52 protein-coding genes (1 of these 52 running past the window's edge) are annotated in these 56680 nt (G+C 69.4%); 25 read left to right on the top strand and 27 right to left on the bottom strand.

All coding sequences use genetic code 11. From position 1 onward, the window contains the following. The 4 genes from ASF40_RS12740 to ASF40_RS12755 form a co-directional block, all read left to right on the top strand. Positions 1–742, top strand: partial view of an NAD(P)/FAD-dependent oxidoreductase gene (locus tag ASF40_RS12740; protein ID WP_056369536.1) — the 3' portion only. Its footprint begins 479 nt before the window's first position; 742 of the gene's 1221 nt are visible here — the last part of the coding sequence; its start codon lies off the left edge, out of view; it ends in the stop codon at positions 740–742. Beyond that, positions 739–1647 (top strand): dihydropteroate synthase, encoded by a 909-nt coding sequence (gene folP / locus ASF40_RS12745; protein WP_442922701.1) that lies wholly within the window; start codon positions 739–741, stop codon positions 1645–1647. The genes ASF40_RS12740 and folP overlap by 4 nt, the downstream gene beginning before the upstream one ends. Further along, positions 1647–2354 (top strand): pyrimidine reductase family protein, encoded by a 708-nt coding sequence (locus tag ASF40_RS12750; RefSeq protein WP_056369538.1) that lies wholly within the window; start codon positions 1647–1649, stop codon positions 2352–2354. Before folP ends, ASF40_RS12750 begins: the two co-directional genes overlap by 1 nt. Before the next feature lie 80 nt (positions 2355–2434). Further along, positions 2435–2905 carry an SRPBCC family protein gene (locus ASF40_RS12755; protein WP_056369962.1) on the top strand — a complete coding sequence of 157 codons (471 nt, stop codon included), beginning with the start codon at positions 2435–2437 and terminating at the stop codon, positions 2903–2905. 16 nt (positions 2906–2921) lie between these two features. On the opposite strand, the gene ASF40_RS12760 is transcribed toward ASF40_RS12755, so the two are convergent. Further along, entirely contained in the window at positions 2922–3470 is a 549-nt protein-coding gene (locus ASF40_RS12760; RefSeq protein WP_056369540.1) for a TetR/AcrR family transcriptional regulator, read from the bottom strand. 203 nt (positions 3471–3673) lie between these two features. On the opposite strand from ASF40_RS12760, the gene ASF40_RS12765 reads away from it, so the two are divergent. After that, positions 3674–5485, top strand: coding sequence for a bifunctional metallophosphatase/5'-nucleotidase (locus ASF40_RS12765; RefSeq protein ID WP_056369542.1), 1812 nt, complete (start codon positions 3674–3676; stop codon positions 5483–5485). A 57-nt stretch (positions 5486–5542) separates the two neighbouring features. Here the strand turns inward: ASF40_RS12765 and ASF40_RS12770 are convergent, their stop codons facing one another. Genes ASF40_RS12770 through ASF40_RS12780 form a run of 3 tightly spaced genes read right to left on the bottom strand, consistent with a single transcriptional unit; the run spans position 5543 to position 9240 of the window. After that, positions 5543–7198, bottom strand: a complete 1656-nt coding sequence (locus ASF40_RS12770) for a DNA repair helicase XPB (protein ID WP_056369544.1) — start codon at positions 7196–7198, stop codon at positions 5543–5545. Positions 7199–7243: 45 nt separating this feature from the next. Beyond that, the gene (locus ASF40_RS12775; protein ID WP_056369546.1) at positions 7244–8971 is read right to left on the bottom strand and encodes a helicase-associated domain-containing protein; all 1728 of its coding nucleotides are present in this window, start codon (positions 8969–8971) and stop codon (positions 7244–7246) included. A 5-nt stretch (positions 8972–8976) separates the two neighbouring features. Continuing rightward, complete coding sequence (locus tag ASF40_RS12780) at positions 8977–9240, bottom strand: hypothetical protein (RefSeq protein WP_056369548.1); 264 nt, start codon at positions 9238–9240, stop codon at positions 8977–8979. Between the two features lie 196 nt (positions 9241–9436). Between ASF40_RS12780 and ASF40_RS12785 the strand changes: the two genes are divergently transcribed. Beyond that, positions 9437–9820, top strand: coding sequence for a cold-shock protein (locus ASF40_RS12785; RefSeq protein WP_056369550.1), 384 nt, complete (start codon positions 9437–9439; stop codon positions 9818–9820). Next, positions 9804–10778, top strand: a complete 975-nt coding sequence (locus ASF40_RS12790; protein WP_056369552.1) for a DUF3027 domain-containing protein — start codon at positions 9804–9806, stop codon at positions 10776–10778. Before ASF40_RS12785 ends, ASF40_RS12790 begins: the two co-directional genes overlap by 17 nt. A gap of 74 nt (positions 10779–10852) precedes the next feature. Here ASF40_RS12790 and ASF40_RS12795 read toward each other — a convergent pair whose 3' ends face one another. The 6 genes from ASF40_RS12795 to ASF40_RS12820 form a co-directional block, all read right to left on the bottom strand. Continuing rightward, the gene (locus ASF40_RS12795; protein ID WP_056369554.1) at positions 10853–13192 is read right to left on the bottom strand and encodes a glycoside hydrolase family 3 N-terminal domain-containing protein; all 2340 of its coding nucleotides are present in this window, start codon (positions 13190–13192) and stop codon (positions 10853–10855) included. After that, a complete protein-coding gene (locus ASF40_RS12800; protein ID WP_235560225.1) occupies positions 13189–14238 on the bottom strand; it encodes an ABC transporter permease in 1050 nt (349 codons plus the stop codon). Before ASF40_RS12800 ends, ASF40_RS12795 begins: the two co-directional genes overlap by 4 nt. A 2-nt stretch (positions 14239–14240) precedes the next feature. Next, on the bottom strand, positions 14241–15320 hold the full coding sequence (locus ASF40_RS12805; RefSeq protein ID WP_056369556.1) for an ABC transporter permease: 1080 nt from the start codon (positions 15318–15320) through the stop codon (positions 14241–14243). Then, entirely contained in the window at positions 15317–16126 is an 810-nt protein-coding gene (locus tag ASF40_RS12810) for an ABC transporter ATP-binding protein (protein WP_056369559.1), read from the bottom strand. The genes ASF40_RS12805 and ASF40_RS12810 overlap by 4 nt, the downstream gene beginning before the upstream one ends. Continuing rightward, a complete protein-coding gene (locus ASF40_RS12815) occupies positions 16123–16947 on the bottom strand; it encodes an ABC transporter ATP-binding protein (protein WP_056369562.1) in 825 nt (274 codons plus the stop codon). The genes ASF40_RS12810 and ASF40_RS12815 overlap by 4 nt, the downstream gene beginning before the upstream one ends. Positions 16948–17021: 74 nt before the next feature. After that, positions 17022–18674 carry an ABC transporter substrate-binding protein gene (locus ASF40_RS12820; protein WP_056369564.1) on the bottom strand — a complete coding sequence of 551 codons (1653 nt, stop codon included), beginning with the start codon at positions 18672–18674 and terminating at the stop codon, positions 17022–17024. 201 nt (positions 18675–18875) lie between these two features. Between ASF40_RS12820 and ASF40_RS12825 the strand changes: the two genes are divergently transcribed. After that, positions 18876–19550 (top strand): TetR/AcrR family transcriptional regulator, encoded by a 675-nt coding sequence (locus tag ASF40_RS12825; protein WP_056369566.1) that lies wholly within the window; start codon positions 18876–18878, stop codon positions 19548–19550. Here the strand turns inward: ASF40_RS12825 and serC are convergent. Then, positions 19526–20641, bottom strand: a complete 1116-nt coding sequence (gene serC, locus ASF40_RS12830; RefSeq protein WP_056369568.1) for a phosphoserine transaminase — start codon at positions 20639–20641, stop codon at positions 19526–19528. The two genes, ASF40_RS12825 and serC, sit on opposite strands and share 25 nt — an antisense overlap. Before the next feature lie 268 nt (positions 20642–20909). Between serC and ASF40_RS12835 the strand changes: the two genes are divergently transcribed. From ASF40_RS12835 to ASF40_RS12850, 4 genes are all read left to right on the top strand, one after another. Beyond that, positions 20910–21743, top strand: coding sequence for an endonuclease domain-containing protein (locus ASF40_RS12835; protein ID WP_056369570.1), 834 nt, complete (start codon positions 20910–20912; stop codon positions 21741–21743). Between the two features lie 352 nt (positions 21744–22095). After that, positions 22096–22797: a metal-dependent transcriptional regulator gene (locus tag ASF40_RS12840; RefSeq protein WP_056369572.1), complete on the top strand. Its 702-nt coding sequence runs from the start codon at positions 22096–22098 to the stop codon at positions 22795–22797. Positions 22798–23110: 313 nt separating this feature from the next. Further along, a complete protein-coding gene (locus ASF40_RS12845; RefSeq protein WP_056369575.1) occupies positions 23111–24028 on the top strand; it encodes a M23 family metallopeptidase in 918 nt (305 codons plus the stop codon). Positions 24029–24393: 365 nt separating this feature from the next. After that, on the top strand, positions 24394–24891 hold the full coding sequence (locus ASF40_RS12850) for an HNH endonuclease (protein WP_056369577.1): 498 nt from the start codon (positions 24394–24396) through the stop codon (positions 24889–24891). A 12-nt stretch (positions 24892–24903) separates the two neighbouring features. Here ASF40_RS12850 and ASF40_RS12855 read toward each other — a convergent pair whose 3' ends face one another. Beyond that, positions 24904–25305, bottom strand: a complete 402-nt coding sequence (locus ASF40_RS12855) for a hypothetical protein (RefSeq protein ID WP_056369579.1) — start codon at positions 25303–25305, stop codon at positions 24904–24906. A 102-nt stretch (positions 25306–25407) separates the two neighbouring features. Next, the gene (locus ASF40_RS12860; protein WP_157549651.1) at positions 25408–25932 is read right to left on the bottom strand and encodes a MarR family winged helix-turn-helix transcriptional regulator; all 525 of its coding nucleotides are present in this window, start codon (positions 25930–25932) and stop codon (positions 25408–25410) included. 40 nt (positions 25933–25972) lie between these two features. Here ASF40_RS12860 and ASF40_RS12865 point away from each other — a divergent pair, with 40 nt between their 5' ends. The 4 genes from ASF40_RS12865 (at position 25973) to ASF40_RS12880 (ending at position 33015) form a co-directional block, all read left to right on the top strand. Next, positions 25973–26872 (top strand): EamA family transporter, encoded by a 900-nt coding sequence (locus ASF40_RS12865; RefSeq protein ID WP_056369582.1) that lies wholly within the window; start codon positions 25973–25975, stop codon positions 26870–26872. 70 nt (positions 26873–26942) lie between these two features. Then, positions 26943–27764, top strand: coding sequence for a hypothetical protein (locus tag ASF40_RS12870; RefSeq protein WP_235560226.1), 822 nt, complete (start codon positions 26943–26945; stop codon positions 27762–27764). Position 27765: 1 nt separating this feature from the next. Continuing rightward, a complete protein-coding gene (locus ASF40_RS12875) occupies positions 27766–29472 on the top strand; it encodes a Y-family DNA polymerase (RefSeq protein WP_056369584.1) in 1707 nt (568 codons plus the stop codon). A gap of 126 nt (positions 29473–29598) precedes the next feature. Further along, positions 29599–33015, top strand: coding sequence for an error-prone DNA polymerase (locus tag ASF40_RS12880; protein WP_056369586.1), 3417 nt, complete (start codon positions 29599–29601; stop codon positions 33013–33015). Between the two features lie 55 nt (positions 33016–33070). Here the strand turns inward: ASF40_RS12880 and ASF40_RS12885 are convergent, their stop codons facing one another. Beyond that, positions 33071–33397 (bottom strand): hypothetical protein, encoded by a 327-nt coding sequence (locus tag ASF40_RS12885; RefSeq protein WP_056369588.1) that lies wholly within the window; start codon positions 33395–33397, stop codon positions 33071–33073. A gap of 77 nt (positions 33398–33474) precedes the next feature. After that, a complete protein-coding gene (locus ASF40_RS12890; RefSeq protein WP_200919488.1) occupies positions 33475–35208 on the bottom strand; it encodes an L-aspartate oxidase in 1734 nt (577 codons plus the stop codon). Positions 35209–35285: 77 nt separating this feature from the next. Between ASF40_RS12890 and ASF40_RS12895 the strand changes: the two genes are divergently transcribed. Continuing rightward, the gene (locus tag ASF40_RS12895; RefSeq protein WP_056369590.1) at positions 35286–36209 is read left to right on the top strand and encodes a LysR family transcriptional regulator; all 924 of its coding nucleotides are present in this window, start codon (positions 35286–35288) and stop codon (positions 36207–36209) included. A gap of 16 nt (positions 36210–36225) precedes the next feature. Here ASF40_RS12895 and ASF40_RS12900 read toward each other — a convergent pair whose 3' ends face one another. After that, positions 36226–36801, bottom strand: a complete 576-nt coding sequence (locus tag ASF40_RS12900; RefSeq protein ID WP_056369591.1) for a hypothetical protein — start codon at positions 36799–36801, stop codon at positions 36226–36228. Positions 36802–37264: 463 nt separating this feature from the next. Continuing rightward, complete coding sequence (locus ASF40_RS12905; RefSeq protein ID WP_056369593.1) at positions 37265–37591, bottom strand: hypothetical protein; 327 nt, start codon at positions 37589–37591, stop codon at positions 37265–37267. 267 nt (positions 37592–37858) lie between these two features. Between ASF40_RS12905 and ASF40_RS12910 the strand changes: the two genes are divergently transcribed. The 3 genes from ASF40_RS12910 (at position 37859) to ASF40_RS12920 (ending at position 40579) form a co-directional block, all read left to right on the top strand. Then, positions 37859–38599 carry an EAL domain-containing protein gene (locus ASF40_RS12910; RefSeq protein ID WP_056369595.1) on the top strand — a complete coding sequence of 247 codons (741 nt, stop codon included), beginning with the start codon at positions 37859–37861 and terminating at the stop codon, positions 38597–38599. Between the two features lie 545 nt (positions 38600–39144). Then, positions 39145–39843 carry a GAF and ANTAR domain-containing protein gene (locus tag ASF40_RS12915; RefSeq protein WP_056369597.1) on the top strand — a complete coding sequence of 233 codons (699 nt, stop codon included), beginning with the start codon at positions 39145–39147 and terminating at the stop codon, positions 39841–39843. Positions 39844–39865: 22 nt separating this feature from the next. After that, entirely contained in the window at positions 39866–40579 is a 714-nt protein-coding gene (locus ASF40_RS12920) for a GAF and ANTAR domain-containing protein (protein WP_056369599.1), read from the top strand. A 21-nt stretch (positions 40580–40600) separates the two neighbouring features. Here the strand turns inward: ASF40_RS12920 and ASF40_RS12925 are convergent, their stop codons facing one another. From ASF40_RS12925 to ASF40_RS12945, 5 genes are all read right to left on the bottom strand, one after another. Beyond that, the gene (locus ASF40_RS12925; protein ID WP_056369601.1) at positions 40601–41701 is read right to left on the bottom strand and encodes a fatty acid desaturase family protein; all 1101 of its coding nucleotides are present in this window, start codon (positions 41699–41701) and stop codon (positions 40601–40603) included. A gap of 142 nt (positions 41702–41843) precedes the next feature. After that, positions 41844–43301, bottom strand: coding sequence for a glycosylase (locus ASF40_RS12930; RefSeq protein WP_056369603.1), 1458 nt, complete (start codon positions 43299–43301; stop codon positions 41844–41846). Beyond that, positions 43298–44314: a glycosyltransferase gene (locus ASF40_RS12935; RefSeq protein ID WP_235560227.1), complete on the bottom strand. Its 1017-nt coding sequence runs from the start codon at positions 44312–44314 to the stop codon at positions 43298–43300. The genes ASF40_RS12930 and ASF40_RS12935 overlap by 4 nt, the downstream gene beginning before the upstream one ends. Then, complete coding sequence (locus ASF40_RS12940; protein WP_056369606.1) at positions 44311–45441, bottom strand: glycosyltransferase; 1131 nt, start codon at positions 45439–45441, stop codon at positions 44311–44313. The genes ASF40_RS12935 and ASF40_RS12940 overlap by 4 nt, the downstream gene beginning before the upstream one ends. 173 nt (positions 45442–45614) lie before the next feature. Beyond that, entirely contained in the window at positions 45615–46607 is a 993-nt protein-coding gene (locus ASF40_RS12945; protein WP_235560228.1) for a glycosyltransferase family 4 protein, read from the bottom strand. 246 nt (positions 46608–46853) lie between these two features. Between ASF40_RS12945 and ASF40_RS12950 the strand changes: the two genes are divergently transcribed. Then, a complete protein-coding gene (locus tag ASF40_RS12950) occupies positions 46854–47132 on the top strand; it encodes a hypothetical protein (RefSeq protein ID WP_056369610.1) in 279 nt (92 codons plus the stop codon). A 200-nt stretch (positions 47133–47332) separates the two neighbouring features. Next, positions 47333–47929: a TetR/AcrR family transcriptional regulator gene (locus tag ASF40_RS12955; protein ID WP_056369969.1), complete on the top strand. Its 597-nt coding sequence runs from the start codon at positions 47333–47335 to the stop codon at positions 47927–47929. 50 nt (positions 47930–47979) lie between these two features. Here the strand turns inward: ASF40_RS12955 and ASF40_RS12960 are convergent, their stop codons facing one another. Both ASF40_RS12960 and ASF40_RS12965 read right to left on the bottom strand, forming a co-directional pair. Further along, the gene (locus ASF40_RS12960) at positions 47980–48696 is read right to left on the bottom strand and encodes an SDR family oxidoreductase (RefSeq protein WP_056369613.1); all 717 of its coding nucleotides are present in this window, start codon (positions 48694–48696) and stop codon (positions 47980–47982) included. A 51-nt stretch (positions 48697–48747) separates the two neighbouring features. Next, on the bottom strand, positions 48748–49743 hold the full coding sequence (locus tag ASF40_RS12965; RefSeq protein ID WP_056369615.1) for an NADP-dependent oxidoreductase: 996 nt from the start codon (positions 49741–49743) through the stop codon (positions 48748–48750). Between the two features lie 285 nt (positions 49744–50028). On the opposite strand from ASF40_RS12965, the gene ASF40_RS12970 reads away from it, so the two are divergent. The 3 genes from ASF40_RS12970 to ASF40_RS12980 all read left to right on the top strand — a co-directional run bounded on the left by ASF40_RS12970 (position 50029) and on the right by ASF40_RS12980 (position 53314). Then, complete coding sequence (locus ASF40_RS12970) at positions 50029–50760, top strand: histidine phosphatase family protein (RefSeq protein ID WP_056369616.1); 732 nt, start codon at positions 50029–50031, stop codon at positions 50758–50760. Further along, on the top strand, positions 50744–51598 hold the full coding sequence (locus ASF40_RS12975) for an ADP-dependent NAD(P)H-hydrate dehydratase (protein ID WP_082497034.1): 855 nt from the start codon (positions 50744–50746) through the stop codon (positions 51596–51598). The genes ASF40_RS12970 and ASF40_RS12975 overlap by 17 nt, the downstream gene beginning before the upstream one ends. Before the next feature lie 405 nt (positions 51599–52003). Beyond that, the gene (locus ASF40_RS12980) at positions 52004–53314 is read left to right on the top strand and encodes a GGDEF domain-containing protein (RefSeq protein WP_056369620.1); all 1311 of its coding nucleotides are present in this window, start codon (positions 52004–52006) and stop codon (positions 53312–53314) included. A gap of 189 nt (positions 53315–53503) precedes the next feature. Here the strand turns inward: ASF40_RS12980 and ASF40_RS12985 are convergent, their stop codons facing one another. Genes ASF40_RS12985 through ASF40_RS12995 form a run of 3 tightly spaced genes read right to left on the bottom strand, consistent with a single transcriptional unit; the run spans position 53504 to position 56612 of the window. Beyond that, positions 53504–54226, bottom strand: a complete 723-nt coding sequence (locus tag ASF40_RS12985) for a glycosyltransferase (RefSeq protein WP_235560229.1) — start codon at positions 54224–54226, stop codon at positions 53504–53506. Further along, positions 54223–55605: a bifunctional PIG-L family deacetylase/class I SAM-dependent methyltransferase gene (locus ASF40_RS12990; protein WP_056369623.1), complete on the bottom strand. Its 1383-nt coding sequence runs from the start codon at positions 55603–55605 to the stop codon at positions 54223–54225. The genes ASF40_RS12985 and ASF40_RS12990 overlap by 4 nt, the downstream gene beginning before the upstream one ends. Then, positions 55602–56612: an acyl-CoA dehydrogenase gene (locus ASF40_RS12995; RefSeq protein WP_056369625.1), complete on the bottom strand. Its 1011-nt coding sequence runs from the start codon at positions 56610–56612 to the stop codon at positions 55602–55604. Before ASF40_RS12995 ends, ASF40_RS12990 begins: the two co-directional genes overlap by 4 nt. Between the last annotated feature and the right edge of the window lie 68 nt (positions 56613–56680).

The following is a 56680-nucleotide window of genomic DNA, read 5'->3' on the forward strand; positions in this document are numbered from 1 at the left end:
AGCGACGGCGCGCGGATTCGGCAACGAGGTCGCGATCCTCGAGCGCGACGCGGTGCCGCTTGCGATGGCGCTCGGCGCCGAGATGGGGGAGGTCTTCCGCACGCTCCACCTCGAGCACGGTGTCGACCTGCGCACGTCGGTCGACGTGGATCGCATCGTCGGCGACGGGCGTGCCGAAGGTGTCGTCGTCGACGGCGAGACCCTTCCCGCAGACCTCGTACTCGTCGGAGTCGGTGCCTCCCCGAACACGGTGCTCGCCGAGGAGGCGGGGCTCGACATCCTGAACGGGGTCCTGACCGACGAGGCGCTGCGCACCAGCGCGGCCGACGTGTACGCCGCGGGAGACATCGCCAACGCCTTCCACCCCGTGCTGCAGCGGCATCTGCGGAGCGAGCACTGGGCGAACGCGCTGAACGCCGGCAAGGTCGCGGCGCGGTCGATGCTCGGGCAGCCGGCATCCTTCGACGACATCCCGTACTTCTACACGGACCAGTACGACCTCGGCATGGAGCTGTCGGGGTACGCGCCCCTGATGACGGATGCCGAGATCGTGGTGCGCGGCGATCTCGACGCGCGCGAGTTCATCGCCTTCTGGGTGGATGACGGCCGTATCGTCGCGGGCATGAACGTCAACGTGTGGGACGTGAACGACAAGGTGCAGGACCTCATCCGCTCCGGCGCGAGGATCGACCCCGACCGGCTGCGTGACCCCGAGGTTCCGCTGGAGGACCTGATCCCGTGACACTCGCGCCCGACACCGCCTCGGCCCTGCTCGCTCCGGTGCTCGACCTGCCGGGCGGTGCGCTCGACCTGTCGCGGCACATCGCGGTGATGGCGATCGTGAACCGCACGCCGGACTCCTTCTACGACCGCGGAGCGACGTTCGCGCTCGATGCCGCGGTGTCGGCGGGCGTCGCCGCCGTGGAGGCCGGCGCCGAGATCGTGGACGTCGGAGGCGTGAAGTTCGCGCCCGGCCCGCCGGTGCCGGTCGACGAGGAGATCGCTCGCGTCGTTCCCGTCGTGCGCGAGCTGGCGCCGATCGCACGCGTGAGCGTCGATACGTTCCACCCCGAGGTCGCGCGGGCGGTGATCGACGCCGGCGCCGCGATCATCAACGACACGACCGGACTGCATGATCCGGCGATGGCCGATGTGGTCGCGAGGGGCGGCGCCGGGGTGGTGATCGCCCACAGTCTCGCTGCGCCGCGCACGCAGCATCCGCTCCCGCACTACGACGACGTGATCGGCGACATCGCCGAGTTCCTCGTCGCACGCCGCGAGCTGGCGAGAGAGCGCGGCGTCCCTGATTCGCGCATCGTGCTCGATCCGGGCCACGACCTCAACAAGAACACGCGGCAGACCCTCGAGCTCACCCGGCGCCTGGGCGAGCTCGCCGGGCTCGGCGCGCCGCTCCTGGTGGCGCTCTCGAACAAGGACTTCGTCGGCGAAGCCCTCGATCGGGAGAAGGGCGACCGCCTTCCCGGGTCCCTGGCCGCGGCCGTGTTCTGCGCGCTGAACGGCGCGCGCATCGTGCGTGCCCACAGCGTGCGGGAGACCGTCGACGCGATGCGCATGGTGGAGGCGATCCTCGGCTGGCGCCGGCCGGCATACGAGCGGCACAACACCCGACCCGAGGGGAACGACTGATGCCCGCCCGCTCAGAGCTCTTCGACGCCTATGCACTCCACGGCCGCGACGGCACGCGTGTGCGCATGAACTTCGTCTCGAGTGCCGACGGCGCGGTCACCCTCGGCGGTCGCAGCGGCGCGCTCGGCAGCGACACCGACCGCGAGCTCATGCAGGTGCTGCGCGCGATGGCCGACGTGGTGCTCGTCGGTGCCGGCACCGTGCGTGCCGAAGGCTACGGCGGGCTGAAGGTCGATCACGACGACGTCGAGTGGCGCCGTGCCCGCAGACTCGACGACCAGCCCGCGCTCGCCGTGGTGAGCGGCGGTCTGCACCTCGACCCGGGCGACACGGTCTTCACCGAGGCGGTGCGGCGCCCGGTGATCGTGACGACGGATGCTGCCGCCGCCGCGGACCGCGATCGCTTCGAGTCGGTGGCATCGGTGATGGCGTGCGGGGAGGCCGGCGTCGATCTCGCCGCGATGCTGGACGCGTTCGCGCGTCGCGGCTGGACGCAGGTGCTGTGCGAGGGCGGTCCGCACCTCTTCGGCGCGCTGCTGGATGCCGACCTCGTCGACGAGGTGTGCGTCACGCTCGCGCCGCGGTTCGTCGGCGGACGGGCCGGGCGCATCGTGCAGGCCGCCGCCGAGGCGGACCGACGGTTCACCCTCGAGAGCGTCGTGACCGACGACGAGGGTTTCGTCTTTCTGCGCTACGCGCACGACTGATCCCCGTTTTACTACAAACCTAGTGCCGAGGGCACTATAAGCGTAGTATGACGCTCACTCCGGAAGAGAGGGGAGTCATCATGAGCCTCACCGAATCGCGCGAAGAGCTGCGCCTTCAGCTGCGACGTGAACTGCACGCCACGGAAGAGGCCGTCTTCGACGCGCTCGTGAATCCCGAGAAGCAGAAGGTCTGGCTGTCGCCGCCGGGTGCCGGTGCCGTCCAGACGACCGTCGACCTGCGCGTCGGCGGTGCCTGGGAGGCGCGCTTCCATCCGGATCACCTGACCGCCGTGCACGACGTGCAGACGTACCTCGTGATCGATCGCCCGCATCGCCTCGTCACCGATCTGGTCTCCGAGTCGGCGAGGGGCGGACAGCCGATGCCGGCACTGCACTCGCGGGTGGACATCACGCTCGAGCCCACGGTGTGGGGCACGCTCATGACGGTCGAGCAGACCGGCTTCCCGAGCGTCGACGTGCGCGACTTCTTCGAGGCCGTCGTGTGGCCGGGCGGGTTCGACCGCATCGAGTCGTTCCTCACCGGGCGCTGAAGGCGGGCACCGGCGATCAGTCCAGGGCCGCGCGGACCGCGCGCTCGATGACGGGCCGGATCTCGGCATCCGGGTCCACGGTCACACGATGCAGCACCAGCCCATCGCCCGCGGCCATGAGCGTGCGGACGGACTCATCGGGCGAGCGAGCACCGATGCGCGCCAGGAGCGCGGTGGTCCACTCGACGAAGATCCGTCGCTGGGTGAGAAGCGGTTCCAGCAGGTCGGGGTCGCCGGCACCCTCGAGGAAGAGCGCATAGCGGGCTCTCGTGCGCGAAGCGCGTGGTCCGGTCTGAAATGCGATCATGCTGCTGAGCGCCTCGACGAACTGCTCGCGCGTCTCGACCGGAGGCGCTTCGGCCGCCGCGAACTCGGCCCGCTCGGTTTCGGCGAGCCAGGCCACGACGCCGGCGACGAGCGCGTCCCGGGTGCGGAACCAGTTCGAGGTCGATCCCTTCGGCAGGCCGGCGCGCTCGTCGACCCTGGCGTGGGTGAGCGCCCGGATGCCCTGCTCGCCCACGAGCTCGAGCGCGGCTTCGAGCGCGCGATCGCGGGTGGATGCCATGTCCACGACACTAGGCGGAACAACTCCTACTGCAAAAGTAGTAACACTCGGCGTCGCCTCCTCGTTCCGGTTTCGTGAAGTTCGCCGATCGCCCCTGTCGCATCCGCAGGGCCTGTATTAGGTTTCTCGTGATCGCGCCCACGAGGACGCGTGCATCTCGGCGGGCAGAGCCGCTCGCCAGAAAACGGGAGGGTTCTGTGCACATGCGCAAGACATCGACGGCCCGGCTTGCGGGAGGCGCGGTCATCGCCGCCACCGCGGTCGCGCTCGCCCTGGTCGGATCGGGAACCGCGTCGGCGGCCCCGCCGAAGGGGCCCAACAACGGCGGCAACACGCCGAACGGCCCGACGCTCGACATCCAGCTGCTGTCGTTCAACGACTTCCACGGCAATCTGGAGCCGCCCACCGGTTCCAGCGGCCGCCTCAACCTTCCGGGGGGTGGCACAACCGACAGTCTCACACCTCCCGGAGTCGGCGGTGTCGAATACCTGGCGACCCACCTCGCGCAGGCGCGCGAGGGTCACCGGTACTCGCTCACCGTCGCGGCCGGCGACCTGATCGGCGCATCCCCCCTGCTGTCTGGCGCCTTCCACGACGAGCCGTCCATCGAGGCGCTGAACGCGCTCCACCTCGACGTCTCGGCTGTCGGCAACCACGAGTTCGACGAGGGCTATGTCGAGCTGCAGCGCATGGCGGACGGCGGATGCCTCGACGACGGCGACGGCGAGAACAACCAGAACTCCTGCCCGACCGGCAGCTTCGCCGGCGCCGACTTCGACTACCTCGCCGCGAACGTCGTCTACGAAGGCACGAACGACACGATCCTGCCCGCCTACTCGATCGAGAACATCAAGGGCGCCAAGATCGGCTTCATCGGCATGACGCTCGAGGACACCCCCGACATCGTGACCGCCTCCGGGATCGCGGGCCTCGACTTCAAGGACGAGGTCGAGACGGCGAACGCGCTCGTCCCCGTGCTCAAGGCGAAGGGCGTGAACGCGATCGTGGTGCTGATCCACCAGGGCGGCACACCTCCGTCGAGCGCGGCGTACAACGCGGCGTGCGGCAACGGTGCCGAGATCGCGGCCGACAGCCCGATCATCCCGATCGCGCAGAACCTCGACCCCGCGATCGACCTCATCGTCTCGGGGCACACCCACCAGCCGTACGTCTGCAACATCCCTGACCCCGCGGGCAACGACCGCCTGGTCACGTCGGCGTCCTCGTTCGGCCGGCTGTACACCGAGACCAACCTGACGTACGACAAGCGGACCCAGGACATCGTGCGCACATCGATCACGAGCGCGAACATGCTGGTGACGCGCAACGTGCCCAAGGATCCGACGGAGACGGCGCTGATCGCCAAGTACCAGGCGCTCGTGGCGCCGATCGCGAGCAAGGTGGTCGGCCAGATCTCGACGACCGTGACGAGGACGGCCAACGTGGCCGGCGAGTCTCCGCTGGGTGATCTGATCGCCGACGCGCAGCTGGCCGATCCGAGCGTCATCGGACCTTACTCCGCCCCCGTCATCGCGCTGATGAACCCGGGCGGGATCCGGGCGGATCTGCCGTTCTCGTCGCCGACGTCGCCGTACGGCGAGCCGGATGGCTCGATCACCTTCGCGGAGGCGTTCACGGTCCAGCCGTTCAACAACTACCTGGTCTCGCTCGACCTCACCGGCGCGCAGATCAAGGAGATCCTGAACGAGCAGTGGACGGCCCCGAACACGGGATCCAACAGGAAGATCCTCCAGGTGAGCGAGGGCTTCTCGTACACCTACTCGGGCACCACGCTCGGGACGGTCACGCTCAACGGGCAGCCGCTCGTCGACACGACGACCTACCGCGTCGTGACGAACAACTTCCTCGCCGGCGGCGGGGATGGCTTCCCGACGTTCCTCGAGGCGGGGAACGTGTACTACGGCGGGCTCGACATCGACGCGTTCTCCGCGTACCTGACGGCGAACAGCCCGTACACGCCGGGACCGCTCGACCGCATCATCGGGGCTCCGTAACCCCGACCACAGGAGAGCCCGGCGCTGACTCAGCGCCGGGCTCTCCTCATGCGCCGGTCAGGCCGCGAGCGAGTGCGCGTCGAGGATCGTGTACGCGTAGCCCTGCTCGGCGAGGAAGCGCTGGCGGTTCTGCGCGAAGTCCTGGTCGACGGTGTCGCGCGCGATGAGCGTGTAGAAGCTCGCGGTGTGGTTGGACTGCTTCGGCCGCAGCAGGCGTCCGAGGCGCTGGGCCTCCTCCTGTCGCGAGCCGAACGACCCCGACACCTGGATGGCGACGGATGCCTCGGGCAGGTCGATCGAGAAGTTCGCGACCTTCGACACCACCAGCACGGAGATCTCGCCGACGCGGAACGCCTGGTACAGCTCTTCCCGTTCGTCGATCGGGGTCTGGCCGGTGATCTTCGGCGCGTTGAGCGCTTCGGCGAGGACGTCGATCTGATCGAGGTACTGGCCGATGATCAGGATGCGCTCGCCCGCGTGCCTCGCGACCAGATCGCGCACGACCCCGATCTTCGCGGGTGCGGTCGCGGCGAGGCGGTAGCGCTCATCATCGGCCGCCGCCGCGTACTCGAGGCGGTCGCCGGCGGGCAGGTCGACGCGCACCTCGTAGCAGACGGCCGGCGAGATGAAGCCCTGGGCCTCGATCTCCTTCCACGGAGCGTCGAACCGCTTGGGGCCGATGAGGCTGAACACGTCGCCCTCGCGGCCGTCCTCGCGCACGAGGGTGGCGGTGAGGCCGAGGCGGCGCCGCGCCTGCAGGTCGGCCGTCAGCTTGAAGACGGGCGCGGGGAGGAGGTGAACCTCGTCGTACACGATGAGGCCCCAGTCGAGGGCGTCGAGCAGGGCGAGGTGGGCGTACTCTCCCTTCCGCTTCGCGGTGAGGATCTGGTACGTCGCGATCGTGACCGGCTTGATCTCCTTGGTCTGGCCGGAGTACTCGCCGATCTCCTCGGGGGTGAGCGACGTGCGCTTGAGGAGCTCGTCGCGCCACTGGCGGGCGCTGACGGTGTTGGTCACGAGGATGAGCGTCGTGGTCTTGGTGTCGGCCATCGCGGCGGCGCCGACGAGCGTCTTTCCTGCGCCACAGGGGAGCACGACGACACCGGACCCGCCCTGCGTGAAGATGTCGACGGCCTGTCGCTGGTACGGCCGCAGGTGCCACCCGTCCTCAGCGAGGTCGATCGGGTGCGGGGTTCCCGGCGTGTAGCCGGCGAGGTCCTCGGCGGGCCAGCCGATCTTCAGCAGCTCCTGCTTGATCTGGCCACGCGCCCACGCGTCGATGACGTACGTGTCGGGGGAGGGGTGCCCGAGCAGCAGCGGCTGGATGCGCTTGTTCTTCGACACCTCGGCGAGGACCGCAGCATCCGTGGATCTGAGGACCAACTCGCCGTCGCCGCCCTCATCGACGCTGTTGCGCTCGATGACGAGGCGGCCGTACCGGCCCACGGTCTCGGCGATGTCGATCGACACCGACGGGGGCACGGGGAAGCGCGACCAGCGGTCGAGGGTCGCCAGCATGTCGTCGGCGTCGTGGCCGGCGGCGCGTGCGTTCCACAGCCCGAGCCGCGTGATGCGGTAGGTGTGGATGTGCTCGGGCGCGCGCTCGAGCTCGGCGAAGATCGCGAGTTCGTGCCGCGCGCTCTCGGCATCGGGGTGCGCGACCTCGAGGAGCACGGTGCGGTCGCTCTGGACGATGAGGGGGCCGTCAGCCATAACGGACCAGTCTACCGGGGCGGACGGTGGTCGGATGCTGCACGCTCAGGCCGCGTGGACGCTCACGATGCTCGACACGGGGAGCGTCCGTTCGATGTCGGCGGCGCGGTCGCGGCCGCGCAGGCGTCCGCCGCCGAGGCCGGCCGCCTCGAGGGTGAAGGAGCGCTCGGAGCCGTCGGGCATGCGCACGACCACCACGATCTCGGCGCGGGCGCGCACCGCCTGCTCCAGTTCGCGTTCGAGCCACCCGGAATCGCCCTGGGTGCCGTGCCCGCCGCGGAGCGTGGCGATGAGGCGCGCGTACGTCTCCTGCGGAGTTCCGGCCGGCGTGGACGCGGTCGCCGTGGTGCGCCGGTGGAGCGACTCGGGAACCCCGCGCGCGTCGAGGGCGACGACGGGGTAACGGGCATCGGCGAGGGTCCAGTAGACGGCGTCGCGCGCGACGCGGGACGAGAGCGCGTCGTCGCCCTCGAGCACGAGCAGCCCCAGGGGCCGCAGCGCCTGGTCGACGGTGATCGCGTCGAGCAGGCCCGCGTCCAGGCTCTCGACGCGGGTGCGCCCGGTGGCGCCGTCGGCGCGCACCCGCACCAGGCCGTGCCGGCTGGCCGTGCTCTCGATGAGGTAGGCCAGCGGCTGCGGGATGCCGGTGAGCGACAGGCCCGCGAGGAAGTCGCGGATCGACTCGGCCGTCTCGCCCTCGGTCATGCCGGCGCCGATCGACTCCGCGGTGAAGCGATACGTCGATGCCTGTGCACGCGACTCCCGCAGCGCGATCGACCGCAAGCGCAGATCGAGGGCGGGCGCGAGGGGACCCGGCGCGATCGCGGTGAGGTCGGCCTGCAGGTAGACCCGGTCGATCTCGGTGGGGAGGTACGGCGCCATGGTGGCGGCATCCGCTCGCTCGCCCGCCCGAAGGGCAGCCGTCCAGGGGAACTCGGCAGGGGAGCGGTCCGAGGGGAACAGCCCCCAGCGCACGCCGATGCGGTGCAGCCGCTCCGCCCGGGCCGGCCACTCGGGGTCGAGCGGGTAGATGCCGAGCCATGCATCCGGTGTCAGGAAGCCGTGCGATGAGGTGCGCAGCCCCCGAGGAAGGCTGGTGCGGAAGCCCACGGCGATCGCCTCCCAGCGATCCGCGGTCGCGGCCTTCAGCCAGCGTTCGCCGGCTTCGGTGACGGTCCACTCGCGTTCGTACGCCGTCGCAAGGCCGGAAGCTGCCGCCGAGGCGAGCAGATCTTCGAGGTCGTCGGCGGACTCGAGGGCGCCGGCATCCAACAGCCGGCGCCGGTCCACGGCGCTCACCGGTCCCGCGCCGGTGCGCGCGAGCGGCGTATGCGAGCACAGGAGGAGGACGTCGGCGAGCGAGCCCGCGGTGGTGAACGCGCGCTCCGCGGCGGCGGCCGCGGCGCGCGCGTCGGCGGGGCCCGGCGCGAGGGGCGCCGGTGTGGGGGCGAAGGCGTGCGGTGCGGCTGCGGCGGCGGCCGCCACGCGTTCCGAGACGGCGGCGTAGGGCGAGCCGTCGGCATCGGTGAGGGCGAGCCGCGCGGGTTCGCCGTCGACGCCCGCTTCGCCGAGGTCGAGGGCGAGAAGGTCATGGCGGTCGAGGCGGGTCAGCGCCCGGTCGACGGACGCGGGGTCGAGGAGGCCCTCGGCGGCATCGAAGAAGTCGTGCCAGGCCGCCTGCGGCGAAACCCCGCGCGCGGCGAGCGTCGTGGCGAGCGCGGCGTCACCGAGCTCGGCGAGCCGCGTCGCGAGGGCGCGCGCGTCGGAGGCCAACCGGGTCAGCCCCCTCGATTCGCCCGGGCCCTCCGCACGAAGCTCATGATGAGGACTGCGAGCAGCAGCGCGAACGCGACGATGGGGGCGATGTACACCAGCACTCCGACGATCGGCCAGATGCCTGTACTCATGTCGGCCCCGGAGGCCGACGCGATCATGATCGCGAAGAAGCTCACGATCGAGAGCACGAGCAGGCCCAGCGACATGAAGGCCAGGACGCGGTCGATGCGGCGGACGGGGACGTCGCCGGAGGAGTTCGTGCTCATCCGCACCAGCCTACTCGCTGACGTCCGCGCCGCGGTCCGACGGGACGCCTCTGAGATCGCTCGGGATGGATGCCTCACCGTGGGGTCTGGGCGGACGTCATGCCGTTAGGCTGGGAGGCGGGGTTGTACGACCCCGCTTTCGTCATGCTCTTTATCGCCCGCGACGCGTCGCGGGCGCCGATCCAGCGAGGTCTCGATGCCCACCGGCAAGGTCAGGTTCTACGACGAGGAGAAGGGTTTCGGCTTCATCTCCTCCGAAGACGGTCAGGACGTCTTCCTGCACGCCACTGCCCTTCCGCCCGGCACGCCCGCGCCCAAGGCGGGGACCCGCCTCGAGTACGGCATCGCCGACGGCAAGCGCGGGCCGCAGGCCCTGTCGGTGCGCGTCCTCGAGGCTCCGGTGAGCCTCGCCAAGCGCTCCCGCAAGCCCGCCGACGACATGGCGATCATCATCGAGGACCTCGTGAAGCTCCTGGACGGCATCGGCGGAGATCTCCGCCACGGCCGTTACCCGAGCGGCGCGCACGCCAAGAAGGTCGCCGCGGTCCTGCGCAAGGTCGCCGATGAACTCGACGCCTGACCCGACGGACCCCGTCGTCGACGTCGTCCTCGACGCCGACCCGGCTTCGGACGAAGCGGTGACGGATGCTGCCCCCGCCGTCGCGGATGAAGCACCGGCCGGCGAGGCCGAGTCCGTCGAGGTCGAGGCCATCGACGGTGCGCCGGCCGACGGCGCCGACGACGCTGCGGAGGTCGTCGAGGCGGTCGAGGTCGTCGTGCCCGTCGACCCCGACCCGCAGCTGCTGGCCGCGCACGACCTGGCGCTCGCCGCGCTCCGCGAGATCACGCCCGAGGCCACGATCGGCGACCCCGCGGGCTACCGCGTCGAAGCCGACGGCGTCGTCTCGCTGCGCTTCGCGAATCGCCTCGCAGGCTACCCCGGCTGGTTCTGGACCGTCAGCCTCGCGCGCGTGGACGACGCCGATCCCACCGTGCTCGAGGTCGAGCTGCTCCCCGGCGACGGTGCGCTGCTGGCTCCGGACTGGGTGCCGTGGGCCGTGCGCCTCGCCGACTACCACGCCGCCCAGGCCGCGCTTGCGGAGGCCGCGCACGCGGACGACGACGCGGACGACGACCACGAGGAGCTCGAAGACATCGACGACCTCGACGCGTCCGACTTCGACGAGGACGGCTCGCCCATCCTCCACGCCGGCGACGTCGACGGGGTCGACATCGACGAGCTCGCCGAGGCCTCGGCCCAGGGTGAGGATGACGCGGACGAGGACGACGAGTCGGACGAGTCGGACGACGACTTCGACGATGACTCGGACGTCGATGGCTCGGGCCATGACGATTTCGACGACGACGAGTCGGATGACGAGGACGACTTCGACGAAGACGGCTTCGACGACGACGAGTCCGACGAGGACGACGACTCCGACGAGGACGACTCCGACGAGGACGATTCCGACGACGACGATTCCGACGAGGACGACTCCGACGAGGAAGACGAAGACTTCGACCCCGAGGGCGCCTGACCTCCTCCGGACACGACGAAAGGGTGGATTCCCGCCGCCCGCAGCGCGGGGGAATCCACCCTTTCGCGTTTCCCTCAGCGCCGCTCGACCACGTTCGCGGGGGCGGCCGCCGACGGCGCGGACGCGCCGGCGACGTGGAAGCGGGCACTGAGCAGCACGTCCTCGCGAGACGAGGGCCCCACGAGCAGCTCGAACTCGCCGGCTTCGACGAGGCGGCGGCCCGCAGCATCCACGATCGTGCACTCCGCGACGGGAAGCGACAGCTCCACCGTCGCCGTCTCGCCCGGCTGCAGGTCGACGTGGCGGTAGGCCTTGAGCTCCTTGTCGGCCCAGCTGACCGAGGTGACGCTGTCGCGCACGTACACCTGCACGATCTCGTGCGCGGGCCGGTCGCCGGTGTTGTGCAGTTCGACCAGGGCGCGCACCGTGTCGTCGCTGCGCAGAGCGGTCTCGACGACGCGCAGCCCGGAGTACTCGACCGTCGTGTACGACAGACCCTCGCCGAACGCGAAGGCGGGACTCTGCGTGAGGTCGGCGTAGCGGTCGCCGTGCTGGCCGCGGATCTGGTTGTAGTAGATCGGAAGCTGGCCCGCGTGGCGCGCGAACGACAGCGGCAGACGTCCGCTCGGCTCGATCAGTCCGAGCAGCAGCTCGGCCACGGCCTGGCCTCCGCGCATGCCCGGGTTCGCCGCCCACACCAGGGCGGCAGCATCCATCACCGTCTTCGGGAGCACGTGCGGCTTCGAAGCCAGCAGCACCACCACCAGCGGCGTGCCGGTCGCCGCCAGCGCCTCGAGCAGCGCGAGCTGCCCGCCGACCAGCTCGAGGGTCGCCGTCGAGCGGCCCTCGCCCACGAGCTCGATGCGGTCGCCGACGACGGCGACGACGTAGTCCGCGCCCTCGGCGGCTGCCACCGCGTCGGCGATGAGGTCGGCGTCGGGTGCGCTCGGCACGACCACCTGGGGCCGGGGCTGGCCGTCGGGGAAGAACGCGCCCTCGGGGTCCTCCTCGAGCGTGAGGATGTCGGCGCCGCGCGAGTACGAGATCTCCCAGTCGGAGGGAGCGTGCGCGCGCAGGCCGTCGAGCACCGTCGAGATCATCTCGCGCGGGTGGCCGTCGGGGATCCAGTCCACCTGTCCCGACGAGCCGGCCCAATCGCCCAGCTGCGTCTGCGCGTCGTCGGCGAGCGGTCCGACCACCGCGACGCGGCGGCCGGACGCCGTGGGCAGCGCACGCCCGGACGCGTCGGCGGTGAGGCCGCCTGCGAACGGCAGCGCGCCGTCGTTGCGCAGCAGCACCAGCGAGCGACGCGCGACCTCGAGGTTGAGCGCCGTGTGCTCGGGGGAGCCGACCGCGGTGGCGATGCGCTCGCGGTCGGGCAGGCGCGGGTCCTCGAAGAGGCCGAACTCGAACTTCAGCAGCAGGATGCGCGCGACGGCGCGGTCGAGCGCCTCCTCGGTCATGAGTCCCTGCGCGAGCGCGTCCTGGGCGCCCTGGAAGAACCCGGGCGTCGTCATGATCATGTCGTTGCCCGCCAGCACCGCGGCCGCGGCGGCGTGGGCGTAGTCGGGCTGCACCTTCTGCTCCCACACCATGCGTCCGACGTTGTCCCAGTCGGTGATGAGGGTGCCGGTGTAGCCCCACTCGCCGCGCAGCACGTCGTTCAGCAGCCAGTCGTTGACCGTGATCGGCACGCCGTCGGTGGTCTGGTAGCCGAGCATGAAGGTGCGGCATCCCTCCTTCGCCACACGCTCGAACGGAGGCAGGAACCATGAGCGGAGCTTCCGGCGCGAGATGTCGGCCTCGCTCGCGTCGCGGCCGCCCTGCGTCTCGGAGTACCCGGCGAAGTGCTTCGCCGTCGCGAGGATCGCGGTGGGGTCGTCGAGCCCGCCGCCCTGATAGCCGCGCACCATCGCCGAGGCGAGCGCGCCGATGAGGAACGGGTCCTCGCCGAAGGTCTCGTCGACCCGGCCCCAGCGGAGGTCGCGCGTGATGCACAGCACCGGCGAGAACGTCCAGTGGATGCCGGTGGCCGAGACCTCGACGGCGGTGGCGCGCGCGACGCGCTCGGCGAGGCCGGCATCCCAGGTCGCGGCCATCCCCAGCTGGGTCGGGTAGATCGTGGCGCCCTCCCAGAAGGAGTGGCCGTGGATGCAGTCCTCGCCGACGAGCAGCGGGATCTTGAGGCGGGTCTGCAGGGTCAGCTCGCGGGCGCGGAGCACCCTCTCGGGCGACGCGTGCAGGATCGAGCCGGCGTGCATGCGCACGACCTGATCCTCGAGGTCGTCGCGGGCGTCGAGCTGCAGCATCTGACCGATCTTCTCCTCGACCGTCATGCGGTCGAGGAGATCCGCGATGCGGTCGGCGACCGGCAGCGCGACGTCGAGGTAGGCCGGAATGGTCGCGATGGTCACGCGTTCTCCTGGGTCTTCAGATCGGTGCGCACGACCGTGACGGTGTCGTTCACGTTCATGCCCTTCTTCTTCATGGCGCGGGCGCGCTCGCCGGCGGACCGCAGGCGCGGGTTGACGTACTCGTCGATGCCGAAGTTGATGAGCGACAGGGCGACGCCGATGGCGGCGATGCACAGCCCCGGGGGAAGGAACCACCACCACTGGCCCTGACGGAACGCGCCCTGCGCGCTCGCCCAGTTGAGGATCGTGCCCCAGTTGTAGGTCGTGACCGGGATGATGCCGATGTACGACAGCGTCGTGAGGCCGATGATCGCGGCCGTCACGGTGCCCACGAAGCTCGCGGCGATGAGCGCCATGAGGTTCGGGAGCATCTCGACCGTGATGATCCGCCGCAGCGGCTCACCGTTGGCCCGCGCGGCCTGCACGAAGTCCCGGCTGCGCAGCGACATCGTCTGGGCTCGCAGCACGCGCGCTCCCCACGCCCAGCCGATGAGGCCCAGTACGCCCGCGATGAGGATCAGGGGCGGATCCTCGAACATCGACGCCACGACGATGATCAGCGGGATGCCGGGGATCACGAGGAAGACATTCGTGAGAGCCGACAGCCCCTCGCTCTTCCACCCGCGCAGGTAGCCCGACAGCACGCCGACGACGATTGCGAGGATCGTGGCGATGATCGCCGCGAGGAACCCGACCACGATGACGCCGCGGGTGCCGTGGATGACCTGGCTCAGCACGTCCTCGCCGATGTGCGTGGTGCCCAGCCAGTGCTCCGCCGACGGCGGCTGGAAGCGCGCCGTGTTGTCGACCTTCGTGGGGGAGTACGGCGCCAGCACGTCGGCGAAGATCGCGACGAGGACGAAGAACCCGAGGATCGACAGCCCCGTGATCGACTTCTTGTTGCGGAACATCGCGAAAGCGGCGCCCAGCTTCGACCAGAAGCCGGGCTTCTTGGGCGCCTTGCCGGAAGGGGCCGCGCTGCGCACGGTGGCGGTCGCGGGGGCGTTCGCCGGCCGTTGCGTGGTGTCGTTGACGATGGTGTTCATGCTCAGGCCTCCGTCTGGCGCGTGCGCGGGTCGAGGAACGCGTAGGCGACGTCGGCGAGGAGGTTCGCCAGGAGCACCGAGATCGTGATCACGAGGAACACCCCCTGCATCAGCGCGTAGTCCTTGGCGTTGGTGGCGTCGAGCAGGAGCTTGCCGACGCCGGGATAGCTGAACACCACCTCCATCACGATCGTGCCGCCGACGATGAAGCCGAGTGCCAGCGCGAAGCTCTGGATCTGGGGAAGCACGGCGTTGCGTGCGGCGTAGCGCCAGAGCACCCGGTCGTTCGGCATGCCCTTCGCTTGCGCGACGGTGACGTAGTCCTCGTCGAGCACCGTGAGCATCATGTTGCGCATGCCCAGCATCCAGCCGCCGAGCGAGGCGATGACGATCGTCGCCGCGGGGAGGAAGCCGTGGTGGAGCACGTCGCCGATGAACTCCCAGGACCACTCCGGCGCCACGCCGACGCCGTAGGCCTTGCCGATCGGGAACCACCCGAGCGCGACCGAGAAGATCGAGATCGCCAGCAGGCCCAGCCAGAAGTAGGGGATGGTGCTGAAGAAGGTGGTGATCGGGATGAGGACGTCGAGCCGGCTGCCGCGGCGCCACCCGACGATCGCGCCGCCGATGGTGCCGACCGCGAACGCCATGAGCGTCGCGAAGCCGACGAGGGCGACGGTCCAGATCAGGGACTGGCCGACCACCTCGGTCACCGGCCGCATGCCGTGCAGGAGCGAGATGCCGAGGTCGCCGCGCAGGAGGTGCGCCCAGTAGTCGACGTACTGCTGCCACAGCGAGGCGTCGGTGTCGAGCCCGAGCAGAGCGCGCAGAGCGTCGGCCGCCTCGGGCGTGACGTTGCGGTTGCGGGCGAGATACGCGGTCACCGCGTCGCCCTTCATCAGGCGCGGCAGGAAGAAGTTGATCGTGATCGCCGCCCACAGCGTGAACAGGTAGAACAGGGCGCGGTTGCCGAGGAACCGCCAGGGGATGCGCGCGCGGCCCTTGACCGCGCCGGTCGCGCTCGTGCCCGCCTCGATCGCGTCGAAGTCCGGGGCCGGGAGCTGAGGGGCGACGGCGCTCACTTCTCACCTCCGAGGGTGCCGGCTGCGTGCGCGAAGTAGGTGTCGGGATCGGGGGATGCCGCGCGCAGCTCTTGGGTGTACGGGTTCTGAGGACGCAGGATCACGTCGTCGGCGGGACCCCGCTCGACGACGCGCCCCTGGTTGAGCACGAGGATCTCGTCGCTGAAGTGGCGCGCGGTGGCGAGGTCGTGCGTGATGTAGAGCACGCCCAGACCGTGTTCGCGCTGCAGATCGGCGAGCAGGTTGAGCACGCCGAGGCGGATCGACACGTCGAGCATCGAGACCGGCTCGTCGGCCACGAGCAGCTGGGGGCGCGATGCCAGGGCGCGGGCGATCGCGACGCGCTGACGCTGGCCTCCGGACAGCTCGTGCGGCCGGCGGTCGATGACGGCGTCGGCATCGAGGCGGACCCGGCCGAGGAGACGGCGCACCTCGTCGTCGAGCTGGGCCTTCGGCACGACCTTGTCGAGCTCGAGCGGCCGCTGGATGGCGTACCGGATGGTGTGGTACGGGTTGAGCGACGCGAACGGATCCTGGAAGACCATGCGCAGCTGTTGGCGATAGGCGCGCAAGCCCTTGCCGCGACGGGGGATCGGCTTGCCGTCGAGACGGACCTCGCCGCTCGTAGGCGATTCGAGCTGGGTGAGGATCTTGGCGATCGTCGACTTGCCGCTGCCGGACTGGCCGACCAGGCCGATGGTCTGGCCCGAGCGGAGCGTGAAGCTCACGTCGTCGAGGGCCTTCATCTGACCGGCGCCGCGCACCGAGTACACCTTGGTGACGGCGTCGAATTCGAGGACGGTCATCGGTGGACCACCCCTCTGGCTCCGGTGAGTCTGGGGAACGAGGCGAGCAGCGTCCGGGTGTACTCGTCCTGCGGATCGGTCCACACCCGCTCCGCGGCGTCGAGCTCGACGATCTCGCCCTCGCGCATGATCGCGATGCGGTCGCTGATCTCGAGCAGCAGCGGAAGGTCGTGGGTGATGAAGATGACCGAGAAGCCGAACTCGTGGCGCAGGTGGGAGATCTGCCGCAGGATCTCGCGCTGCACGAGCACGTCGAGTGCGGTCGTGGGCTCGTCCATCACCATCAGCTGCGGGCGCAGCGCGAGGGCCATGGCGATCATGACGCGTTGGCGCATGCCGCCCGACAGTTCGTGCGGGTACGAGCGGTAACGTTGCGCGCCGACCTTGACGATGTCGAGGAGATCGATGACCTCGGCCCGCCGCTGCGACCGCGTGAGGTTCGGACGGTGGACCTCGAAGACGTCCTCGAGCTGCGAGCCGATGGTCGCGACCGGGTTGAGGGAGTTCATCGCTCCCTGGAAGACCATCGAGATCTTGTCCCAGCGGAAGCGGCGCATCTCCTCGGCCTCGAGGCCGTTGATGTCGACGTCCTCGCCGTTCGCGTCGTGGAAGACGACGGAGCCGCTCGTGATGACCGCAGGCGGCTTGAGGAGGCGCTGGATGCCGTAGGCGAGCGTGGTCTTGCCACATCCGCTCTCGCCGGCGAGTCCGAGGATCTCGCCGCGCTGGAGTTCGAGGGTGACGTTCTTGACCGCCTTCACGGGGGGATCGACGTCGTAGACGATCGAGAAGTCGTGGACGGAGAGCAGCGGATCTCTCATCGGTGCTGGGTCGCTTTCTTGTGGGTGACGTGCGGGCGGGGCGGATGCGTGCGCATCCGCCCCGCCGCGGTGTGTCATTCGGCGGGCTGCAGCTTGGTCAGGATCTGCACGATCGCCGGCTGCGTCGGGTCCGCCGAGGCGTACTGGTCGTCTGCAGACGGCCATCCGACGTAGTTGCGGGTGTTGAACTCGCCCAGGAGCGGGTGCGCACCCAGCGGGATGACGGGCACGTTCTCGACGAACGCCTTCTCGATCACCGCGATGGCGGCCTCACGGTCGGCGTCGGACGACGCGTTCGCGTAGGTGTTCAGCGCCGCGGTGACCTCGGGGTCGTCGAAGCGTCCGAAGTTGAAAGCTGCCTTGCCGTCGACGATCCACTTCGGGTCCATCGCCGACGTGTACAGGCCATAGGCGTTGCCGGTGTCTTCGAGCCAGTGGATGATCGCCTGGAAGGTGCCCTCCTGGCGTGCGGCATCCCAGCCGCCCCAGTCCGGCTGGTCGACCTTGACCTCGATGCCGAGGCCCTCCTTGAGCTCCTCGGCGAGGAGCGCCTGCTCGGTGTTCCAGTCGCTCCAGCCCGCCGGGACCGAGATCGAGAACGTGACATCCTCACCGTCGGGATCGACGAGGGTCTCGCCGTCCCACGTGTAGCCGGCGTCGGTCAGGATCTGGCGAGCCTTGTCGATGTCGACCTCGTAGTTCTGGCCGGCGTACTCGGGCACGATCTCGTCCTCGAGCAGCGTTCCGAGACCGGTCACGCTCCAGATCGCCTCGCTCGCGCCCTCACGCGCGATGTCGACGTAGGCCTGGCGGTCGATCGTCCACGCCAGCGCCTGACGGAGAGCCGGGTCGTTGAACGGCTTGGTCTGCAGGTTCATGAACAGCGTGCCCGCACCCGCCGTGGGCGACGCGAGGAACTTGTTGTCGGGATCGGCCGACAGGTAGCTGTCCTCGATCTGCGGGATGAACGCCTGCGCCCAGTCGGCCTCGCCCGTTGCGAGGGCGGTCGTCAGGGCCGCGTTGTCGCCGTACGAGACGTAGTGCAGCTCGGGCACGGACAGCTCGCCGCCCCAGTAGTCGGGGTTCGCGGCGAGGGTGACCGACTCGGTCGTCCACGAGTCGAGCACGTACGGGCCGGTGCCGACGGCCTGGCCTTCACCGGTGACGGGGTCGGTGTTCGGGTCCTTGATGTCCTTCCAGATGTGCTCGGGCACGATCTGGAAGTGGAGCACGCGCGCCTGCTGCGTGTACTTCGAGCTGTTGAAGTCGATGGTGACGGTGTCGCCGTCGACGGCGACGCTCTTGAGGTCGAGCGCGTTGGTGTCGTTGAGCTTGCCGTCCAGCACCTGGTTGAACGAGAACGCGATGTCGTCGGCCGTGAAGTCCTCGCCGTCGCTCCACTTCACGCCGCTGCGCGCGACGGCGGTGAGCTGCGTGTAGTCGTCGTTCCACTCCACGGACTCCGCGAGCCAGGGGGTGGTTCCCAGGTCGCCGGTCGGGTTCACCAGGGCGAGCGACTCGAAGATGACCTTGCCGTAGCCGTACTTCGAGGCCGACGAGTCACCCAGATAGGGGTTGTTCGACTCCGTGGTGATGGCGCCGTCGGGCTTCGCGATGGTGAGCGCCGCTCCGGCGGAGTCGGCGTCGTTGCCACCGCCGCCCGCGCAGCCGGTGAGCACCAGCGCCGCGGCGACACCGACGGCGGCGAGGGATGTTCTGAGCCTCATTGCTTCTCCTAGGTATGTGCACGACATCGTGTCTCCCGGGGGGATTGACGACGGCGTCAGGGTGATTGCCGGATCAACTTACAATCAAGTAAGTAACTTTGCAAGTAGGGTGTTCCGGTGCGTGCGGACAGGTCGTGCGTAGACTCACAGGCGCCGGCGAAGACCTATCCGATCCGCCGACGAAGAAGGGGGCGCCGACCGATGACGGCACAGCGTCGGCAGCCGCGTTCGCGGCCCGAGACACTCGCCCGCAGGCGCGACATCCTCGACGCCGCGGTCGAGATCTTCGGCAGCAAGGGATTCGCGGGGGGCACGCTGCAGGACATCGCCGACCAGGTGGGCATGACCCACGCGGGGATCCTGCATCACTTCGGCTCGAAGGACCAACTGCTCATCGAAGTCCTCCAGCACCGCGACGAGACCGACGTGGCCGATTTGGAGGAACAGCACATCCCCGACGGGATGCCCCTGTTCCGTCACCTCGTTCGCACGGCGTTCGTCAACGAGCATCGTGCGGGGATCGTCCAGGCGTACGCGGTGCTCTCGGCCGAGTCCGTCACCGACGACCACCCGGGCCGCGACTTCTTCGAGAAGCGCTACCGGACGCTGCGGTCCGAGGTCGCCCACGCGTTCGAAGTCGTGTGCGCCGAGCGTGGCATCACGGCCCCCGACACCATCGCGGACGCGTCGACGAGCATCCTCGCCGTCATGGACGGCCTGCAGGTGCAGTGGCTGCTCGACCCGACCGCGGTCGAGCTCGCGCGCGCGTCGGAGTTCGCCATCGAGGCGATCGTGTCGGCCGTGCTGTCGCCGACCCCGTCACCGCTTGCGGACGGGGTCGACGAACAGGCTCAGCCCAGTCGCTCGACCGTGTAGTCGATGCAGCGGATGAGCTGACGCACGTCGTCCGGGTCGATCGACACGAACGTCGCGATGCGCAGCTGGTTGCGTCCGAGCTTGCGGTACGGCTCGGTGTCGACGATGCCGTTGGCGCGGAGGCTCTTCGCCACGGCCGCAGCATCCACCGACTCGTCGAAGTCGATCGTGACGACCACCGGGGAGCGGTCGGCCGCATCGGCGACGAAGGGAGTCGCGAAAGCGGATGCCTCGGCCCAGTCGTAGAGCGCCTGCGACGACTCGCGCGTGCGGGCGTCGGCCCACTGGAGGCCGCCCGACGAGAGGATCCAGTCGAGCTGCTTGTCGAGGAGGAACAGCGTCGCGAGCGCGGGGGTGTTGAGGGTCTGGTTGAGTCGCGAGTTGTCGAGCGCGTTCTTGAGGCTCAGGAACTCGGGGATGTAGCGGCCTGACGCCGCGATGCGCTCGATGCGCTCGATCGCGGCCGGCGACACCAGAGCGAACCACAGGCCGCCGTCCGAGCCGAGGTTCTTCTGCGGGGCGAAGTAGTAGACGTCGGCCTGGTGCACCGAGAAGTCGATGCCGCCCGCCGCGCTGGTCGCGTCGATGACGGTGAGCGCGCCCTCGTCGCCGTTCACACGCGAGATCGAGGTCGACACGCCGGTCGAGGTCTCGTTGTGCGGCCACGCATACACATCGACACCGTCGACGGCCTCCGCGACGGTGCTCGTGCCCGCGTCGACCGTGCGCACGTCGGGGGCGTCGAGCCAGGGTGTCTTCGCGGCAGCGGCGAACTTGCCGCCGAACTCGCCGAACACGAGGTTCTGGCTGCGCTTCTCGATGAGGCCGAAGGCTGCGGCATCCCAGAACGCCGTCGACCCTCCGTTGCCGAGGATGACCTCGTACCCGTGGGGCAGGCGGAACAGCTGGCTCAGCTCGGCGCGCACCTGGCCGACGAGCTCCTTGACCGGGGCCTGGCGGTGGGAGGTGCCCAAGAGCGCCGACCCGGGGCCCGCGAGCGCCTCGATGTGCGCGGGCGCGATCTTCGACGGGCCGCAGCCGAAGCGTCCGTCGGCGGGCAGGATCTCACGGGGCAGGAGGACGTGTGCCATGCGTCGATTCTAGAGAGGCCCGCACCGCCGCCTCGCCCGCGTGACAGGTCGTGACGCTCCGGCGTGCTGGCGGCGCAGCATCCGTCCTCCTCTTCGACAGGTCAACCGGGCATGCGCAGGATGCGATCCGGGGATCGGCTCATGCAGAACCCCGGTTGACCTGTCGAGCCTCCTCCACAGGGGAGGGGACGGATGGTGCGCACGCGAGTTGTTCTGATCGTGCCCAGTACGGCGGTGTGGAGCGTGGCGGAGCCGTGAGCATGCAGGGATGGCGGATCTCATGGTGGAGCTGCACGCACGTGGCGGCGTCGCGCTCAGAGCGGCGCTCATGAAGGCAGGGGTCAGCGGCTACACGATCGAGTGCGCGATGGCCGCGGGCCTCGTGACCAGGCCGCGGCGGGGATGGGTGGCAGTTCCGGACGCTGATCCCCACCTCATGGCGGCGGCGCGGGCGGGCGTGGTGCTCACGTGCATCACGCGGGCGAAGCGCTTAGGGCTGTGGGTCCTCGCCGAGGACGGCCCGCACGTCGGTGCGCCACCGAGCGCGTCGAGGCTGAAGCTGCAGAACCAGAAGGCGACCGTGCACTGGGCTCGGCCGGTCGAGCCGCGCGCGCCGGGAACGCTGGAGGACAGCATCCTGAACACGCTGCTCATTGTCGCGCGGTGTCAGCCGCATGAGAGCGCGCTCGCCGTGTGGGAGTCCGCGCTCAACCTTCAACTCGTCGACAAGGCCGAACTCGCCCGCCTGCCTTTGGCGGAATCCGTTCGAGGACTCCTTGAGGAGGCGACCCCCTTCGCGGACTCGGGGCTGGAGACGATCTTCCGCACGCGGCTGCGTTGGCTCCGGCTTCCTCTCCGATCGCAGATCTGGATTCACGGGCATCGGGCGGACTTCCTCATCGGCGACCGGCTGGTCGTGCAGATCGACGGTGGGCACCACGTCGGGATGCAGCGCGCCGAGGATGTCGCGCACGATGCCGCTCTCATGCTGCTCGGCTACCGCGTGATTCGGGTGACGTACGTGCAGGTGATCGAGCGCTGGCACGAGGTGCAGGACCTCATCATGAGGGCTGTGGCCCAGCGACTGCCTCGCGCTGATTGATGTCGCGCGCCGCGGGCGAGGTCTCCTCCGTCTTCCCTTCAACAGGTCAACCGGGTCTTTGCAGGGCCATTCAGTGCCGGATGGTCCTGTGAAAGCCTGGTTGACCTGTTGGGGCCTGGCGCACCACGGCGCGGGGATGGGCGCGGGCACGGGCGTGGGCACGGGCACGGGCGTGGGCGCGGGTACGGGCACGGGCACGGGCGTGGGCGCGGGTACGGCAGGAGCGGAGACGCATGCGGGCGCGAGTGCAGTGGCGCTGGGTCGAGCTGCAGCGGCAGGCGAAGGCAGGCCTCGGCGTCGGGAGCAGAGGATAGGCTGTCCTCAGCCCCTTGAGACACCTGAGGACACCGCGATGACCGATCTGATCGACACCACTGAGATGTACCTGCGCACGATCCTCGAGCTCGAGGAGGAGAACATCGTGCCGCTGCGGGCGCGCATCTCGGAGCGCCTCGGGCACTCGGGCCCGACGGTGTCGCAGACGATCGGCCGCATGGAGCGCGACGGACTCGTCGTCGTCTCCGAGGACCGCACCCTCGAGCTGACCGACGCCGGGCGGCAGAAGGCCGTCGACGTCATGCGCAAGCACCGGCTCGCCGAGCGCCTGCTGTCCGATGTCATCGGGCTGGACTGGGCCTACGTGCACGAAGAGGCCTGCCGCTGGGAGCACGTGATGAGCGAGCAGGTCGAGCGTCGCCTCGTCGAGCTGCTGGGCCACCCGACCGAGTCCCCGTACGGCAACCCGATCCCCGGTCTCGACCAGCTCGGCGACGTGCCGACCAACGGCTTCGAGCAGGGCGTCGTGGGTCTCGTGCGCCGCCTCAATGACGCCGGCGAGCCCATCACCGGCACCGTCCGCCGGCTGGCAGAGCCCGCGCAGGTCGACCCCGAACTGCTGCAGCAGCTGAAGGGCGCCGGTGTCGTGCCGGGTGCCGTCGGTGACTATCGCTACAACGAGGGCTACGTGCTCGTGCAGATGCAGGGCAGCGACGAGGGCCTGGAGCTCCCGGTCGAGATCGCGTCGCACATCTTCCTCGTCGACGACGTCCGCTGAGGTGGGCGCAGTCCACTGAATGGGACGATCCTGACCGTCTTTCCGGGCTTCGAACGCTGCGCCACGACGCCGGATGCCGCATTCCGCGGGCGTCGATGATGCACTGTGCGGAGATTGCCAGGCGCGGAGCGTGACATAACCGTGACCTTCGGGTAGCCTCGAAAAGTCCAACAGGCGAGAAGCCCGCCGTCCGGACCCCGCGTGGATTGCCTCACCGGCTCGTCGTCCACATGTGGTGAAGCCCGCACATCGTGCCCCGACACCGAGTGCTGACGAGCCAGGCGCCCTGGCGCAGAGGCGCCGGAGGACAAGTTTGGCTGAAGAGATCGAGTCGCACGCGAATGTGCCCGAGCACGCCGCGGCGGACCAGAACCGTCGTGCGCGCATTCGGAAGAACCCGGTGCGACGATCCCGCGCCGTCGCGCCTGTGAAGCCGACCGCGGCCAAGGCGCAAGCCCGCCCCGCCGCGTCGTCCAAGAAGGGGCGAGTCGTCAAGCCGCTGCGCAGCCTCGTGGTGCTGACGATGGTGGGCGGTCTCGTCGCCACGGTTGCCATCCCGGCGTTCGCCGCCGGCGCCACCGCCGTGGCAGAGGACTCCAAGACGATCCAGCAGATGGCCGTCGACAACGCGCAGACGTTCGTCGCCGCCTCCGACGCGAACGCCAGCGAGCTGTCGCGCGAGAGCTACGCGGCCACCACCGCGGAAGAGATCGAGAAGAAGAAGGCCGAAGAGGCCGCCGCCGAGCGTGCGCGCCAGGTCGCCGCCGCTGCCGCCTCGGCGGCGAAGTCGCGCGGCACCACGGTCCCCACGAACATCGCCCTCACGTCGCCGGGCACCGGCGAGGTGCGCTGGCCCCTCCTCAACTTCACCAAGGGCCGCGGCCTCTGGGATTCGGGCTACCACCAGGGCGTCGACCTGCTCACCTCGTGCGGCACGCCGATCTACGCGGCAGCGGCGGGCGTGGTCAAGGTCTCGCAGGAGAGCTACGGCGGCTACGGCGTCGGTATCTCGATCGACCACGTGATCGGCGGCCAGCAGGTCAACACGCTCTACGGCCACATGACGTACGGCAGCCGCCAGGTGTCGGTCGGCCAGAGCGTCTCGGCGGGCCAGCTCATCGGCCTCGTCGGCAGCACCGGCAGCTCGACCGCGTGCCACGTGCACTTCGAAGTCCACATCAACGGCTCGGTCGTCGACCCGTGGGCATGGCTGCAGGCCAACGCGGGCTGATCACAGACCTTCTGCAATCACATCAGAGAACGGATGCCTCGAGCCGAGGCATCCGTTCTCTTCTTCGTTACCCGACACGCCATCAGCCGTTCAGTCGCCGCGCGCCCCGGGCGTGTCGCGGTGGGTTACCCTGGGACTCGACGCTGAGAGAGCGGAGGGAGCCGATGGGCTGCACACCACGCATCCGAACCATGGATGCGCTTGGACGCCTCGTCCTTCGGCATTGCACGAGCGGATGCCGCGGCATTGCCGTGGCGCCAGGGCGCTGTCTGTAAGACAGCGCCTTTTTTCATGCCCCTGCGCCCTTGATCGTCGCGCAAGTCGAATAACCGAGAAGCCGTCCCGGCCATTCGAGAGGATGATCAATGCGCACTCTGGTGCTGAACGCGGGCTACGAGCCCCTCGCGGTCGTGTCGTTCAAGCGGGCGCTCGTGCTCGTGATGAACGAGAAGGCCACCGTGGTGGAACACACCGAGACCGATCCGGTGTGGGGCACTCGACGATCGTACGAACGCCCGGCCGTGATCATCCTCACCCGCTACGTGCGGGTGCCGGGCGGTCGCCACGTGCCGGTGACCCGTCGGGGCGTGCTCCGTCGCGACAATCACCACTGCGCGTACTGCGGGAAGGCGGCGTCGACGATCGACCACGTGCTGCCGCGCTCGCGCGGCGGCGCCGATTCGTGGGAGAACCTCGTCGCGTGCTGCCTGCGCTGCAACAACATCAAGAGCGATCGCACGCCGCAGGAGATGCACTGGGAGCTGCGGTTCACGCCGCGCCCGCCCCGGGGCGGGCAGTGGACCGTGCGCGGCACCGAGCGCACCGATCCGCGGTGGGAGCCGTACCTCGCCCTCGCGGCGTGATCGCCTGCTGCGTCAGGAGAGCGTGAGGCCTGCGACTTCGAGGGCGAGCAGCGTCGCGGTCACGAAAGCGAGCCCGGTGTAGACGAGGTCCTCGAACCAGTCGAACAGCCCGGGTTTGCGCGCGGGCATCATCTTCGGGTTGTAGTAGAAGATCGACACCAGGATCACGAGCACGGAGAAGATGAGCCCGATCCAGGCTGCGATGGGCACGCCGACGAAGAGCAGCACGATCACGATGGCGGCGAGCACGTACAGCCACAGCCCCTGGACGAAGGCCCGCATCGAGTCGTACCGGGACGTGCCCGCTTTGGCGGTCGCCCGCCAGAACTCGTAGATCAGCGACAGCGCGAACGACACGATCAGCACCCACGCCGATACTGATTCGAGCAGGCTGGGGTGAACGGCACCGTCCATGGGCTGGGCTCCTCGCAGATCTCGTGGAGCGAGCCCACGGTCGGCCTCACGCTAGCGGGTCGGAGGCCGTGACGGGAAGATGCGTCCGTCGATGCGGGTGCGTCAGCTCCCGTCGAGGATGCGCAGCCAGCGGGTGAGGATCGGCTCGAGGGACGCAGCATCCGTCGTCCCGAGCTCGTCGAGGATGCGGCGCTCGTTCGCGAGGTGGGCGGCGATGGCGCGATCGATGAGGTCCCGCCCCTCGGGCGTGAGTCGCACCAGGCGCTTTCGGGCATCGGATGCCTCGGCCCGCCGCTCGACGAGCCCTCGCGCTTCGAGGCGGTCGACGCGCTTGGTGAGGCCGCCTGTGGTGACGAGGGTGTGGTCGGCGAGCTCGCCGGCGGCGCGCTCGAACGGCGCACCGGCGCGGCGGAGCGTGGCCAGCACGTCGAACTCGCCCTCGCTGAGTCCGAACTCGCCGTAGACCGCGACGAGGCGCTCCGTGAGTTCGAGCGCGACGAGGTGCAGGCGCCCGATCACGCCCTGCGGCGACGGGTCGAGGTCGGGGCGCTCGCGGCGCCACTCCCGCTGGATCTCACCGACGCGGTCGAGTGGTTCGTCGTGCGGGGAGCGGTCGTCGGCGGCCATGCGACCCATCTTATCTTCCCGGTAAGATAAAGTATCTTCCATGGAAGATAAGCGATGGATGTGGATCCTCGTGACGGCGATCGCACCGATCGCGTGGGGGAGCGGGTATGTCGTCACGCACAGCCTGCTGCCGGCGGAATCCCCGCTGTGGGGTGGTGTGCTGCGGGCGCTTCCGGCCGGGCTCATCGTGCTGCTCCTCGCGCGCAGGCTTCCGCGCGGATCGTGGTGGTGGCGCTCGCTCGTGCTCGGCACCTTGAATGTCGGCGGCTTCTTCGTGCTCGTGTACGTCGCCGGACAGCGGCTGCCGTCGAGTCTGGCCGCGACGCTGATGTCGGCATCCGCCGCGTGCATGCTGCTGTTCGCGTGGCTGCTGCTGCGTCGCCGACCGCGGCTCGCCGCCGTCGTGGGCGCGACCGTGGGTCTCGTCGGCGTGGCGGTGATGCTGGGCTTCGACGCGGAAGGCGCCGATCCCTGGGGCGTCGCCGCGTCGCTCGGTGCGATGGTCGCCTCGTCGATCGGGTTCGTGCTCACGGCGCGATGGGGCTCCGACGTTCCCGCGCTGCCGATGACGGCGTGGCAGCTCGTCGCCGGCTCGATCGTGCTGCTGCCGGCCGCGGTGCTCGTCGAGGGTGCGCCGCCGACGCTCACTGTGCCGTCGGCGCTCGGCTTCGCGTATCTCACGCTCGTCGCGACCGCGCTCGCGTACGTCGCGTGGTTCGCGGGGCTGCGACGCCTGTCTCCGGGGGTGGTCGGCGTGGTCGGACTCCTCAATCCGGTCACCGGCGTCGTTCTCGGGGTGGCGGTCGCGGGGGAGGCGTTCGGGGTGCCGCAGGCTGTCGGGGTCGGTCTCGTGCTCGTCGGGATCGTGCTGGGTGCGGCGCCTGTCCGGCGGGCTTCGCGTGTGGGTCCGGCGCGACTGGCCTTGCAGTCTCGAACATAACTGTCGGAACCTGGTACTACGCTCATTCCCAGCGGTTGAAGGACTAGAACATCCGTTCTAGAATGTGGGAATGAGGGCGATCGTGCAACTCACGGCACAGTACGTGCACGAGACCGTCGGCCAGACGCCGACGGGCACCCCACCCACTGCCCTCGGTGCGGTGGGCACACCGCCCGCGGGCACGTCCTCTTCCGACACCGTCGCGCAGCTGCGCGCCCAGGTCGAGCGGGTGCAGGGCCGCCGACTCGACGCGCCGGTGCTGCCGGTGCATCCCGCGCTCGCCTCGCTGCTTCCCGGGGGCGGTCTTCGCCCGGGGTCTGCATACTCCCTGCCGCGTTCGACGTCGGTGCTGCTGGCGCTGCTGGCTCAGCCGTCGCAGGCCGGGTCGTGGTGCGCGGTGTTGGGCATGCCGCGGCTCGGCGCCGAGGCGGCCGAAGGGCTCGGGGTCGACCTGTCGCGGCTCGTGCTCATCCCCGACCCGGGCGCGCGCTGGCTCGCGGTGACCTCGACCGTCGCCGAGGTGGTGCCGGTGGTCGCGGTACGTCCGTCGGGGCGGGCGGCCGACGGCGAGATCGCCCGTCTGGCGGCGCGGCTGCGCGATCGCGGTGCGGTCCTGCTCGTGCAGGGGCCCTGGCCGCAGGCCGAAGCAGTGATCGAGGTGGGCGAGCCGGCGTGGGAGGGCGTCGGCCGCGGGCACGGGTACCTCGCGGGCCGGGCGGTGACGCTGATGTCGTCCAGTCGGCGCTGGCCGCGTTCGCGACGGGCGCGCGTGATGCTTCCAGATGCTGCGGGGCACGTCTCCGCCGCGCCCGAGCGCATGCGCCCCGTCGAGACGCTGCCCTCGGCCGGATCCGCGGACTCCTTCCCGCAGCCGATCAGGGCGGTGGGGTGACATGACTCCGGGTGCGCCGGTGCGGAGTCTCGTGCTGTGGTTCCCCGACTGGCCGGTCACGGCTCTCGAGCGGGAAGCTGGTACGGCCGCGGCTGCCGAGGACGCGGTCGGACCGCGGCCGGGTACTTGCACGGATGCGGCGCAGGAGGAGTTCGAGGCGAAGCCCCCGGTCGCCGTCGTGGAGCGCAATCTCGTGGTCGCGTGCTCGGCGTCCGCGCGTGCGGAGGGCGTGCGCCGCGGGCAGCGCCGGCGCGATGCCCAGGCGCGGTGTCCCGGGCTGACGCTGGTCACCGCGGACGCCGCCCGCGATCACCGCGCATTCGCCCCGGTCGTGTCGCTGATCGAAGAGAGGGCGCCCGGCGTGCAGCTGGTGCGTCCGGGGCTGTGCGCGCTGCGCGCGCGGGGTCCGGCGCGGTACTACGGCGGCGAGGTCGAGGCCGCCCGCATGCTGATCGGCACCCTCCACGAGTCAGGGCTCGACGGGGTGCGGGTGGGCATCGCCGACGGGCCGTTCACTGCGGAGCAGGCGGCGCGCGGCGGCACGAACGCCGCAGATCCGGTCTTCGTCGTGCCCGCCGGTGGTGCGGCAGGCTTCCTCGCCCCGCTGCCGGTGTCGGTGCTCGACGCCTCCGCGCTGCTCGGCGCCGGCGCAGCGGGGGCGAAGGAGGCGACGGACCTCGCCGGCCTGCTCGCCCGGCTCGGCGTGCAGACCCTCGGCGGGTTCGCCGAGATGCCGACCGATCGCGTGCGCGAGCGGTTCGGCGAGCGGGGCGTCCGGCTTCACGCGCTCGCCGCAGGGCACGACTCGCGACCGGTGCAGCCGCGCACACCGCCGCCCGAGCTGCAGCGGGAGATCGCGTTCGAGCCGCCCCTCGAGATCGCCGATCAGGTGGCGTTCGCCATGCGCGTCACCGCCGACGACTTCGTCGCGGGTCTCGGCGCCGTCGACCTCGTCTGCACCGAACTGCGGGTCGAACTCGTCGGAGACCGGGGGGAGCGCAGCGAGAGGGTGTGGCTGCATCCCGGATCCTTCGACGCCGCGGCGGTTATCGACCGCGTGCGCTGGCAGCTCGCGGAGGACGTCGGGACGGGCGACGCGGCCGGAGGCGGGCTGCGCAGCGGGGTGACGCTCGTGCGGATCTCGCCGGAAGCGGTGGATGCGGCATCCCATCACGCTCCGGCGCTGTTCGGCGGCGGACCCGAGGAGCGGGTGCACCACGCGCTGTCGCGTGTGCAGGCGATGCTCGGGCACCGCGGCGTGCTGACCCCCGCGATCGGCGGCGGGAGGTGGCTGGCCGAGCGCCAGGTGCTCGTGCCCTGGGGAGACAAGGACGAACGCGACCGGAAGGCGATCGGCGCCGGGGGTCTCGCGGCGCAGCGCGCGCGACCTTGGCCGGGGAGCCTGCCCGACCCGCTGCCCACGACGGTGTTCGCCGACCCGGTGCCGGTCGACGTGCGGGCGCTCGGCGGCGAGCTGGTCGACGTCGACGAGCGGGGGAACGTCTCGGCCGTGCCTGCGCTCTTCATCGAAAGCGGTCGCCGTCGCGCGATCGAGGCGTGGGCGGGACCCTGGCCGGTGGTGGAGCGCGGATGGGATGCCGCGCGCTCGCGCCGTGCGCACCGGTTCCAGGTCGTCGACGCCGACGGGTCCGCGTGGCTGCTGGTGTGCGACGGCGACGCCTGGACGGCGGAGGCCACCTATGACTGACGCCTGCCACCGGTCGTTGAGCGAGCGAGGAACGAGCGAGACGAAACGCCCCGGATCGAGGAACGACGTCGGAGCGTCGCGCTTCGTCTCGCACGCTCGCTCAACGACCGGAACCAGGGGCGCCTGATGGGCTTCAACAACCCGGGCGTGCCATGGTCCGAGATGGAGCGCGTGCTGAGCGGCCGTCGCCGGCCCGACGCGCCACCGGTCGGCGCGGACGGCGGCGACAGCCCCGCGTGGTCGCACAAGCGCGGGCCGTACGTCGCGCCCGAGATCGAGCGTCCGGCCGATGCGATCCCGTACGCCGAGCTGCACGCGCACTCGTCGTACTCGTTCCTCGACGGAGCCTCCTCGCCCGAGGAGCTCGCCGAAGAGGCGGAGCGTCTGGGGCTGCATGCCCTCGCGGTCACCGATCACGACGGGTTCTACGGCATCGTACGGTTCGCGGAAGCTGCGGAGTCGCTGCAGCTCAAGACCGTGTTCGGCGCCGAGCTGTCGCTCGAGCTGCCGAAGCCGCAGAACGGCGAGGCCGATCCGGTCGGCGCGCACCTGCTGGTGCTCGCCCGTGGTGAGGAGGGGTACCACCGGCTGGCGGGCGCGATCACGCACGCGCAGCTGCAGGGGGCGGAGAAGGGCCGGCCGGTCTACGACCTCGAGGAGCTCGCCGCGCACGCGGCGGGGGAGTGGGCGGTGCTCACCGGGTGCCGCAAGGGCGCCGTGCGCCGCGGGCTCGCCGAGAGTCCCGACGCGGCAGCCGGCGAGCTCGACCGCCTCGTGACGCTGTTCGGGAAGGACAACGTGCACGTCGAGCTCATCGACCACGGCAACCCGCTCGACACCCGTGACAACGACGTGCTCGTCGGGCTCGCGCGGGAGCGGGGCCTCCCGATCCTCGCGACCAACAACGTCCACTACGCCGTGCCGAAGCGGCAGCTGCTCGCCGCGGCGGTCGCCGCCGTGCGCGCGAACCGCGGTCTCGACGAGCTCGACGGCTGGCTGCCCGCGCACGCCGGTGCCCATCTGCGGTCGGGGGCCGAGATGGCGGAGCGCTTCGTGCGATTTCCCGACGCTGTCGCCCGCACCGTGACGCTCGCCGACGAGCTCGCCTTCCCGCTGCGCAAGGCCAAGCCCGCGCTCCCGAAGCAGAAGGTGCCCGAAGGGCACACGCCGATGTCGTGGCTGCGGCACCTGGTGTGGGAGGCGGTGCCGCGCAAGTACCCCGACCTGACGGAGGAGAACCGGGCGCGCATCGAGAAGGAGCTCGGGGTCATCGAGATGAAGGACTTCCCGGGCTACTTCCTGATCGTCCACGGCATCGTGCAGTTCGCGCGGAGCCAGGGCATCCTCTGTCAGGGGCGCGGGTCCGCCGCCAACAGCGCCATCTGCTACCTGCTCGACATCACCGCCGTCGACGCGATCGCGTACGACCTGCCGTTCGAGCGGTTCCTGTCGAGCCTGCGTGAGGAGGAGCCCGACATCGACGTCGACTTCGACTCCGACCGTCGGGAAGAGGTCATCCAGTGGGTGTACCGGGAGTACGGGCGCGATCGCGCGGCGCAGGTCGCGAACGTCATCCAGTACCGCCCCAAGAACGCCGTGCGCGACATGGCCAAGGCGCTGGGGCATTCGCCGGGGCAGCAGGACGCCTGGTCGAAGCAGATCGAGGGATGGGGAGCCCTCCTCGAGACCGGCGCCGGCCACGACATCCCCGATCAGGTGCTGGAGTTCGCGTCCGAGCTGCTCAAGGCGCCGCGGCACCTCGGCATCCACTCCGGCGGAATGGTGCTCACCGACCGCCCGGTGGGCGAGGTCGTGCCGATCGAGCACGCGCGCATGGAGAACCGCACGGTGATCCAGTGGGACAAGGACGACGCAGCATGGATGGGTCTCGTGAAGTTCGACCTGCTGGGCCTCGGGATGCTGGCCGCCCTGCAGTACTGCTTCGACATGATCCGCGTCTCGACGGGGGAGGACTGGGAGCTGTCGACGATCCCGAAGGAGGAGAAGGCGGTCTACGACATGCTGTGCCGCGCCGACTCGATCGGGGTGTTCCAGGTCGAGTCGCGCGCGCAGATGGGGCTTCTCCCGCGCCTGCAGCCGCGCCGGTTCTACGACCTCGTGATCGAGATCGCGCTCATCCGCCCCGGCCCCATCCAGGGCGGCGCGGTGCACCCGTTCGTCAAGCGCAAGCTCGGACAGGAGAAGGTGACCTACCCGCATCCCAAGCTCGTGCCGGTGCTCGAGCGCACGCTCGGCATCCCGGTGTTCCAGGAGCAGCTCATGCAGATGGGCATGGCCGTCGGCGGGCTCACCGGCGAGGACGCCGACCTGTTGCGCCGCGCCATGGGCTCCAAGCGCGGGATCGAGCGCATCGACTCGCTGAAGAAGAAGCTGTATGCCGGCATGGCCGAGAACGACCTCGTGGGCGAGGAGGCCGACGCGATCTACGCCAAGATCCAGGCGTTCGCGAACTTCGGCTTCGCGGAATCGCACTCCCTGTCGTTCGCGCTGCTCGTGTACGCCAGCTCGTGGATCAAGCTGCACTATCCGGCCGCGTTCCTCGCGGGGCTGCTGCGGGCGCAGCCGATGGGCTTCTACTCACCGGCGACCCTCGTGGGGGACGCGCGCCACCACGGCGTCGAGGTGCGCCGTCCCGACCTGCACCTCTCGGGCAGCGAGGCGGTGCTCGAAGCCGTCGCCGGCGCTTCGACAGGCTCAGCGACCGGGGCAGAAGGGCCGACCGGCCTCGACTCGTGCGCCGAGCGGAAGCAGCCGCCGGTCGGGCTCTTCGACCTCGACGCGCCCGACGAGTCCGCAGCGCACCGCCGCGACGGGAGGTTCGCGGTGCGGCTTGGCCTGGCCGGAGTGAAGGGGATCGGGGCGACGGTCGCACAGCGCATCGTCACCGCGCGCGAGACGGGCGGGCTGTTCCGCGATCTCCGCGATCTCGTGCGGCGCACCAGCATCACCGCGGTGCAGGTCGAGGCGCTCGCCACAGCGGGCGCGTTCGAATGCCTCGGTCTCAGTCGTCGAGAGGCGATCTGGCTCGCCGGGTCGGCCGCGCAGGACCGCCCCGAGTTCCTGCCGGACTCGCTCATCGCGGTGCAGCCGCCGCTGTTCGCCGACCCCACCAGCTACGAGCGCCTCGCCGCCGACTTGTGGGCGACGGGCATCTCGACCGACGACCATCCGATCACCCACTACCGCTCCGGGCTCGATGCGCGGGGCGTCCTGACTTCCCGCGAGCTGCGCAGTCACGAGGTCGGCCGCCGCGTCGAGGTCGCGGGGCTCGTGACCCACCGGCAACGGCCGGCGACAGCATCCGGGATCACGTTCCTGAATCTCGAGGATGAGCACGGCCTCGTCAACATCGTGTGCTCGCTCGGCGTCTGGAACCGCTACCGCCGCATCGTGCGCGACTCCCCGGCGCTCATCGCGCGCGGCATTCTCGAGCGCTCGTCCGAGGGCGTGACGAACCTCATCGCCGACGCGTTCGAGGATCTCCGCGTCGGCGTGCAGCACCGCGCGAGGGACTTCCGCTGACGGATGCCGCCACGCCGGCATTCTCCATTCGGCAGTGGATGATCGAGTGAGTCTGTCAGATCTCGTCGTCCCAGTCGTCGTGCGAAGGGGGGAGATCGATCACCGCGACCGGGCGCAGGCGTCGCTGGATCGAGTTCAGGCGGGCGACAGCGCCATCGTCGACCAGTTCGTCGTCGTCGCTGTGGGCATCGCGCGCGACCATCTGGCTCGCCGGGCCGATGAGCACCGTCACCTCGCCCACGGATCCGTCCAACTCCCTGATCGGAACCGTCACAGCTTCCGCCTCACCGGCTTCGGCCAGCGCCTGGCCGCAGCCGAGGAGGGCGCCCGCGATGTCGTCCCCCGTCACGAATTCGCTTCCCGCGTAGATGACCCTCTTCACGAGGCCTTTCTACCTCGCGCACCCGCGTTCGCCCTCGGGGTTGCAGCCCGCGGCCGAACGGGGTAGACCCCGGCGGCCTACTCGACGAGCTTCCCGACGACCGACACCTCGCGCATGAGCGCCCTGATGTCGGCAGGGATGGGCGGGATCTGTTCCCGCACGACGCCGGTCGAGGGGGACCACACCAGGTTGACCTGCAGTTCGGGATCGATGTCGGGGTAGTCGCTCCGGTTGTGGCAGCCGCGCGTTTCTCGGCGCTCGAGCGCGGCTTCGAGCGTCGCGCGGGCGGCGAGCGCCGCCGACTTCAGGTCGAACGCGTGCGCGAGGTCGTGGTAGCCCGCGATATCGGGGTGAACCCCGATATCGGCCATCCGCGCCTCGATCGCGTCGAGCTCCGCGAGGCCGGTGAGCAGCCCTTGTTCGTCGCGCACCACTCCGGCGTGCTCGGTCATGGTGTCGCGGATCGCCCGCTGGAGCGCCCGGACGTTCTCGGTTCCGGATGCGGCGAGCAGATCGTCGATCTCCGCGCGAGCCGTCGCTACCGCCGCGGCCGAGCGCGTCTGGGCGGGCAGCGCCGCGGAGTACGCAGCGGCCGCCTGTCCGACGATGCGGCCGAACACCAGGAGCTCGATCAGTGAGTTGCCGCCGAGGCGGTTGGCGCCGTGGAGTCCCGAGGACGCCTCGCCGATCGCGTAGAGGCCGGGGACATCGGTGGAGTGGTCCGACGATCGCACCCAGACGCCGCCCATCGAGTAGTGCGCCGTCGGCGCGATCTCGATCGGCTCCTTGGTGATGTCGAGCATCTGCAGCTCGAGCATCGTCTGGTAGACGCGGGGGAGGCGGGTCATGATCGTCTCACGCGGGAGGTGGGAGACATCCAGCCAGACGCCCCCGTTCGGCGTGCCACGGCCCTGCTTGATCTCGGTGTAGCACGCGAGGGCGACACGGTCGCGCGTGGACAGCTCGAGGCGCTCGGGGTCGTACTTGTGCATGAACCGCTCGCCGAGACCGTTGCGCAGGATGCCGCCCTCGCCGCGAGCCGCCTCCGAGATGAGCGTCCCGGCCGCGTTCTCGGGCTCGATGATGCCGCTGGGGTGGAACTGCACGAGCTCGGGGTCGCGAAGGCGGCCGCCCGCCTCGACCGCGAGACGGAAGGAGTCGCCGGTGTTCTCATCGCGTCGCGACGACGTGCGCCGCCAGATGCGGTTGTGCCCGCCTGCGGCGAGGATCACCGCGTCGGCGTGGATCAGATAGCGCGTGCCGTCCTCGATGTCGAACCCGTACGCCCCGAAGACCGCGCCGTTGTCGTTCACGAGGATGCGCGTCACATACACGGTGTCGAGGACGGGCACCTGCAGCTGTGCGGCGCGGTTGATCAGCGTGCGCTGGATCTCGAGGCCGGTGTAGTCGCCGGCGAACGCGGTGCGACGGTAGGTGTGCGCACCGAAGAATCGCTGTGAGATGCGGCCGTCGTCCTCGCGGGCGAACGGCATGCCGTACCGCTCGAGGTCTTCGATGCCGCGGGCGGCGCCCGACGTGACGATCTCGACGGTGTGCGGGTTGGCGAGGAGGTAACTCTCCTTCAGCGTGTCGGCGGCGTGCTGCTGCCAGCTGTCGTCGGCATCCATGGTGCCGAGCGCAGCGTTGATGCCGCCGGCAGCAAGGGAGGTGTGGGCGTCCGACTTCGGTCGCTTGCCCAGGGCGACCACGTCGACGCCGGATTCGGCGAGCTCGATGGCAGCGCGAAGACCGGAACCGCCGGTGCCGATCACGAGGACGGTGGTGGAAAGCTGGCGCTCTGCAGGGATCACGTCAGACATGTTAGGCAGTTCTGTTCGATCACTCCAATGCATATTCATGGTCACATCCATAGCGATACGCTATACACATGAATCTTGAGCAGCTTCGCGCGTTCGTCACGGTTGCTCAGCTCGGCAACTTCACGCGCGCGGCCGAGCAGCTGCACCTGGCGCAGCCGTCGCTCAGTCGTCAGATCTCGACGCTCGAGCAGAGCCTGGGCGCCGAGCTGTTCCACCGTGCACGAGCGGGCAGCACGCTGACGGTCGCGGGGGAGTCGCTGCTGCCCCTCGCGCGGCGGATGCTGGCGGACGCGGCATCCGTCCGCCGTGAACTCGACGAGCTGGCCGGACTCCAGCGCGGGCGGGTGCGCCTGGGCGCGACCCCGACTCTGTGCATCAGCCTGGTCGCCGAGGTGCTGAGCGCCTTCCACGCGGCCCATCCCGGGATCGAGCTGCACATCACCGAGAGCGGTTCGCGCGGTCTGCTGGATCACCTCGCCGGCGGTGAGCTGGACCTCGCGTTGATCACGACGTCGGGTCCGGCATCCCCGGAGCGACTCAGCGTCGCGCCGCTTCTCGTCGAGGAGCTGGTCGTCATCTCTTCGGCCGGTGCACCACCGCTCACCGCGCGCGAGAGCATCGGTCTCGGCGAGGTGGCCGGTCTGCCCCAGGTGGTGTTCAGCTCGACGTACGACCTTCGGGCGACGACCGACGCGGCGTTCGCGGCCGCGGGGCTGTCCCCATACACGGTGATCGAGGGCGCGGAGATGGACGCCGTGCTGCGCTTCGTCGAGCGGGGGATCGGTGTCGCGATCGTGCCCGCGATGGTGCTCATCGAGCGCTCAGGGCTCCGGTCGGTGCGCCTGTCCGACCCGACGCTGACGCGCACCATCAGCATCGCCCGCGTCGCCGACATCTCGCCGACGGCGGCCGTCGGGGTGATGGAGCAGACGATCGTCCGCACCGCCGCCGCGCTCGCCGCGGGACCCCAGGCCACGATGCGACTCGCCTAGCCGCAGGACGTGAACGTCAGGCGGTGGGGGAGTCGTCGGCGTGGACGCAGCCGGGCGGCTCGGAGTTGCCGCTGAGGGTGAAGTCCTCGCACGTGAGGAACCGGCTCTGGTTGAGACCCAGGACGAACGATGCGACGGCGATGGCGGCGACGATGGCGAAGATGCTGAGCCGGACTCGCGGCGAGTAGTCGGCGATCACGTCAGGCCACACGGTGCGCACGACCACCCACAGCGTGAACGGGATCCCGACGAGTCCGACGACGACCGCGAGCACATCGAACAGGTTGCCCCAGAGATCGTCCGCAGCGGGGGCGCTCGTGAACGACAACACGAGCCACAGCGAAGGGATGACGAGTGCGATGGCGCGGCCGACCTTCACCCGTGGCCGCGCTGGCTGGATCAGCACCACGACGAAGCCGGCCGTCGCGACCACCCACACCGTCAGAAGCTGGTCGAAGAACGGGGTGTGCCACGCCCCGAGCGTGAACGCCGGCCACCAGATCGCGCCACTCATCCCGATGAGGACGATGCCGATGCCGCGATAGCGGGACGGCCTGTTCCGTGCGGCGTCGGGCGCGGGTGTCGCTGTCATCCCGGTCCTCTCCGGCGTGGGTCCGTGTGACGTGCACTGTAGTGCATCCGGCGGGAACGGCGGCGGACCGCGGGCGTCAACGCACGATGCGAAATGGGGTCGCCCGATCCTGTTCCCCGCAGCGCGTACGCGATATGGTGAGGCGACGGGCGGCTCGCCGTGATCCTGGGAACCGATCACAGCGCGGGCGTCCGGACTGGGGATCTCTGGGGCTGGGCCGCTGATTTCCCCTGCGCTCCCCCCGCGCAAGGACGGTCCCTCGGACGTTGCAGCTAGAGCCTGTAGCGTCCGAGGGACCTCAGCCTGTCCCGCGCGCGTCGCGCGCCCTTTGGGGGAGGGCTCGGCACTGGGGATACCTGTGCGACACGGCCGAAAGGTGCGGAACTCGGCCTGCAGCCACCCTAGCGCGTCACCTCGGAGGCTCCCCGAGCCACACGCAGGACTCTGCGCGATATGGCGAGCGTCAGCGGAACTCGCCGTCGGCGGACTGGATGATCTGCCGCATGACGTCGATCGAGATCTGCTCGCGCGCGCCGTCGGCCCACTCGTGGACCGTGAACGTGATCCCCAGGCTGTCGAGGTAGTCGGCGGTCTTCTCGAGCCGAGGAACGACCTGGATGTGGTCGTTGCCGAACAACCCTGCCGTATAGACGGGCTCGCCGGCGCGGATCGCACGTCGCAGCTCTCCGGTGGAGCGTCCCGTGATGCGGTACAGCGACTTCAGCACCTCACTGCCGAAGTCGGGGGTTCCGTCGATGGTGAGCGAAAGTGCGTTCTCGGGCGTCGTCACTCGTCCATCACAACACGTCGAATCGCGACCGCGGTGCGTCGGTCGTCGCCGTGAACAGGCGACAGCGCACCATATCGCGACCGTGCTTTCGCGGCCCGCGCCGGAGGTCGCCCACGGCGCTGCCCGCGAGCGTGGGAGCCGCAGATCGGATACCCGACACGTCGGCAGGCGTCAAGACGCCGTTTCGAACGGCGCCCGGTGCGAGAATTGCCGACGGGGAGCAGGGGTCGGGGGGACCGACCAGCATCGAAGCGAGAAGCCGTGGCTGTGAGAAGTGAGATATCGAGAGCGCTGACGCATGCGCTCGAGCGCTCGGAGATCACCGCGTGGTTCCAGCCTCAGATCGACCTGGTGAGCAATCGGGTGGTCGCCGTCGAGGCGCTCTGCCGGTGGAATCATGCGGAGTGGGGGCTCGTGGGACCCAACGAGTTCATCCCGGTCGCCGAAGAAGACGGGATGATCGCCGAGATCGGCCGCTTCATGGCTACGCAGGCGATCGCTGTGATGGCCAAATGGGGCATCGACGTCTCGGTCAATGTGTCACCCGCACAGCTGCAGGATTCAGTCTTCGCCACGTGGCTCGGGCAGCTCGTCGAGAGGATCAGCCGTCCCGCGCGGCGACTCACGCTCGAGATCACCGAGGGGCGCCAGATCGGCAACGTGTCGGCGGTCGTCGCGCGGCTCGATGGGCTGCGAGCGTTGGGACTGGGCATCGCGATCGACGACTACGGCGCCGGACAAGCATCCCTCACGCAGCTGAAGCGGCTTCACGCCACCGAGCTGAAGATCGACCGCGCTCTCGTGATCGACGATTCCCCGTCGGCCGAACGCACGATGGGTGCCGCGATCGCGGTCGCCCACGAGGCCGGCATCCGCGTCGTCGCGGAGGGCATCGAGACTCCGCAGCAACTCGAGAAGGTCAAGACGATGGGATGCGATCGCGGCCAGGGCTACCTGTTCGCACGCCCCATGCCGCGGGCCGAGATGGCGGCGCTCTTGGCGGGGTAGTCAGATTCGGAGCGTGTCGGGCGTGACGCAAGCCTTGGACCCACCGGGGCGTCGGCGAGGGGGCCGGTGACCGCGGGCCCGGGGCTGATCAGGCCGGGAGTTGGTCGCCGTGGCCTCCGGGGGGTTGCGACGGAATGACGTTCGGTTTCGCGTTTCGCGCCTGCTCGACGGCGCGGCTGTGGGTGCCGGCGGAGGGCACGTAGGGGTGCCAGTGCATGCTGGTGACTCTCGCCCACTTCTTGTCCCGCGCAGCGCGCTGCTGGTCGGGCGTCGGATCGTTGGGTGGGTGATGTCTGTCCATCATCGGACCTTACGCCTGTCACATGTGTGCCTTCCCAGGTGCACGAGCACCAAGCCGCACTCCGGATCGGCGGCGCAATCTTCTCGAACCGACCGACGATCCCCCGAGCGCGGTCTCAATGAACCCGAGTTGCCGGATGCTCGGCGTCGCAGCACCGCCGTCGCGCCGAAGGCGCGTGTACGCTCGTAAGAAGGGCACCGAGACCCCGCGCCTGGTCATTCTGAGATGAACGGCGGCGCACGTGATGCCCACGACTCCCGACGATCAGCCGGGCGATGCGTTCGCGATCGCCGCGGCCGCACTCACCGCCGGCGACGACGATCTGTGCTCGCCCCTGCGAGCCGCTGTCTCGATGGCCGGTGCCGTGGTGTCCACGCTCGGCTCGCCGATGGGCTCCGAAACGGTGTGCGCCAGCACGAAGCTCGGCGCACGGATCGACGAGATCCAGATCGACCTCGGCGAGGGGCCGTCCTGGGAAGCCCTGCGCACAAGGCTTCCCGTCACGGCATCCGACCTCCAGGTCGACGGCGGGGCGCTCTGGCCCGGCACGTGGGCCGCTCTGCGAGAGCTCGATGTGGGAGCGCTCTTCGCCTTCCCCCTGTTCGTCAGCACGCTCGGAATCGGATCCATCGCCCTCTATTCGCTGACCGCCCGCGAATTGTCCGACGCGGACATCGAGCGGATGAGCCGCCTGGCCGCCATCGTGTCCGGCACCCTGCTCCGAAGGGCGCTGAACCGGCTCGACAGGCCGAACGACGACGGCGAGGACGAGCCGTACTCCCGCCGTGAGGTGCATCAGGCCACCGGAATGGTCGCAGCGAGGAACAGGATCGGCGTGGACGATGCCCTCCTGATCCTGCGCGGCCACGCGTACGCCGCTGGGCGTTCGGTGCGCGATGTCGCGGCGGATGTCATCGCACGGCGGCTCGACCTGGGCCTGTGACCCCAAGGCTTAGGATGACGGCATGACGGCGCTCACCCGCGAGCATCAGCTGCTGGGAACCTTCGTCACGCTGGCGGACTCCCTGGTCGACGACTTCGACGTCGTCGATGTGCTCCAGCGACTCGTCGACGACTGCATCTCGCTCTTCGACGCGTCGGCTGCCGGCATCCTGCTCCTGAGTCCGTCGAAGCGGCTCGAGGTGATCGCCTCCACGAGCGAGCGAAGCGAACTCGTCGAGCTGATGCAGTTGCGCGTCGGTGCCGGCCCCTGCGTAGAGGCTGCGACGGCGGGTGAGGTCGTGTCTGTCGACGACATCGACCAGATCGCCCATCGCTGGCCTGCGTTCGCCGCCGATGCGCGCGCCTCCGGTTTTTCGTCGATCCATGCGATTCCATTGCGGCTGCGCGACTCGACACTGGGATCGCTGAACCTCTTCCGGGATGAGGCCGGGGCGCTGAACGCGGCTGATGCCGCGGCCGCGCAGGCACTGGCGGATATCGCCACCATCAGCATTCTGCAGCAGCGGTTGGTCGAGGAGTCCGAGCTCGCACAGGCTCAGCTTCAGCGCGCGCTGGACAGCCGGGTGGTGATCGAGCAGGCCAAGGGATACCTCGCCCAGATGCTGGGCATCGACATGGATGAGGCGTTCGCGCGGATTCGGAGCCACGCTCGCTCCACGCAGACGCGTATCGGCGTCGTCGCGCGCGATGTCATCGCCGGGCGTCTGTCGCTCTGACTCGGTGCCCGGTGCGGGGAGCTAGACGGCCTGCCGTTGCTGGAGCAACGGACACTCGAAGGGATCGCGCTCGCCGAGTCCGACCTTGTTGATGTAGCGGACGACGATTCCGTAAGACTGCCAGAGGCCGGTCTCGGTGTACGGCACGCCGTGTTCCACGCAGAATGCGCGAATCATCCCCGACGCCTGGCGGAGGTGCGGTCGGGGCATCGACGGGAACAGGTGATGCTCGATCTGGTAGTTGAGCCCTCCCATGACGGTGTCGAGCAGCCGGCTGCCACGGATGTTGCGGCTCATCAGCACCTGGCGGTGGAGGAAGTCGACCTTCACATCAGCCGGCACGAGCGGCATCCCCTTGTGATTCGGGGCGAATGCCATCCCCATGTAGACGCCGAACAGCCCCAGCTGGACGCCGAGGAAGGCGAATGCGATCCCCGGAGACAGCACGACGAAGACGAGCGCGACGAACCCGATGATCCGCACCGCGACGAAGGCGATCTCGATCGGACGGCGTCGCAGCTGCTCACGTGAGAAGACGCGCCGCACGCTCGATGCGTGCAGAGAGAGCCCTTCGAGCAGCAGGATCGGGAAGAACAGCACCCCCTGATGTGCGATCAGCCAGCGCAGCGGCCCGCTTCGGCTCGCGCGTCGGCGGTCCGCCTGTTCCGGGGTGAACGCGATGACCGGGAGCTCGATGTCGGGGTCGCTGCCGATCTTGTTGGGGTTGGCATGATGCCGCGTGTGCTTGTGCTGCCACCATCCGTAGCTCATGCCCACGAGAAGGTTTCCGAGGAGCATGCTGGTCCAGTCGTTCCACCGACCGGAGCGGAAGATCTGGCGATGCGCGGCGTCATGGCCGAGCATCGCGACCTGGGTGAGCACGACGGCGAGGACCGCGCCGGTGACCAGCTGCCACCACGAGTCGCCGAGGAGGACGAAGACGGTGAGCACGCTCGCGATCACGACCGGCGCCGCGATGAGCTTGGTCCAGTAGTACCCGTAGCGGCGCCGCATGAGGCCGCTCCCGGTCACCCGCTGTGAAAGCTCGGTGTAGAGATTCGGCGCCTTCGGCGTCGTGGATCGCACGCTCGAGGCGATCGACCCGGCAGCGGTGACGGCCATCTTGTGCTCCTGTCAGAGGAAGCGCACGGAGCGTGCGCCAATGACAGGGTCCGGGCCATCTGGTCCCAGGCTACGCCTGTTATCGGGTGTGCGTGTCTGCATGCAGGAAACACGGAGGCTGTCTCCTCAACCCGCAGTCAGGTCACGGAACCAGGTGCGCGAGCAGCTCGTCGACCTCCATCGAGCACACGCCGATGCGCGAGTCCCCGATGCCGATCGGGATCCAGATCACGTCGTCCACGATGAGCCCGCCGCACGAGTACACGACGTTCGGCACGTAACCGTCGCGGCGGTCGTCGACCGGCTGCAGGATCGGGGTCGCCGTTCGCCCGAGAACGATCGTCGGGTCGTCGAGGTCGAGGAGCAACGCTCCCAGAGAGTATCTGCGCATCGGGCCGACGCCGTGAACGAGCACGATCCAGCCGTGTGGTGTCTCGAGCGGCGGGCCGCAGTTGCCGGTCTGGACGATCTCCCAGGCCTCCGCCGGTGCGTGGACGATCCCGGCCTGGTTCCAGATCACGCCGTCGTGGGATTCCGCCAGCGAGATGTTCTCGCCTCCGGTGCGGCTCAGTGCGAGATACCTGCCGTCCACGGGCCGAGGGAACAGTGCCATCCCCTTGTCCTGAGCGGCATCGCCGGTCAGTCGATGGATGTCGAACTCGCGCAGATCCGACGTGATGATCAGACGTGGTGCGATGTTGCGACCGTCGTACGCCGTGTAGGTCCCGCGGTAGTGGGTGGTACCGGCGAGGTCGGTGAACCGTACGAATCGCGCGTCCTCCATTCCGTGTCGTTCCTCCGCCGCCACCGGGGTGAGCACACGCTGGCTGAGGGAGGTCTCGGGGGAGAACACGGCGCGGTAGACGGAGTTCGTCAGCTCGCGCAGCGCCTCGATGTGCCGAGCGCTGTCTGCGCGTCGCGAGAGCGCGCGGGGCAGGCTGCTGATGGAGGTCTCGACGTCCGATGCGGTGAACCGGTCGGGAAGTCCCTGCAGCACGTTGTGCGAGATCTCATTGACGATCCCCTCCTCTTCGAGCGCTGCGCGGAAGTGGACGATGCTCCAGTCCCCTTCGTCGATCCGCGCTCGCCACAGCGGATGAGTGCGTTCCACGAAGGTCCACCGTCGGCCGGGACCGATGATGGCCTCGGCGAACTCGATGCAGGAGCGGTGACCTTCCCCGATGGAGCGGAGAGCGACGGCGACGCGATGCTGCCCGGGTGCCAACCCTGTCTGGTCGGGATGCTCGATCGCGCTGGGGTTGCACAGCGCCGCCCCTTCGACGGCGTACTCCGCCGTGAAACTTGCGCCGAGCACCAGACGACGCGCGGCGCTGATGTCGACCGGATCGGCCAGACGAGAGCTCACGACGTCGGCGTTCTCCAGAAACAGAGAGCGGACATCGGGATGCCGCGAGCCGAAGTCGCGGGTCAGCTCGGCCGCGAGCTCGTCGGCCCGATCGGCGGGGATCGCCATGACGCGCGCGATGATCTCGCCCGCGCGCGAATGCTCGGCGGACCATTCTTCGCCCGGCAGGAACAACTGGGCGATCACGCGGTCTGGCTGCGCGCTCAGTTCCGCCGTGTGGATGCGTGCCGTCATGTCGCGGTCAGCACACGGTGTCGGAGTGCTTGCTGGTACGTGCTCAGGGCGGCCAGGGTCGATTCGGCGCCACGGTTCTCGTTTCTGCCGTCGCGTTCGAGTCCGTCGAAGCCGGCGCCGGTCTGGTCGTCGAACATCACGGTCCCGCTGTCGTTGAGACCGGTGAACCACTGCCAGGCGAGCGAGATCGGGGGGAGCCACACCGGGTCGCCGGTGACGGCGTACGCCGTGGCGCACGCGTCCGCGAGTGCGGCGAGCTCCAGTGGCTGCTGGTCGAACGACGGCCCCTTCTCGCCAGGTCCGCGCCCTGCCGTCCCCGTCACGGAGAATCGCTCGTCCGATGTCTCCACGGAGAGGAGGAACTCGAGCATCCGCAGACCCTTTGCCGAGGCATCCGCATCCTCCACAGCATTCCCTGCGGCGATCAGCGCTTCTGCGATGGAGGCGTTCCCGTAGCAGAGGCGGCGCTCCGGCCACAGCCAGGTCGCATCCGGCAGCGCGGGCATCGCCGCGATGTACTCCCGGAGCAGCGTCCGGGCGATGTGGTCGTCCGCATGGACGCGCACGATCTCAGCGGCGCCGAGCGCCGCAAAGGCCAGAGTCCGCAGACTCGTCGACCGCTCGCGCGCGGCGATGCGGAAGGTGCGCAGCGCGCGAGCGCGGGTCCACGGGTCGCCCCGCTGCGCGGCGATCGTGCCGAGTGCCCACAGAAGCCGGCCCCACCAGTCGCCCATCGCCGGGTTGTCGGACCAGTCGCCGTCGGCGCTCATCCGATTGTGCGCGAGCCCGTCTGCGCGCACCGCCGACTCCAGGAAGCGCAGATAGATCGCGCCCAGCTTCCGGAGCTCGACGGTCTGCTGCCGCTCGCGCGCGACCACGATCAGCGCCCGCGCCACGTCGTCGGTGCAGTATCCGTGTTCGCGGCGCGGCATGGCGAGCAGAGCGTGTTCGAAGATGCCGTTGTGATCCGTCAGCGCGTGCAGGTGTTCGTACGGCGGAGAGGGGTCCATCATGCCGCCCTGTCGGCGGCGAGCCTCGCCGTGACTGCGCGGTAGCGGTCGGCGACCGCGGACCACGTCGTCTCGTTCGTCTCGCGGAGCGCGGCTTCGCGCATGCGATCGGCGACGGACGTGCCGGTGATGATCTCGCGCAGCGCCTGCGCCGTGGCGTCCGGGTTCTGGTGCGGGACGACGATCCCGGCCCCGCTCGACAGCAGCTCCACCGCGTGGGGGAACGCCGTGGCGACGACGGGGACGCCGGCTGCCACCGCTTCGGCGAGGACGCCGGAGGTCGCCTGGTCGACGGAGTCGTACGGCAGGAGGACGACGTCCGCCGACGCGATGAGCGCGGCGAGCTGCGGCGGTTCGAGATAGCGTCCGTCCATGCGAACGGACGACTCGATGCCGAGGTCGCCGGCGAGACCGGCGAGCATGGTGCGGTAGCTCTCCCCGGCATGCGCGAGCACCTTGGGGTGCGTCTGCCCGGCGACGATGTATTCGACGTTCGGAGTGATGTCCGCGAGCTGCGCCATGGCGCGGATGCCCCATTCGATGCCCTTGCCGGGCGAGAGGAGGCCCCACGTGACGACGCGGCGGCCATTGTGCGGCTTCGTGTCGCGGAGAGCCACGTGCTGCACGCCGTGCGGCACGACGTGAACGCGAGCGAGATCGACTGCGTAGATCGCGGCGAGGTTGTCGCGGGCATGGGTCGTCATCACGACGACCACGGACGCGAGTCGACACACTTCGATGAGGACTTCCCGCTGATGCGGAGTAGGCGCCACGAGAACGGTGTGGAGCACGACGATCGCGGGGATGCTCAGCGCGGCGAGCACGTCGAGAACCTGGTCTCCGTCGCGTCCGCCGTAGATGCCGTATTCGTGCTGCACGATCGCGACATCGCACGCATCGAGCGCCATGGTCGCGCGCAACGTGCTGAGGCTGTCACCGGCGATCAGATCGGTGCGCACGCGCGACCGCGCACGGGGATCAGGCCGACCGCGATCCTCGGGCTGATCGAGCGCCCGTACGACGGTGCCTTCGTCGTCGTGACCGACGAGAGCATCGGAGAGCGACTTGGTGAATGTGGCCAGCCCGCAGCGAGTCGGCGGAAAGGTGCTGAGGAATCCGTAGTGGGTCACGGTGACGCTCTCTGATGATGCCCGTGCGGATTCGCTCCGGACGATGGCGAGACGTCTGCCGGCGGCATCCCTCGTGGAACCGCGCCTTCATCGCCGTGGTCCGGTCCACGTCCGGGTACGAGCCGGACGCTGTGGTTGCACGCTACACGTCCGGCCTGGACGTCGTCACAGGATCAGCGAGCCAGCACGGTCTCGTAGACGCTCAGGTACTGGTCGACCATCCGCTCCACGCCGAATCGCGCGACGGCGCGATCGTGGACGCGACGCCGGTTCAGCGCCACGACGGCGGGGAGCGCCGCGACCGCCTCGTCGATCGAGGCCACGGTGCTGCCGGTCACACCCTCGTCGATCACCTCCGACATCGAGCCGCGGCGGAACGCGAGAGCCGGAGTGCCGCACATCATCGATTCGACCACCGAGAGCCCGAATGGCTCGTCGAAGTTGATCGGGTGCAGCAGCGCGACGGCGTGGGCGAGGACACGAGCGCGTTCCTCTGCGCCCACGGCGCCGAGGAAGACGACGCGTTCCCCATCGATGTGGGGCTCCACTTCGTCGTGGAAGTAGTCGGCGTCCTGGACGAGGCCGCAGATCACCAGCCGGCGACCGGCGCGCCGGGCGATCTCGATGGCCGTCGCGGTGCCCTTGTCGGGGTGGATGCGTCCGAACGACACCAGGTAGTCGTCCGGCTCGGCTACGTACGGGAGTTCCTCGGGATCGATCCCGTGGTAGATCGTGGCGAGGTACTCCAGGCCGGGGGAGCGATCTGCGTCGGAGATCGAGACGTACGTCGAAGCCGAGGCGAGGTAGGCGGGCAGGATCGCGGGACCGGAGAAGCCGTGGATCGTCGTGATCATCGGCGCGCCCCATTGGGCGGTGAAGGCGAGCGGCAGCCAGTCGAGCTGGTTGTGCGCGAGATCGTATTCGCTCGACCGTTCCAGTGCGTGTGCGACGTGGAGCGCCTCCCACACCCGGCCGTCCATCGTCGGATCCTCCGCGTAGCCGTGCGGCGCGACGGCATCGAGGTCGCCGCCCGTGATCGAGTCGGCGGTCGCGAACAGGGTCACGTCCACCCCGCGGCGCACCAGCCCTTCGGTGAGCAGGCTCGTCACGCGCTCCCACGGTCCATAACTGATCGGCGGCGTCCGCCAGGCGATGGGACCGAGCATCGCGACCTTCACTCGAGCACTCGTCGGTTCGTCGCGGTCGCAGGCACGTCACTGCCGTTCGTCGGTGGCTGTGCGCTCATGGTCGGACGTTACGCCCCCATCCTGGACGGTTCACAGCGCGGGTCGGCTCGCGCGCTCACTGCCGGCTCCGCGAGTACTCCGGTCTGCTCGCGCCAGGGCCCCACTCGCGACCGCCGCGTGGGACGATGAGGCATGGAACAGTCATCACGCGCCCGATCGTGCGCCGTGGGAGATCTCGACGCCTTCGACATCAACCACCGCGTTTCGTTCGCGCGTCCTCCGAACCACGGCAGTTCGCGACCTCGTGTGAGCGGTCGTCTCAAACGCATCCGCGGCGTGGACTATCTGATCGGCAACATGCGCCGCCCAGGCATCGAACTCGTGGTCGCCTTTCCGCGACAGCTCGGCGGCGAGGTCGCGGACGTGTTCGGTCCGCTGCCCCTGACATATCTGATCGAGGTAGGGCAGCCGATGCAGGACCTTCGGCAACCGTTCACACACTGAACGGCATGCCGAGATTGCTCGCACCGACGTCGCGATCCTGACGGCGAGCGCACACTGCCCCGGGAGGAGGTCCGGGATCCCCGCCAGGGTGGACGTGTCGAACGCGGCCGCGCTCACTCGCTGTGCTCCGCCCGCCTCGTGGGAGAATCGATCGGCGCGCACCGCATTCGTCCGGGGCCCGCGAAGTGAAGGGGGTCGTGATGTCGACGGTGTCTCCGGCACTCGGCCGGCGTGAGCGCAACAAGCAAGACAAGCTCGACCGCATCGTCCGCGCCGCCAGCACTCTGTTCGCGAGTCACGGCATCGACGAGGTCACGACGCAGCAGATCGCCGAGGCGGCCGACATCGGCGCCGGCACGCTGTTCTTGTACGCCAAGAGCAAGAGTGAGCTGCTGCTCATGGTGCAGAACGCCCACTACGCCACCGCGCTGGAGCGCGGACGCCAGGCCGCGGCATCCACCGATGGTGTCGTCGATGGCATCATCGCGCAGATGGAGCCGATCGTGGCCTGCAATCGGGTGCACGTCGACAATGGACGCATCTACCTGCGGGAGATCCTGTTCGGGGATGCCTCGGAGCCGCACCACGCCGAGGCGCTCGAGATCGTGGAGCAGAACGAGCAGGACATCGCCGGGATTCTGGTCGCGCGTGCCGGCGCGACGCAGACCGACGCGCTCGTCCTGGCGCGGGTGATCTCCTCGGCGCTGCTGGTCACGATGGCCGCGGCGGATCGTGCGTGGTCGGTCGCCGAGGTCATGACCGCCGTGCGGACGCAAATCGCGGCAATCATGCGCTGACGGGGCACCCGAGCGTGAGCCCGGATGCCCCTGTCGCGTTCGGAGCGAGGTCAGGCGGCGGGCGCCGGCGTGAGCTCGGAGTACAGTGCCGCGAGCGGCTCGGACAGCTTCGCTCGCACGCCCCTGGTGAGGTCGTCGGCGAGCACTTCGTACTCGCCCGCTTCAAGTCCGTCGAGCACTTGGGCGACGAGGTCCTCCGTGGTCAGCTTGGGGCCGGACGCATGCGCCGCCATCGCGGTGTCGACGTACCCCATGTGCACGCCCATGACATGGATGCCGCGGGGTGCGAGCTCGAGGCGGAACGAGTTGGTCGCGGACCACAGCGCGGCCTTGGCCGCCGAGTAGATCCCTCCGAACGCGTACCACGACGCGACCGAGTGCACGTCGATGAGCGCAGCGCCGGGCCGGCCTGCGATCACGGGGGCGAATGCTCGGGCGACGCGCACGGGTCCGAGGAAGTTGACGTCGACGTTGGCCGTGAGGGCGGCGTCGTCGATATCGATGAGGCTCGCGGTGGGCGGATTCGCTCCGGCATTGTTGAACACGACGGTCGCGTCGGCGGCGGCGTCGACGGCCGCGGACACCGAGGCGGGATCGGTGACATCCAGCACCAGCGGCACCACCCGCGGGTCATCCCAGCGCTGCGGTACGCGGGCGCTCGCGTAGACCTTGGTCGCACCGCGCGCCAGCGTCTGCGAGACCAGCTCTCGGCCGATCCCGCCATTGGCTCCGGTGACGACAACGACGGCATCCTGCAATGAAGGCATGTGCTTCATCCTTTCGATCGAGTGAGGGGAGGTGGTGTGTGTCTGGCGCAGTCACGCGCCGACGATGACGGCCTTGCCGCGGATCCCACCGCGCTCGAGGCTCGCCAGGGCGGCGGCGGTCTGGTCGAAGGGGAAGGTGGCCCCCACGACAGGACGCAGCACGCCCTCGTCGACCAGCGCTGCGATCTCGCGCAGCTGTGCGCCGCTGGATCTCATGAAGAGGAACTCGTAAGTCACTCCGAGGGAGGCCGCCTGTGTGCGCACCTTGCGGCTGAGTGCCCCCATCACCAGTCTCAGCAGCGGGTTCAGTCCCAGTGTCTTCGCGAAAGCGGGAGTCGGTGGGCCCGCGATGCCGATTGCTTTGCCTCCTGGCCGCAGCACCCGCAACGACTTGGACAGGTTGTCGCCGCCCAGGCTGTCGAGCACGACGTCGTAGCCCGACAGCTCGCCTGCGAAGTCTTGGGTTCGGTAATCGATCACCACGTCGGCGCCGAGTTCGCGCACGAACTCGGCGTTCTTTCCCGACACCGTGGTCGCGACGTGCGCGCCCAGGTGCTTGGCGAGCTGGATGGCGATCGTGCCCACGCCACCGGCGCCGGCGTGGATGAGTACCTTCTGGCCGGTCGAGACGCTGCCGAGTTCGACGAGCGCCTGCCACGCCGTCAATGCCACAAGAGGCAGGGAGGCCGCCTCGATCTCGGTGATGGTCCGCGGCGCACGTGCGACGTCGGTTTCGTCGATCGCGACGCGCTCCGCGAACGTGCCGATCCTCCCGTCGCGTGCACGGGAGTACACAGCGTCGCCCGGCGCGAAGCGGGTGACCTTCTCGCCGACCTGCAGCACGACGCCGGCGACATCGTGACCGAGGACGAGGGGCATCTTGTAGGGCAGGAAGGCCTTGAACTCGCCGATCCGCACCTTCTCGTCCAGCTGGTTGAGTCCCGCCGCGGCGACACGGACGAGGACGTCCGTGTCGCCCACGACGGGTTCGGGCGCATCGACCTCTCGAAGCGGGTGTTTGTAGCGGTCGATGGCGAATGCGCGCATGTTGGATCTCCTGTGAGCGGCGTGTCTCGGGGTTCGCGGGCGGGCCATGCGGTCGCCGTCGCCGGGGAAGATCACCCCTGCACCCCGTCGCCGATCCCAAATCCGGGTGTCCACCCGTTCCGGAGTGCACTCAAGTATGAGTGAACTCAGTAAAGATGTCAATTCGTGCTACGTGCGGCCGGCGAGGCGAGTGCAGGGCGCGCGTATGCCTCGCGGTCGGCCGCGGCGCGATCGCGAAAGTCAAGCCGCTTTCTACGCCTTGCTCGAGCCCTTACCGTGAACCGGATGGCGCCCAAAGAACTGTGGCTCGTGCGGCATGGCGAGAGCGTGGCGAACATCGCGGCTACACGAGCGGAGGTCGAAGGCCTCGATGTGATTCCGATCGACACCCGCGACGCCGATGTTCCGCTGTCTCCGACGGGCGAGGAGCAGGCGCTGGCTCTACGGACATGGATGGACGGTCGCCGCGGATCCATCGACAGGTTCTATGCGTCGCCCTACCTGCGGGCCAGACAGACGCTCACCGTCGCATTGGACTCCGTGGAACAGGCGGCACCGCGAATCCTCATCGACGAGCGGCTACGCGATCGCGAACTCGGCGTGCTGGATCTGCTCACGCGTGCGGGGGTGGCCCGGCTGCAGCCGGCGGAAGCACAGCGACGCCGTCATCTCGGCAAGTTCTATCACCGTCCTCCCGGGGGTGAGTCATGGGCAGACGTCGCCCTGCGGCTGCGGTCGTTCCTCCGCGACCTCGACGCGGATCCTCGTGCCGGGTCGGTCCTGATCGTCGCGCACGACGCCGTCGTCATGGTTCTGCTCTACCTGCTGCTGCCCCTGGACGAGGCTGGACTTCTCCAGTTCGCGGCATCCCGAACCGTACTCAACGCCTCGGTCACCCACCTGACTCGTTCGGGGGACTCATGGCAGCTCGACGCGTTCGCTGATGTGACTCATCTGCACATCGATGGTGCGCCGGTCACCGTGCACCCGGGGAGCCCGGATGTCCAGCCCACGTAGCGATGTCACGGTCGAGCTCCTCCGCGAGTGGGGGCTGCCCGACCCGGGCGATTCGAAGAAGACCCGGGGGCAGGTCGTTGTCGTCGGCGGTTCGATGCGCACGCCGGGTGCGGTCGCCCTGGCAGGCGAGGCGTCGCTGCGCGTCGGCGCCGGCCGACTCGCCCTCATCGTTCCCGAACCAGTGCAGAGCGCCCTCGGCGTCGCTGTGCCTGAGGCAGCTGTGCTGGCGCTGCCGCCCTCCTCCCGAGCTGGCCTTCCCGACGGGCTGCGCGAGCCTCTGGAGACAGCTGATGCCGTGCTGTTCGGTCCCGGATTCGACGATCCCGAGCAGGCACGTGACACGCTCCGAGCTGTCGCAGCATGCCGCATCCGGTGCCTCGTGCTCGATGCCTTCGCCCTCGGCGTGCTCAACCAGGTGCCACGCGAAGAACTGCCCAAGAATCTCGTGCTGACGCCGAACACGGAGGAGGCAGCCATCCTGCTCGGCCGTGATCTCGGCGACGAGCCCATTGCCGGCCTGCTCGAGATCAGCCGACGCTACGACGCAGCCTTGAGCTGCTACGGCGACATCGCCACACCTACCGGGGAATTCTGGAGGATGACGGCAGGAGGGTCGGGCCTGGGCACTTCCGGCAGCGGCGACGTGCTCGCGGGCGCCATCGCCGGCATCGCGGCCCGCGGCGTCCAACCGGCGCGAGCCGCCGTGTGGGGGAGTTGGGCGCATGCACGTGCGGGTGACCGGCTCACCGAGCGGGTCGGGCTCGGATTCCTGGCCCGTGATATCGGAACGGAACTCACCGCAGCGATCAGGGAAGTGGTCGGCTCACGAGCGGTCTGAACGTCAGCCACAGCGGACTTCAAGGCCGGCGCCGCGCCCGGGGTGTGCACCCACCACCCTCCGGTTGAGTTCAGGATGGGCGCGTCTCATAGCGTGGTGTCACTTCCCACGGGGTCCTCGACGTCGGTGACGTAGGAGGGCCATCGTGGGAGACCAGAAGCGCGCATGAGCCCGACACCACCAGCGCCTGGCCCCAGCTGCTGGGATCAAATTCGGAGCTTCCAGAACAGGATGCGCGGGTAATGGGTGGACAGAGCCGCTGGATAGAGATCACATAGGGCGCGCATACAGGTGTGTTAGACTCCCCACAGACTTCATGGACTGCGATAGTCGGGCTGATTGAGTTGCCGTCCGATCGCCTGAACGGGGAGAGTGGTGGCTGGAGCGGACGCGCTTCCTGTGGGTGTGGTGCGCACCGATGAGCGTGGACTGATCGCGCACGCGAACACGTGGTTCATCGAGTGGGTGGGGCAGGCGCTCGACGCGATTGTGGGTCGGCCGATAGCCGACCTCCTCTTGCCAGCCTCGCAAGATCTCATGCCCTCCGCGGTCGGAGCGGGCCCCTGGGTGATGCTGCAGGCAGGCGCCCCAGATCGGGCGGCGATGGTGAGTCGACATCGCGATGGCCGCGGCGAACTGCTGGTGATCTCAGAGGCCTCGGAGCGCTACCGTGCGTTGGCAGATCTGCGTCGCCGCTACGCGCTCGCTGATCGCACCCGAGTGCGGCTCGAGCTGCTGATGGATTCATCGGTAGCTTTCGCGACGGCGGTGAGCGAGATCCGCCTTGCTGAGGTGCTCTCCGACGCATCCGCGCGTGCCTACGGTGCCGCCCAGTCAACCGTGCTGCTCGCCAGGCCCGACGGTGGCAGCGTGGTGGCAGCCGGGCAGTATCCGCTCGCGGGTCGCGTGGCCCCCGAATCGCTGGTACAGCTGGTGACCGCACCACGGCGAGTCGTCAAGGCGGTCGGTGTGGAGCAGGCCGACCAGGAGATGGCTGGGTTGGGTGCCGCCATGCAGGGCGCTGGTGTTCGTGGGTTCATTGCCGCGCCCCTTCATCACGAGGAGATGGACTTCGGTGCCTTCGTGGACTGGTTTCACCACGAGCGCTCGTTCGACGACGAAGCCGCTCCGTTGGCAGAAGCGCTCGCGGGACAAGCCGCCCAGGCGCTCGCCACGCTGCGCCTGCAGCAGCGACTTGCCCATGCGGCCATGCACGACGATGTGACCCGCTTGCCGAACCGGCGATTGCTGGAAGCCGAGGCCTCCAGGCTCGTGGAATCGTCGCGTTGCGCGGCGCTGTTCATCGACCTTGATCGCTTCAAGGAGGTGAACGATCAGCTCGGGCATCAGGCCGGGGACCGCATGCTTCGAGACGCGGCGAACCGGCTGATCGCCGGCGCTCGCGTGGACGACCTGGTCGCCCGCTACGGGGGCGACGAGTTCGTGATCATCTGTCCGGTCACCGGGCCACGAGATGCCGAGGACATCGCCGAACGAGTTCTGCGCGCTCTCAGCGACGACATCGACTGGCCGCCCGTCCTGCCGCCACTCCGAGCCAGCATCGGAGTCGCGATCGCGCCGCCCAGAGGCACCGTCTCCGCCGACCAGCTCATGCGCGACGCCGATCTGGCCATGTACCGAGCCAAGAGCGCGGGTGGAAACCGAGTCGAGCTCACCACGTCGACTCCGCACGGCGACCGCGACTGCTCCACGTAGCAACGTCCCTGGACATCACAACTGGCGAGTCATGGAGGAAAGACCCGCCCGCCTCCGGGGCCCGTCGCCTGACTCGAGATGCACTCACTAGACCAAGGACGGGCTACCTGTGACCGACCATCGGCCGGGCCAGCCCGATCGAATTCGGAACCTTGCCCGTTGAGGAGTCGCTTGCGTGCCTCGTCAGTTTCACAACTGGTCCGTCGCCCCGGCGGCAAGGTCGGAGGCCTGGCGTCGCAAGAACCCCGCGTAGCCCCCGGCGGTGCGTCCGATGAGGCGGCCTGACGTGATGACCTCGGCGTCGTCGCTGGCAGCGACGACAGCGCCGTTGCTCCGGCATCGTGCGATCAGGTCGACGTCCTCGTGTTCGCCGATGGGCGCAAATCCGCCTGCGGCAAGGTACGTGGTGGCTCTCACACCGAGGTTGGCGCCGTGGATGTTGCCGTTCGGTCGGCCGCGGATATGCGTGCGCAGCCAGAGCGACCGCTGAGCGATCGACAAGTCATCGAAGTCCGGCCGCACCGTACCGGCACACACGTCCGCGATGCGGGAGATTGCGCGGAAGTTGGTGAGCCATCCCGGAGGGACGCGGGAGTCGGCGTCGGTGTTCGCGATCCAGAGGCGCCCGACGGGTACCTCTGCGAGTGCGTCGATGGCGTGGGAGACGCCCACCGCACGCGCCGCTCCGACACGCCCCGCGGTCGAGGTGAGACTCGTGAAGCCGAACCGGGATGCGACCTCAGCGGACGCATCCGTGCACGCGTCGAGCACGATGCGCACCTCGGAGCGGATGCCCGCACGCGACGCCGTCTCGACGGCCGCCCTCAACGCGGACAACGACGCGTGGAGTAGCAGTTCTTCGTCGCGGACGGGAACGACGACGACCATGACGTCCGTCTGCTCGCGTCTCATGCGAGCCCTTCCCTTTCGGCGACGGATCTCGCGGGGCGACGCGCGAACACCTCGAGCAAGAAGTCCTTCTCGACGTGCAGACTGACGGTCTCCCACCCTGGGACGGATCGGAGAGCCTCATGCACCTGATCGCCGGTCTGCGGGTACTCCGCGACGGAGTGACGCCAATGGCAGGCAACGACGTGGCCGTCGTCTCCGAGCGAGGCTTCGATCCGGAGAAGCGTGTGCTGCAGGTCGGTCGGTGAGAGGTAGTAGCCGATTTCGGAGAAGATGATGGTGTCGAATCGGCCGGTCGGCCAGTCTTCGGGGACGCGGCCCTGCCGGACCGATACCCGAGCCTCGGGGGCGAGGCGGGCCCGGGCTGTTTCGACAGCGGCGGTCGCGGCATCCATCGCGATCACTTCGCGCGCGCGGGGGGCCAGCTGGGCCGTGAGCAGTCCCGTCGCGCAGCCGATCTCGAACACGTCGCCGAGCTCGCGTGCGGGCAGCGTCGCGAGCAGGAGTGCGCGTTTGCGCTGCTCGTACCACCGCGACTCGAATCCCCACGGGTCGTCGCTGTTGCGACGGTAGAACTCATCGAACCAGTCGGCTTCCATGCTCTGTGCCTGCGCGTCGTCCGGTTCTGCGGTGAGGAAGACCTCGATGTCGCGGTGGAAGTGGTCTTGCATGCCGAGGTGCAGCAGCGCTTCGTCTCCCGGCTGATCCGACAGCGGCGAGATCTGGCTGACGTGGCGGGCGAGGGCGTCCCGTTTCGCGTGCAGTTCGTCGTCTGTGAGAGGGAGGGCGACGACGCGGTCCCAGGGAAGGTCGTCAGGGGTTCCCCAGTGCCAGGCCCACACCGGGTACTCGAGGAAGATGAATCGCCGGTGGCGTGCGATGGTGTTCGTGACTTCCGCGATGATGCGGTGGTCGCGGTGCCGGTCCTGGGACCACGGTGCGGCGACGAGCACACGTCTCGGGTTGGCGGTGCGGTGGACGTCGAAGATCGCGCAGAGTCGCTCCCGCAGGTGGCCCTTGCGTTCGGCGAGGAGTCCGTCGGGAAGACCGAGGAAGTGCACCTCGGCGTCCGGTGCGAGGATCGCGATGGCCCGGGCGACTTCGTTGCGGCGCAGCCGGGCGAGCGTCTCCCGGTCGTGCGTCGGAGAGGCAGGGTGGGAGGCTTCACCGTCGGTGGCGATCACGACCACCACACGCGCCCCGATGCGAGCAGCCCGGTGAAGCAGCCCGCCGGCGCCGAGGGTCTCATCGTCAGGGTGCGCCGCGACGACGACGAGCACCTCGAACTGGGCGTCCAGCGGCCGAAGCGAACGCCCGGCGAACTCGTCGCGCCACGCCGATTCCGGCGTGCCCGCATCGAGGTGACTGAATGCGGCACTCATCTCGATGTCTCGCTTTCGACCGCAAGCCGGCCGAGCCGGGCAGCGTCGCGGAGACCGTGGTGCTGTCGCAGATAGAGGTGAAGATCGGCGACTCGGCGTGCGTACGACAAGTCCGTGGCCAGCTGCGCGGGACCGAGGGCGGCGTCCGCTTCGGCCAGAGTCGTGGTCGCGGCGCCGACCGTGACGGCACGCACACGTTCGGCGAGCAGCCTCGAGTCGACTTTCGCCTGCGTGTCCACGAGCTGCGCGGCCTCGCGCAACGCTGCGCGCGCCGCCCAGAGCGCAGCATCCGCCCGACCGAAGTGCACGAACGCGAGCTGATCGGCGCGCTCCGAAGATGCCGAGGCGAGGAGCGCGTCTCGAACCCCGAGCGCGCCACCCCACCAGCAGGCAGCGACCGACATGGCGCCCCAGGCGAACCCCGGACGTGAGAGATACCACCCGACCTCACCGACCGGGACAGCCGGCGCGCTGTCGAAATCGACGGGGGCACTGACGATATCGGCGAGGCCCCGCGCCACCCACGGTCCGTCATGCGGGCGCACCCCTGGTTCATCCAAAGCGACCGCGAAGAGCCGGCGCTGGTCGCCGACGAAGGCCGTCACCAGGGCGTGGGAAAGATGGGCAGCGAGAGAGCACCACGGTTTCCTGCCGGAGAGGGTCCAGCCTGAAGCGCTCTGGTGCGCGTCCACCCGCAGACCCGGCCCTTCCGCCGCGAAGACGCCCCACGACGAGTCCTCGTCGACCCCGATCGCTGACAGATTCCACGGATCGGCGCCGGATGCGAGGTTCGTGCCCGCCTGCTCGAGGATGCCGAGTGCATCCAGATGCGGCTCGAGCACACGCGCAGCGGCGACATCGCGGTACGCGGTCGCGGCGAGACTATCCCACAGCTCCACCGTGTCGCCGGTGCCGACGGTGGGGAGCGAGTTCCCAATGGCGACGGACCATCCGATGGTGGCGGGAATGTCGTGGCCGAGCGACACCCCCGACTCGGCATCGGCCATAGCGCCAGTGGAGGCAGGCTCGCCCGGGATTCCAGGAGAAAGCAGTGAAGGCTGCTGCGTCCGTCGGG

This window comes from Microbacterium sp. Leaf288, assembly GCF_001422925.1.
Classification (GTDB): Bacteria; Actinomycetota; Actinomycetes; order Actinomycetales; family Microbacteriaceae; genus Microbacterium.

Excerpts from the sequence above, each read along its gene's own strand:
- ASF40_RS12750 (WP_056369538.1), top strand. The coding sequence starts at position 1,647 with ATGCCCGCCCGCTCAGAGCTCTTCGACGCCTATGCACTCCACGGCCGC.
- ASF40_RS12755 (WP_056369962.1), top strand. The coding sequence starts at position 2,435 with ATGAGCCTCACCGAATCGCGCGAAGAGCTGCGCCTTCAGCTGCGACGT.
- ASF40_RS12760 (WP_056369540.1), bottom strand. The coding sequence starts at position 3,470 with ATGGCATCCACCCGCGATCGCGCGCTCGAAGCCGCGCTCGAGCTCGTG.
- ASF40_RS12765 (WP_056369542.1), top strand. The coding sequence starts at position 3,674 with ATGCGCAAGACATCGACGGCCCGGCTTGCGGGAGGCGCGGTCATCGCC.
- ASF40_RS12770 (WP_056369544.1), bottom strand. The coding sequence starts at position 7,198 with ATGGCTGACGGCCCCCTCATCGTCCAGAGCGACCGCACCGTGCTCCTC.
- ASF40_RS12780 (WP_056369548.1), bottom strand. The coding sequence starts at position 9,240 with ATGAGCACGAACTCCTCCGGCGACGTCCCCGTCCGCCGCATCGACCGC.
- ASF40_RS12785 (WP_056369550.1), top strand. The coding sequence starts at position 9,437 with ATGCCCACCGGCAAGGTCAGGTTCTACGACGAGGAGAAGGGTTTCGGC.
- ASF40_RS12790 (WP_056369552.1), top strand. The coding sequence starts at position 9,804 with ATGAACTCGACGCCTGACCCGACGGACCCCGTCGTCGACGTCGTCCTC.
- ASF40_RS12800 (WP_235560225.1), bottom strand. The coding sequence starts at position 14,238 with ATGAACACCATCGTCAACGACACCACGCAACGGCCGGCGAACGCCCCC.
- ASF40_RS12810 (WP_056369559.1), bottom strand. The coding sequence starts at position 16,126 with ATGACCGTCCTCGAATTCGACGCCGTCACCAAGGTGTACTCGGTGCGC.
- ASF40_RS12815 (WP_056369562.1), bottom strand. The coding sequence starts at position 16,947 with ATGAGAGATCCGCTGCTCTCCGTCCACGACTTCTCGATCGTCTACGAC.
- ASF40_RS12820 (WP_056369564.1), bottom strand. The coding sequence starts at position 18,674 with ATGAGGCTCAGAACATCCCTCGCCGCCGTCGGTGTCGCCGCGGCGCTG.
- ASF40_RS12825 (WP_056369566.1), top strand. The coding sequence starts at position 18,876 with ATGACGGCACAGCGTCGGCAGCCGCGTTCGCGGCCCGAGACACTCGCC.
- serC (WP_056369568.1), bottom strand. The coding sequence starts at position 20,641 with ATGGCACACGTCCTCCTGCCCCGTGAGATCCTGCCCGCCGACGGACGC.
- ASF40_RS12835 (WP_056369570.1), top strand. The coding sequence starts at position 20,910 with ATGGCGGATCTCATGGTGGAGCTGCACGCACGTGGCGGCGTCGCGCTC.
- ASF40_RS12840 (WP_056369572.1), top strand. The coding sequence starts at position 22,096 with ATGACCGATCTGATCGACACCACTGAGATGTACCTGCGCACGATCCTC.
- ASF40_RS12850 (WP_056369577.1), top strand. The coding sequence starts at position 24,394 with ATGCGCACTCTGGTGCTGAACGCGGGCTACGAGCCCCTCGCGGTCGTG.
- ASF40_RS12855 (WP_056369579.1), bottom strand. The coding sequence starts at position 25,305 with ATGGACGGTGCCGTTCACCCCAGCCTGCTCGAATCAGTATCGGCGTGG.
- ASF40_RS12860 (WP_157549651.1), bottom strand. The coding sequence starts at position 25,932 with ATGGCCGCCGACGACCGCTCCCCGCACGACGAACCACTCGACCGCGTC.
- ASF40_RS12865 (WP_056369582.1), top strand. The coding sequence starts at position 25,973 with ATGGAAGATAAGCGATGGATGTGGATCCTCGTGACGGCGATCGCACCG.
- ASF40_RS12870 (WP_235560226.1), top strand. The coding sequence starts at position 26,943 with ATGAGGGCGATCGTGCAACTCACGGCACAGTACGTGCACGAGACCGTC.
- ASF40_RS12875 (WP_056369584.1), top strand. The coding sequence starts at position 27,766 with ATGACTCCGGGTGCGCCGGTGCGGAGTCTCGTGCTGTGGTTCCCCGAC.
- ASF40_RS12880 (WP_056369586.1), top strand. The coding sequence starts at position 29,599 with ATGGGCTTCAACAACCCGGGCGTGCCATGGTCCGAGATGGAGCGCGTG.
- ASF40_RS12895 (WP_056369590.1), top strand. The coding sequence starts at position 35,286 with ATGAATCTTGAGCAGCTTCGCGCGTTCGTCACGGTTGCTCAGCTCGGC.
- ASF40_RS12900 (WP_056369591.1), bottom strand. The coding sequence starts at position 36,801 with ATGACAGCGACACCCGCGCCCGACGCCGCACGGAACAGGCCGTCCCGC.
- ASF40_RS12915 (WP_056369597.1), top strand. The coding sequence starts at position 39,145 with ATGCCCACGACTCCCGACGATCAGCCGGGCGATGCGTTCGCGATCGCC.
- ASF40_RS12920 (WP_056369599.1), top strand. The coding sequence starts at position 39,866 with ATGACGGCGCTCACCCGCGAGCATCAGCTGCTGGGAACCTTCGTCACG.
- ASF40_RS12925 (WP_056369601.1), bottom strand. The coding sequence starts at position 41,701 with ATGGCCGTCACCGCTGCCGGGTCGATCGCCTCGAGCGTGCGATCCACG.
- ASF40_RS12930 (WP_056369603.1), bottom strand. The coding sequence starts at position 43,301 with ATGACGGCACGCATCCACACGGCGGAACTGAGCGCGCAGCCAGACCGC.
- ASF40_RS12935 (WP_235560227.1), bottom strand. The coding sequence starts at position 44,314 with ATGATGGACCCCTCTCCGCCGTACGAACACCTGCACGCGCTGACGGAT.
- ASF40_RS12945 (WP_235560228.1), bottom strand. The coding sequence starts at position 46,607 with ATGCTCGGTCCCATCGCCTGGCGGACGCCGCCGATCAGTTATGGACCG.
- ASF40_RS12955 (WP_056369969.1), top strand. The coding sequence starts at position 47,333 with ATGTCGACGGTGTCTCCGGCACTCGGCCGGCGTGAGCGCAACAAGCAA.
- ASF40_RS12960 (WP_056369613.1), bottom strand. The coding sequence starts at position 48,696 with ATGCCTTCATTGCAGGATGCCGTCGTTGTCGTCACCGGAGCCAATGGC.
- ASF40_RS12965 (WP_056369615.1), bottom strand. The coding sequence starts at position 49,743 with ATGCGCGCATTCGCCATCGACCGCTACAAACACCCGCTTCGAGAGGTC.
- ASF40_RS12970 (WP_056369616.1), top strand. The coding sequence starts at position 50,029 with ATGGCGCCCAAAGAACTGTGGCTCGTGCGGCATGGCGAGAGCGTGGCG.
- ASF40_RS12975 (WP_082497034.1), top strand. The coding sequence starts at position 50,744 with ATGTCCAGCCCACGTAGCGATGTCACGGTCGAGCTCCTCCGCGAGTGG.
- ASF40_RS12985 (WP_235560229.1), bottom strand. The coding sequence starts at position 54,226 with ATGAGACGCGAGCAGACGGACGTCATGGTCGTCGTCGTTCCCGTCCGC.
- ASF40_RS12990 (WP_056369623.1), bottom strand. The coding sequence starts at position 55,605 with ATGAGTGCCGCATTCAGTCACCTCGATGCGGGCACGCCGGAATCGGCG.
- ASF40_RS12995 (WP_056369625.1), bottom strand. The coding sequence starts at position 56,612 with ATGGCCGATGCCGAGTCGGGGGTGTCGCTCGGCCACGACATTCCCGCC.